At 63.3% G+C, this 56926-nt stretch carries 49 protein-coding genes (2 of these 49 only partly in view); 24 read left to right on the top strand and 25 right to left on the bottom strand.

Annotation, left to right across the window (positions count from 1 at the left end; translation table 11 throughout):
• Both ACVC5H_RS24545 and ACVC5H_RS24540 read right to left on the bottom strand, forming a co-directional pair.
• Positions 1–1019, bottom strand: partial view of an SEL1-like repeat protein gene (locus ACVC5H_RS24545; RefSeq protein ID WP_489620314.1) — the 5' portion only. The gene continues 538 nt to the left of window position 1, outside the view; 1019 of the gene's 1557 nt are visible here — the first part of the coding sequence; it begins with the start codon at positions 1017–1019; its stop codon lies beyond the left edge, outside the window.
• A 105-nt stretch (positions 1020–1124) separates the two neighbouring features.
• Positions 1125–4469, bottom strand: coding sequence for a type VI secretion system Vgr family protein (locus ACVC5H_RS24540; RefSeq protein WP_489620313.1), 3345 nt, complete (start codon positions 4467–4469; stop codon positions 1125–1127).
• A 171-nt stretch (positions 4470–4640) separates the two neighbouring features.
• On the opposite strand from ACVC5H_RS24540, the gene ACVC5H_RS24535 reads away from it, so the two are divergent.
• From ACVC5H_RS24535 to ACVC5H_RS24505, 7 genes are all read left to right on the top strand, one after another.
• Entirely contained in the window at positions 4641–5015 is a 375-nt protein-coding gene (locus ACVC5H_RS24535; RefSeq protein WP_489620312.1) for an RNA-binding S4 domain-containing protein, read from the top strand.
• 93 nt (positions 5016–5108) lie between these two features.
• Positions 5109–5573: a hypothetical protein gene (locus ACVC5H_RS24530; protein WP_489620311.1), complete on the top strand. Its 465-nt coding sequence runs from the start codon at positions 5109–5111 to the stop codon at positions 5571–5573.
• Between the two features lie 218 nt (positions 5574–5791).
• Positions 5792–6493 (top strand): TetR/AcrR family transcriptional regulator, encoded by a 702-nt coding sequence (locus ACVC5H_RS24525; protein ID WP_489620310.1) that lies wholly within the window; start codon positions 5792–5794, stop codon positions 6491–6493.
• A gap of 18 nt (positions 6494–6511) precedes the next feature.
• Positions 6512–8302 carry an acyl-CoA dehydrogenase C-terminal domain-containing protein gene (locus tag ACVC5H_RS24520; protein WP_489620309.1) on the top strand — a complete coding sequence of 597 codons (1791 nt, stop codon included), beginning with the start codon at positions 6512–6514 and terminating at the stop codon, positions 8300–8302.
• A gap of 231 nt (positions 8303–8533) precedes the next feature.
• Complete coding sequence (locus ACVC5H_RS24515) at positions 8534–10921, top strand: 3-hydroxyacyl-CoA dehydrogenase/enoyl-CoA hydratase family protein (protein WP_489620308.1); 2388 nt, start codon at positions 8534–8536, stop codon at positions 10919–10921.
• A gap of 49 nt (positions 10922–10970) precedes the next feature.
• A complete protein-coding gene (locus ACVC5H_RS24510; RefSeq protein WP_489620307.1) occupies positions 10971–12167 on the top strand; it encodes an acetyl-CoA C-acyltransferase in 1197 nt (398 codons plus the stop codon).
• Positions 12168–12270: 103 nt separating this feature from the next.
• A complete protein-coding gene (locus tag ACVC5H_RS24505) occupies positions 12271–13035 on the top strand; it encodes an enoyl-CoA hydratase (RefSeq protein WP_489620306.1) in 765 nt (254 codons plus the stop codon).
• A 29-nt stretch (positions 13036–13064) separates the two neighbouring features.
• Here the strand turns inward: ACVC5H_RS24505 and ACVC5H_RS24500 are convergent, their stop codons facing one another.
• From ACVC5H_RS24500 to ACVC5H_RS24485, 4 genes are read right to left on the bottom strand one after another with little or no spacing between them, the layout of a single operon-like run.
• A complete protein-coding gene (locus ACVC5H_RS24500; RefSeq protein ID WP_489620305.1) occupies positions 13065–13568 on the bottom strand; it encodes an Lrp/AsnC family transcriptional regulator in 504 nt (167 codons plus the stop codon).
• Positions 13569–13596: 28 nt separating this feature from the next.
• Positions 13597–14949 (bottom strand): aspartate aminotransferase family protein, encoded by a 1353-nt coding sequence (locus tag ACVC5H_RS24495; protein WP_489620304.1) that lies wholly within the window; start codon positions 14947–14949, stop codon positions 13597–13599.
• Positions 14946–16013 carry a phosphotransferase gene (locus ACVC5H_RS24490; RefSeq protein ID WP_489620303.1) on the bottom strand — a complete coding sequence of 356 codons (1068 nt, stop codon included), beginning with the start codon at positions 16011–16013 and terminating at the stop codon, positions 14946–14948. Before ACVC5H_RS24490 ends, ACVC5H_RS24495 begins: the two co-directional genes overlap by 4 nt.
• Before the next feature lie 32 nt (positions 16014–16045).
• Complete coding sequence (locus ACVC5H_RS24485) at positions 16046–16711, bottom strand: haloacid dehalogenase type II (protein ID WP_489620302.1); 666 nt, start codon at positions 16709–16711, stop codon at positions 16046–16048.
• A 337-nt stretch (positions 16712–17048) separates the two neighbouring features.
• Here ACVC5H_RS24485 and ACVC5H_RS24480 point away from each other — a divergent pair, with 337 nt between their 5' ends.
• Positions 17049–18323, top strand: coding sequence for an NAD(P)/FAD-dependent oxidoreductase (locus ACVC5H_RS24480; protein ID WP_489620301.1), 1275 nt, complete (start codon positions 17049–17051; stop codon positions 18321–18323).
• On the opposite strand, the gene ACVC5H_RS24475 is transcribed toward ACVC5H_RS24480, so the two are convergent.
• The gene (locus tag ACVC5H_RS24475) at positions 18304–19470 is read right to left on the bottom strand and encodes a GGDEF domain-containing protein (protein ID WP_489620300.1); all 1167 of its coding nucleotides are present in this window, start codon (positions 19468–19470) and stop codon (positions 18304–18306) included. The two genes, ACVC5H_RS24480 and ACVC5H_RS24475, sit on opposite strands and share 20 nt — an antisense overlap.
• An 87-nt stretch (positions 19471–19557) precedes the next feature.
• Positions 19558–19752, bottom strand: coding sequence for a hypothetical protein (locus tag ACVC5H_RS24470; RefSeq protein WP_489620299.1), 195 nt, complete (start codon positions 19750–19752; stop codon positions 19558–19560).
• Between the two features lie 276 nt (positions 19753–20028).
• Between ACVC5H_RS24470 and ACVC5H_RS24465 the strand changes: the two genes are divergently transcribed.
• The 4 genes from ACVC5H_RS24465 to ACVC5H_RS24450 all read left to right on the top strand — a co-directional run bounded on the left by ACVC5H_RS24465 (position 20029) and on the right by ACVC5H_RS24450 (position 25452).
• On the top strand, positions 20029–21987 hold the full coding sequence (locus ACVC5H_RS24465; RefSeq protein WP_489620298.1) for a putative bifunctional diguanylate cyclase/phosphodiesterase: 1959 nt from the start codon (positions 20029–20031) through the stop codon (positions 21985–21987).
• Between the two features lie 173 nt (positions 21988–22160).
• The gene (locus ACVC5H_RS24460) at positions 22161–23120 is read left to right on the top strand and encodes a bifunctional enoyl-CoA hydratase/phosphate acetyltransferase (protein WP_489620297.1); all 960 of its coding nucleotides are present in this window, start codon (positions 22161–22163) and stop codon (positions 23118–23120) included.
• Entirely contained in the window at positions 23117–24298 is a 1182-nt protein-coding gene (locus tag ACVC5H_RS24455) for an acetate/propionate family kinase (RefSeq protein WP_489620296.1), read from the top strand. The genes ACVC5H_RS24460 and ACVC5H_RS24455 overlap by 4 nt, the downstream gene beginning before the upstream one ends.
• Positions 24295–25452: an alpha/beta fold hydrolase gene (locus ACVC5H_RS24450; RefSeq protein ID WP_489620295.1), complete on the top strand. Its 1158-nt coding sequence runs from the start codon at positions 24295–24297 to the stop codon at positions 25450–25452. The genes ACVC5H_RS24455 and ACVC5H_RS24450 overlap by 4 nt, the downstream gene beginning before the upstream one ends.
• Positions 25453–25461: 9 nt before the next feature.
• Here the strand turns inward: ACVC5H_RS24450 and ACVC5H_RS24445 are convergent, their stop codons facing one another.
• Positions 25462–26163: a TetR/AcrR family transcriptional regulator gene (locus ACVC5H_RS24445; RefSeq protein ID WP_489620294.1), complete on the bottom strand. Its 702-nt coding sequence runs from the start codon at positions 26161–26163 to the stop codon at positions 25462–25464.
• 141 nt (positions 26164–26304) lie between these two features.
• Here ACVC5H_RS24445 and ACVC5H_RS24440 point away from each other — a divergent pair, with 141 nt between their 5' ends.
• The 4 genes from ACVC5H_RS24440 (at position 26305) to ACVC5H_RS24425 (ending at position 33059) form a co-directional block, all read left to right on the top strand.
• The gene (locus ACVC5H_RS24440; protein ID WP_489620293.1) at positions 26305–27456 is read left to right on the top strand and encodes an efflux RND transporter periplasmic adaptor subunit; all 1152 of its coding nucleotides are present in this window, start codon (positions 26305–26307) and stop codon (positions 27454–27456) included.
• A complete protein-coding gene (locus tag ACVC5H_RS24435) occupies positions 27453–30596 on the top strand; it encodes an efflux RND transporter permease subunit (RefSeq protein WP_489620292.1) in 3144 nt (1047 codons plus the stop codon). Before ACVC5H_RS24440 ends, ACVC5H_RS24435 begins: the two co-directional genes overlap by 4 nt.
• Positions 30596–32074 carry an efflux transporter outer membrane subunit gene (locus ACVC5H_RS24430; protein WP_489620291.1) on the top strand — a complete coding sequence of 493 codons (1479 nt, stop codon included), beginning with the start codon at positions 30596–30598 and terminating at the stop codon, positions 32072–32074. Before ACVC5H_RS24435 ends, ACVC5H_RS24430 begins: the two co-directional genes overlap by 1 nt.
• Before the next feature lie 145 nt (positions 32075–32219).
• Complete coding sequence (locus tag ACVC5H_RS24425; RefSeq protein WP_489620290.1) at positions 32220–33059, top strand: hypothetical protein; 840 nt, start codon at positions 32220–32222, stop codon at positions 33057–33059.
• A 17-nt stretch (positions 33060–33076) separates the two neighbouring features.
• On the opposite strand, the gene ACVC5H_RS24420 is transcribed toward ACVC5H_RS24425, so the two are convergent.
• The 5 genes from ACVC5H_RS24420 to ACVC5H_RS24400 all read right to left on the bottom strand — a co-directional run bounded on the left by ACVC5H_RS24420 (position 33077) and on the right by ACVC5H_RS24400 (position 39560).
• Positions 33077–33928 carry a carbohydrate ABC transporter permease gene (locus tag ACVC5H_RS24420; RefSeq protein ID WP_489620289.1) on the bottom strand — a complete coding sequence of 284 codons (852 nt, stop codon included), beginning with the start codon at positions 33926–33928 and terminating at the stop codon, positions 33077–33079.
• Between the two features lie 34 nt (positions 33929–33962).
• A complete protein-coding gene (locus tag ACVC5H_RS24415; RefSeq protein ID WP_489620288.1) occupies positions 33963–34886 on the bottom strand; it encodes a carbohydrate ABC transporter permease in 924 nt (307 codons plus the stop codon).
• A gap of 96 nt (positions 34887–34982) precedes the next feature.
• Positions 34983–36230: an ABC transporter substrate-binding protein gene (locus ACVC5H_RS24410; RefSeq protein WP_489620287.1), complete on the bottom strand. Its 1248-nt coding sequence runs from the start codon at positions 36228–36230 to the stop codon at positions 34983–34985.
• Positions 36231–36380: 150 nt separating this feature from the next.
• Entirely contained in the window at positions 36381–38354 is a 1974-nt protein-coding gene (locus ACVC5H_RS24405; RefSeq protein ID WP_489620286.1) for a beta-galactosidase, read from the bottom strand.
• Between the two features lie 60 nt (positions 38355–38414).
• Positions 38415–39560: an ABC transporter ATP-binding protein gene (locus ACVC5H_RS24400; protein ID WP_489620285.1), complete on the bottom strand. Its 1146-nt coding sequence runs from the start codon at positions 39558–39560 to the stop codon at positions 38415–38417.
• A 392-nt stretch (positions 39561–39952) separates the two neighbouring features.
• Here ACVC5H_RS24400 and ACVC5H_RS24395 point away from each other — a divergent pair, with 392 nt between their 5' ends.
• Positions 39953–40975, top strand: coding sequence for a LacI family DNA-binding transcriptional regulator (locus ACVC5H_RS24395; RefSeq protein ID WP_489620284.1), 1023 nt, complete (start codon positions 39953–39955; stop codon positions 40973–40975).
• Positions 40976–40983: 8 nt separating this feature from the next.
• On the opposite strand, the gene ACVC5H_RS24390 is transcribed toward ACVC5H_RS24395, so the two are convergent.
• On the bottom strand, positions 40984–41616 hold the full coding sequence (locus tag ACVC5H_RS24390; protein ID WP_489620283.1) for a TetR/AcrR family transcriptional regulator: 633 nt from the start codon (positions 41614–41616) through the stop codon (positions 40984–40986).
• Between the two features lie 189 nt (positions 41617–41805).
• Between ACVC5H_RS24390 and ACVC5H_RS24385 the strand changes: the two genes are divergently transcribed.
• From ACVC5H_RS24385 to ACVC5H_RS24370, 4 genes are all read left to right on the top strand, one after another.
• Positions 41806–43029 carry an arabinose transporter gene (locus tag ACVC5H_RS24385; RefSeq protein ID WP_489620282.1) on the top strand — a complete coding sequence of 408 codons (1224 nt, stop codon included), beginning with the start codon at positions 41806–41808 and terminating at the stop codon, positions 43027–43029.
• 127 nt (positions 43030–43156) lie between these two features.
• The gene (locus ACVC5H_RS24380; RefSeq protein ID WP_489620281.1) at positions 43157–43744 is read left to right on the top strand and encodes a contractile injection system protein, VgrG/Pvc8 family; all 588 of its coding nucleotides are present in this window, start codon (positions 43157–43159) and stop codon (positions 43742–43744) included.
• 37 nt (positions 43745–43781) lie between these two features.
• Positions 43782–45131: a hypothetical protein gene (locus tag ACVC5H_RS24375; protein WP_489620280.1), complete on the top strand. Its 1350-nt coding sequence runs from the start codon at positions 43782–43784 to the stop codon at positions 45129–45131.
• Positions 45132–45168: 37 nt separating this feature from the next.
• Entirely contained in the window at positions 45169–45432 is a 264-nt protein-coding gene (locus ACVC5H_RS24370; protein WP_489620279.1) for a PAAR domain-containing protein, read from the top strand.
• A 102-nt stretch (positions 45433–45534) separates the two neighbouring features.
• Here ACVC5H_RS24370 and ACVC5H_RS24365 read toward each other — a convergent pair whose 3' ends face one another.
• Positions 45535–46623 (bottom strand): GGDEF domain-containing protein, encoded by a 1089-nt coding sequence (locus tag ACVC5H_RS24365; protein ID WP_489622751.1) that lies wholly within the window; start codon positions 46621–46623, stop codon positions 45535–45537.
• A 557-nt stretch (positions 46624–47180) separates the two neighbouring features.
• On the opposite strand from ACVC5H_RS24365, the gene ACVC5H_RS24360 reads away from it, so the two are divergent.
• The gene (locus ACVC5H_RS24360; protein ID WP_489620278.1) at positions 47181–47591 is read left to right on the top strand and encodes a VOC family protein; all 411 of its coding nucleotides are present in this window, start codon (positions 47181–47183) and stop codon (positions 47589–47591) included.
• Positions 47592–47730: 139 nt separating this feature from the next.
• Here ACVC5H_RS24360 and ACVC5H_RS24355 read toward each other — a convergent pair whose 3' ends face one another.
• The 9 genes from ACVC5H_RS24355 to ACVC5H_RS24315 form a co-directional block, all read right to left on the bottom strand.
• On the bottom strand, positions 47731–48090 hold the full coding sequence (locus tag ACVC5H_RS24355; protein ID WP_489620277.1) for a 5-carboxymethyl-2-hydroxymuconate Delta-isomerase: 360 nt from the start codon (positions 48088–48090) through the stop codon (positions 47731–47733).
• A gap of 101 nt (positions 48091–48191) precedes the next feature.
• Positions 48192–49169: a threo-3-hydroxy-L-aspartate ammonia-lyase gene (locus tag ACVC5H_RS24350; protein WP_489620276.1), complete on the bottom strand. Its 978-nt coding sequence runs from the start codon at positions 49167–49169 to the stop codon at positions 48192–48194.
• Between the two features lie 64 nt (positions 49170–49233).
• On the bottom strand, positions 49234–49896 hold the full coding sequence (locus ACVC5H_RS24345) for a helix-turn-helix transcriptional regulator (protein ID WP_489620275.1): 663 nt from the start codon (positions 49894–49896) through the stop codon (positions 49234–49236).
• 95 nt (positions 49897–49991) lie between these two features.
• Entirely contained in the window at positions 49992–50765 is a 774-nt protein-coding gene (locus tag ACVC5H_RS24340; protein WP_489620274.1) for an amino acid ABC transporter ATP-binding protein, read from the bottom strand.
• A gap of 9 nt (positions 50766–50774) precedes the next feature.
• On the bottom strand, positions 50775–51434 hold the full coding sequence (locus ACVC5H_RS24335; protein ID WP_489620273.1) for an amino acid ABC transporter permease: 660 nt from the start codon (positions 51432–51434) through the stop codon (positions 50775–50777).
• 10 nt (positions 51435–51444) lie between these two features.
• On the bottom strand, positions 51445–52281 hold the full coding sequence (locus ACVC5H_RS24330; protein WP_489620272.1) for a transporter substrate-binding domain-containing protein: 837 nt from the start codon (positions 52279–52281) through the stop codon (positions 51445–51447).
• A 370-nt stretch (positions 52282–52651) separates the two neighbouring features.
• Entirely contained in the window at positions 52652–53068 is a 417-nt protein-coding gene (locus ACVC5H_RS24325) for a GFA family protein (protein ID WP_489620271.1), read from the bottom strand.
• Between the two features lie 23 nt (positions 53069–53091).
• Positions 53092–54159, bottom strand: a complete 1068-nt coding sequence (locus tag ACVC5H_RS24320) for a saccharopine dehydrogenase family protein (protein ID WP_489620270.1) — start codon at positions 54157–54159, stop codon at positions 53092–53094.
• A 157-nt stretch (positions 54160–54316) separates the two neighbouring features.
• Entirely contained in the window at positions 54317–54781 is a 465-nt protein-coding gene (locus ACVC5H_RS24315) for an Lrp/AsnC family transcriptional regulator (protein ID WP_489620269.1), read from the bottom strand.
• Positions 54782–54982: 201 nt separating this feature from the next.
• Between ACVC5H_RS24315 and ACVC5H_RS24310 the strand changes: the two genes are divergently transcribed.
• Together ACVC5H_RS24310 and ACVC5H_RS24305 are read left to right on the top strand one after the other, a co-directional pair.
• Positions 54983–56245, top strand: a complete 1263-nt coding sequence (locus ACVC5H_RS24310) for a D-amino acid dehydrogenase (RefSeq protein WP_489620268.1) — start codon at positions 54983–54985, stop codon at positions 56243–56245.
• A gap of 37 nt (positions 56246–56282) precedes the next feature.
• On the top strand, positions 56283–56926 hold the 5' portion of the coding sequence (locus ACVC5H_RS24305; RefSeq protein WP_489620267.1) for a thiamine pyrophosphate-binding protein. Its footprint extends 1063 nt past the window's final position; only the first 644 of its 1707 coding nucleotides appear in the window; its start codon is at positions 56283–56285; the stop codon falls past the right edge of the window.

The raw sequence follows: 56926 nt of genomic DNA, 5'->3' as shown, positions 1-56926 counted from the left end.
ACGGCATCGGTGTGCGGATGCTGGACCAGATGACCCCCTTGTGGCTCGTCAGGGAGGACGAGGCCGTCGGGGATGTGAGCACGGCCCTTGCGCAGCGAGGCGGGGGAGGGCTTGATGTCATCCAGCGAGGCTGTTTTGACGGGCTTGGCCCCATCGATCAGGGTTTGCTTGTCGCCATCCCAGTAGGGAAGGGTGGCGGGGGGAAGGGGGAGAACCTTGTCCAGGTTGGGCAGGCGGAGGTCGGGGTTGAGGTGGAGCATGTGGCCGACGGCCATGTAACGCTCGGCCCGATCTTGGTCGACGTGCTGTCCGGTTAGTTCTGTATGGGTTAAAAAGCTGGCGGCCAGATAGTTCGCGCTGGCCTCACTTCCGAATTTGACTCCATTGTGCAATATATGTAGCGCGTCTTTGTAATCACCATTGACGTTCAAGCTGACACCCAAATTCATGCTGGCTTCTGCGTTCTCCTGCGCGTAACTACAACGAAGCATTCGAAGAGCGGTGCGTTTATTACCCCAAAACGAGCCACTTGCATCATCGTATGTCGCATTGAGTTTGTCACCCAGATACGCTTGAGCTTCTGCATCTCCCATTTTTGCGGCGAGAGCCCAGAACGCATAGGCGCGTGTGGCGTTCTGTTGAACGCCTGTGCCGTTCATGTGGTATCGCCCCATTAGTTCGTAAGCCCTAGGGATTCCCATTTTCATCGCTTCTTCGATGAGGACGACCGCTTGTTCGGTATCTCGACGAACTCCCGTGCCCTCCAAGTAGAGACTGGCTAAGTTCAACATCGCCTTCCAGTGATTTTTTTGTGCTGCCTTTTTCCATAAAGCAGCTGCTTTCTCGTAGTCTCTATCGTCCGGCCACAAGTCGTTACTGGTAACGGCCATGCCCTCCCGGAACCAATTCTCAGTCTGCTCATCTGGTACGGGCTCAACATCTTTTTCATATTTGCAGGCAAACTCTTCTGAGTGAGGGTCGAAGGCTGTCAATGACATATTGCGATTAAGTTCATTCATGGAACACGCTGTTGAGAAGATAGCGATCAGAGAGAGTAAAGAGCTTCTTAGGTAGGGTGAGATTGCGGCACTGAGGCCATGAGGACGAGTAATCATGGGTTGTTCTCAGGCGAGGCGGATATTAGAAGTTCTCTTGTCCTCGAAAGGCATCAAGAAACCCGCTGGAGATTTCTGCTCGTTTCTCTTTGCTTTGTTATCAGTTAGCAGGCGCTTCCATAAAATGAATGTGTTTCCGATAGAGTTAATACTTCCATCGCCGCCATCACATTGTTCTGAATTTCCTGAGTGCATAGAAAACACCTCCTTACGCAATTTCTCGCTCAACAGCGGATCATCACACCCGATATTGATCTCAGCATCCACCGCCATGCTGCGCAGATTGAGATTGGCGCTACCCAGCGTAAAGAAGGCATCGTCGATGATCATCAATTTGCTGTGGATGTAGATCTCCCGATATTTCTCCTCCTTGCTATCCCCGGCATGATCGTAAGTCCACAGGCTGGCCACGAGCGTTTTGATGCCGAGCGAATCGAGTTCCTCGGCAATGTCTGCGTTGCTTCTGGGATTGGTGTTGGGAGCAAGCGGCTTGGGCTTACTTGTCAGTGTTGGTGGAGCGCCGTTGTTCCTTTCCTTGAGCTCGTACGTTTCCAATTCCTTGCGCTGTTCCTGAAGAGCCAGTTCTCTTTCGATCTCCTTGTCCTGATTGGGCATCGAAGTGCCATGTCCAAGTGCCTTGACGGTCTCATGCGTGGCCGGCACCATCTGTTTTCTTTCTGGAGTCGGGATGACGATGAAGACATGCAGGTCGGGAAGTTTCTTCATTGGCTGACTGCGCAGACGGACCATCAGACTGGTGCTCTGCTGCAGTTCTTCATAAGTGGGCGGCGGCGGGATATCGGGCGGGGGGCAGTTCGCAGGTCCCAGCACGTGATGGTTGGCGGCCTGCTGGCGCCATTCCCCGGAGGTACCATGCTCGATCATGCTGGCATTCCAGCGGCTGAAGCTGCCCCCGCCGCTGACCTCCGTGCTTTCGCGCGACCGGATGCTGATTCTGGGCGCCTGCAGGATGATCTCTTCGCTGGCCTCCAGCAGAATGCGTCGCGCCGCTGAGAGGTCGATGTGTTCTTCGTGGGCTTGCAACCTGATACTGCCTTTGCCGCTGATCAGCTTCATGTGCCTGGCTGCAAAGGCGGCAAACATCTCGCCAGCCCGCATCAGGAGCCTGCGCCCCGTGCTGACCTGGAGATTGGCCTGGCTTACCATGTCGATGTGATGCGTCGCGCCCAGCACCATAGTGTCCTGGCTCGTGATACTTACACCCGCAGGTGCGTCAACGGCGACCATGGGTGTTTCGGTGCGCATTGTGCCGGTGGCGGCATCGCCAGAATCCCAGGCCTGCAGTTGCATCCGGATCCGTTCCAGTAGCGCCAGATCAGTCGCTTCCGCATGATGCCGGGCGGCGTCCTGACTCAGGCGCTGTGCCAGCTCTTGCAGGCTGTGCAGCGTTTCCAGCAGGGCCGCACGCTCCAGCATGCGGCCACGTCCGCGGTCCTGACGCTGAGCCGTGATCAGGACCCCCTTGCCACCGCGCAGCACGCCATGGCCATCGGTCCGTGCTTCCAGTCCCTCGCCCCGATCAGTGCCTTGCCCATCATGGCGGGGTTCGGTCAGGTACCCCAGGTTGATCTGGCTGTGCTGGTGCTCGCTGGCCAATTGCGTGCTGATCTGGCCAGGGGTGTCATCCAGACGCAACTGGTTGTAGCGCACGCCGTCAATCTCTTTCGTTTTGATGCCGGAGAGAAAGCGATTGCCGGGCAAGCCACCGCCGTGGCTGAAACGGGCGGGAAGGTTCATGCCGTTGTGCAGGACGCCGGACACGAACATCTTGTCGGGATCGCCACCGAGAAAATCGATCAGCACTTCCATGCCGACCCGCGGTACGACATCGTGGCCATAGCCCGCCCCGGCCCAGGCGCTAGATACGCGCACGAATGCGCTGTCCTGGTCGTGGCCGCTGGTGCCGGCCCCTTGGGCGTGCTCATGATCTTCCGCATGCAGGCCCTGCAGTTGTACCTTGATGCGGCCCAGTTCATCGCAGTACACCTCCTCATGCGCCGGTCCCACGACCAGTGCCGTGATCGGATGGACCATCGGCAGATGCAGCCGGGGATCGTAGTGCGGTGTCAGCGGCGCGTTGCGGCGTCGGCAGGTGAGCTGGTTGCGGTAGCGCATGTCCGCGGTGTCCTGCACGACGTTCTCCCGCGTCGATACAGGCAGCAGTCGCCCGATGGCTTCCTGGAGCGCCTTGGGGAAATTGTTCTCGGCCTGCTGGTGCAGCGAGGTCACGACGAACTCGCGCCGGGTAGCATCTTGTCCGCGCAGGTCAGGATGGCCTTCCAGCACGAACCAGTGCCCCACGGCCAGGTCGCGCACCGTGCCGCTGCCCTCGAAGGACTCGCTGCGGCCCTCGTGCGCCAGCATGCGGGCATCGGTCAGGCGCAAGTGATCGTCCAGACCATCGGCAGCGTGGGGTGCCTCGATCAGGCCATCTTCCAGGATGCGTGCCAGTTCATGTCCCGCCTCGCCCTGGTCCAGCATGCCCTGGCTGGTGGCGACCCCCATGCGCACCGCCTTGTAATCCCAGCTGCCGCGCCATACGCTACCCGGCACCAGGCGGCGCTGGCGGTTCCAGGTGCTGATGGCATCGCGTTCTTCGGTGGCGCCGTTGCGGTGATAGCGCACCGTGTCGGCAGCAGCCCGGGGCAGCCGTGCCGCAGAATCGCAAAATACCAGCCTGTGCACCGGGGTATCGGTCGCCGTGCCAGATGTGTCATGAGCAGGCTGGGGGCTGGCGATATACCAGAGGATGCCTTCGCGCCGACACAGGCGTCTGATGAAGTGCGCATCCGATTCGTTGAACTGGTGACAGAGTTCGCGCACCGGATAGCGGATGTCCTCCAGTGCGTCAAGATCGAAGTCGAAGGCCATCGCCAGGGCAGGGCTGCGCTGGCGCCATTCGCTCAACAGCACTTCAAGGATGCGGGGCACGTTCAACTGGCGGAAGATGCGGGTATTGACGCGTCCTTCCATGATCGCCAGCGCATCCTGCAGCGTGAGCTGATAGATCCGTAGTGCACCGTCGGCCTGGCAGGCGCGGGCATCGGTAATGATCCCGTTGGTGTGATGCAGGTGGCCACGGTCGGTCACCATTTCGATGCCCAAGGGCTGTCCCAGCAGGGCCTGCAGGGGCAGCTCCGGGTCGCTCGACACGCAGGTCAGCTGCGCTTGCAGTCCCTCCAGCCAGGCTTCTCTCAGGTCCACGCCCTGGACCAGCAGCAGTTGTTTGAATCGCGTTTCCTGTGGGCGCCACCGTAGCCGGAGGGGTCGGAATTTCTGCGAGAGAACGGCGCTGGCGAAAGCAGCGGTGATGCGCTGGAAGTGATCTGTCATGGCGGCGGGAAGGACAGCGGCGAAACGCGCTTGCAAAAACTGCCCAGCATAGTGACGCCGGCCGACCCTGTTCGGGATCGGCCAAAGAAAGGGAGTGAATCCCGATTTTCTTGAGCAAATGATTCAAAAAATATCGATAATTGGCGGATACCGACCCATCCTCACCTCGACATGGACACCACCCGCATCGACAAATGGTGCTGGGCCGCGCGCTTCTTCAAGACGCGTTCGCAGGCCACCGAAGCCGTGGAGCGCGGCCGCATCAAGCTCAACGGCGAACGCACCAAGCCCGCCCACAACGTCAAGACCGGCGACCGCCTGGACGTCGACAATGGCGCCACCGAATGGGAAGTGCTGGTCACCGGCATCGCCGACAAACGCGGTTCGGCCGCCATCGCCGCCACGCTCTACCAGGAAACCGCCGGGAGCATCGCCCGCCGCGCCGCCCAGGCCGAGCGCCATCGCCTCTTCCGCGAACCCTCGGCCGAGATCAAGGGACGCCCGACCAAGCGCGACCGCCGCCTGCTCGACCGTTCCTCCTCCTGAGTTCGCGGCACGCCACCGCAGCGCAGGCTCGTTGTAAGATGAGGACCGGTTTTGCAGGCCTGTCTTTACTCCCACGGTGATGCGAAGGTGCAGATGACTCAGGTGGTTTCTTCCGAATCGATGCAGCCGGTACCGGTACCGGTGGCGCGGCCGCTGCGCAAGGAGTGCCCGCCCGGCGCTTGCGACTGCCAGCGTGAAGCGCTGCTGGCGTGCCTGCACGCGCCCGAGGCGCGCGTGCTCTGGCTCACCCGCGAAGAAGAAAAACGCCTGATCGAACGCATCACCCGCATCACCACCTATGACGAGTTGCTGCACGTGGGCAGCCTGATGCGCAAGAACCTCGGCATCCACCTGCACATCAGCCCTGGTCCCAACGAAGTGCGCACCGTACGCGGTCTGCAGATCCACCTGGCCGAGCAACCCGGGCTGTGTCGCAAGACCCGCGACACCATCCCGGCCGCCATCCGCAAGTGCCTGGAAAACAATCCCACCATCGTCTACGCCCTGCTCGATGCCCATGACCTGTTGGGCCTCGCGACCCCTCCAGCCGGCGGCTGAAACCCTTGCCTGCCGGCAAAATCCGACCCCTCACACGATTCCGATTTTTTGTTTGACTTTTGCGGCGCGATGAATAATAGTACGATCGTTCGAATTAATTCGATGTGAAGATAAATTCATGTCGGATCAGCAAGGGCGCAAGACAGCGGACCCAGAGCCGCGCCCATCGAACCGGTTCCTTCCCGTCGCCGCCCGCGGTGGATATCAAAGAGATAACGATGACAGAGACAAGCAAGGTGACCACCGCGCCCGCCCGGCCCAAGTTCCTGCGCAAGGGCGAGCAGACCCGCGCCGCCATCCTGGACGTGGCGCTGGAGCTGGCCAGCCGTGACGGCCTGGAAGGGCTCACCATTGGCCTGCTGGCAGAAAAGATGAAGATGAGCAAGTCCGGCGTCTTCGCCCATTTCGGCTCGCGCGAGGATTTGCAGATCGAGGTCGTGCGCCTGTACCACAACCGCTTCGAGCAGGACGTGTTCTATCCGTCCATCAAGGAGCCGCGCGGCCTGCCGCGCCTGGAAGGCATGTTCGCGCGCTGGATCAAGCAGGTCACGGTGGAAATTGCCCTGGGCTGCATCTACATCAGCGGCGCAGTGGAATATGACGACCGCCCAGGTGCCATCCGCGATCACCTGGTGGCCATGGTCCAGGCCTGGCGCGATGCGCTGGAGCGCTGCATCCGGCAGGCCATGGAAGCCGGCCATCTGCGTACCGACATCGAGGTCAGCCAGATGGTCTACGAAATGTACGGCCTGATCCTGGCCCTGCATCACGATGCGCGCTTCCTGCATATCCCCGGCAGCGTCGAGCGCGCCGAGGCGAGCTTCCGCCGGTTGATCGACAGCTACCGCCCGCAAGGCAGCGACAGCGCCAGCGCGGCTAACCCCAAGAATTCCAAATCGGCAGCCAGGAAGGCCGCCTAAACCTGTCCGGAGACATTCATGCCCCAATACAACGCCCCCTTGCGCGACATGCAATTCGTGCTGCACGAGCTGCTCAATGTCGAGGAAGTGTTCAAGGAACTGCCGCCGCATGCCGACACCAACCGCGAATTGGCGGACCAGGTGCTGGAAGAAGGCGGCAAGTTCGCCTCGCAGGTCCTGTTCCCGCTGAACCATTCGGGTGACCGCGAGGGCTGCCACTACGACCGCGAGAGCAAGGCCGTCACCACGCCCAAGGGTTTCAAGCAAGCCTACAAGCAATACGTGGAAGCCGGCTGGGCGGCCTTGTCCTGTGATCCGGAATTCGGCGGCCAGGGCCTGCCGCTGACGATCAACAACTCCTTCTACGAGATGCTGAACTCGTCCAACCAGGCCTGGACCATGTATCCCGGCCTGTCGCATGGCGCCTATGAGTGCCTGCACGCGCACGGTTCGGAAGAACAGAAGCAGCTCTACCTGCCCAAGCTGGTCTCGGGCGAATGGACCGGCACCATGTGCCTGACCGAAGCGCATTGCGGCACCGACCTGGGCCTGTTGCGCAGCAAGGCCGAGCCGCAGGCTGATGGTTCCTACAAGATCACCGGCAACAAGATTTTCATCTCCGCCGGAGAAAACGACGTTTCTGACAATATCGTTCATCTGGTGCTGGCCCGTTTGCCCGATGCGCCGGAAGGTTCGAAAGGCATTTCACTTTTCCTGGTTCCCAAGTTTTTGCCCAATGCCGACGGCTCGCTGGGCGCGCGCAACCCGATCTTCTGCGGCGCCATCGAAGAAAAGATGGGCATCCACGGCAATGCCACCTGCCAGATGAACCTGGACGGCGCCACCGGCTGGCTGATCGGCCAGCCGCACAAGGGCTTGCAGGCCATGTTCGTGTTCATGAACGCAGCGCGCCTGGGCGTGGGCATGCAAGGCCTGGGCCTGACCGAAGTGGCCTACCAGAACGCCCTGGTCTACGCCAAGGACCGCCTGCAGATGCGCAGCCTGTCCGGCATCAAGGCCGCCGACAAGCCGGCTGATCCGATCATCGTGCACCCCGACGTGCGCCGCATGCTGCTGACCGCCAAGGCGTTTGCCGAAGGTGGCCGTGCCTTCACGTCCTATGTCGCGCTGGAGCTGGACAAGGAACTGAGCCACCCGGACGAACAGGTGCGCAAGGACGCCGCCGACATCGTGGCCCTGCTGACGCCGGTGGTGAAGGCCTTCCTGACCGACAACGCCTGGATGGCCACGTCCGAGTGCCTGCAGGTCTACGGCGGCCACGGCTACATCGCCGAATGGGGCATGGAGCAATACGTACGCGATGCCCGCATCAACATGATCTACGAAGGCACCAACACCATCCAGTCGCTGGACTTGCTGGGCCGCAAGATCCTGATGGACAACGGCGCCAAGCTCAAGAAATTCGGTGCGCAGATCCAGGCCTTCGTGGAAGAGCATGGTACCGATGAGTCCATGTCCGAATTCATCACCCCGCTGGCCGACATCGGCGACAAGGTGACCAAGCTGACCATGGAAATCGGCATGAAGTCCTTCGCCAACCAGGATGAAGCCGGTGCCGCCGCCGTGCCTTACCTGCGTGTGGTGGGCCATCTGGTGTTCTCCTACCTGTTCGCCCGCATGGCCAAGATCGCGCTGGAGAAGCAGGACAGTGGCGACAGCTTCTACACCGCCAAGCTGGCCACGGCACGCTTCTACTTCGCGCGCCTGCTGCCGGAAACCGCGATGCTGATCCGCCAGGCCCGTTCGGGCGCCGGCAACCTGATGGCGCTGGACGCAGCGTTGTTCTGAGCGCAATAGCACGCCGCGCGCGGGCTGCCGGCCTGCACGCGGCGTTGATCTACCGCAATTGGGCCCGGCATGGCGTCACGCCTGCGTCACTGCGGCGAGGCATCCTGTGGGCAGCCGCCATGCAGCCAATCGGCAAACAGGCGTACAGTAGCCGTTCGCTCCCAGCGATAGGCAGCTTGCCAGGCCCCGAATTCATGTTTCATGTCTGCAGCACCAGCAAAGGAGATTTGCGTGTCCAATTTCATCGTCAAAAAAGTGGCCGTGCTCGGCGCGGGCGTCATGGGGGCGCAGATCGCCGCCCATTGCATCAATGCCCGCGTGCCGGTCGTGCTGTTCGACCTGCCGGCCAAGGAAGGCCCGAAGAACGGCATCGTGCAACGCGCCATCGAGAACCTGAAGAAGCTGAGCCCGGCACCGCTGGGCAACAAGGATGACGCGGCCCTGATCCAGGTCGCCAACTACGAAGATGACCTGGCCGTGCTGGAAGGCTGCGACCTCATCATCGAAGCCATCGCCGAGCGCATGGACTGGAAGCACGACCTCTACAAGAAGGTCGCCCCGCACATCGGCCCCAAGGCCATCTTCGCCTCCAATACCTCGGGCCTGTCGATCAATGCGCTCTCCGAAGGTTTCGATGCAGGCCTGAAGGCGCGCTTCTGCGGCGTGCACTTCTTCAATCCGCCGCGCTACATGCACCTGGTCGAACTGATCCCGACCCGCTCGACCGAACCGCACATCCTCGATCAGCTCGAAGCCTTCCTCACCACCACGCTCGGCAAGGGCGTGGTACGTGCCTTCGATACCCCCAACTTCGTGGCCAACCGCGTGGGCGTGTTCGGCATCCTGGCCACCATCATCGAAGCCGACAAGTATGGCCTCTCGGTCGATGTGGTCGATGACCTGACCGGCGCCAAGCTGGGCCGCGCCAAGTCCGGTACCTTCCGTACCGCCGACGTGGTGGGCCTGGACACCATGGGCCACGTCATCCGTACCATGCAGGACAACCTGAAGGATGATCCCTTCTTCTCCACCTATGCCACCCCGCCGCTCTTGGCCAAGCTGGTCGAGCAAGGCGCGCTGGGCCAGAAGAGCGGCGCCGGCTACTACAAGAAGGTGGGCAAGGACATCCTGCGCATCGACGCGGCCAAGGGCGACTACGTGCCGGGCGGCGGCAAGGCCGATGACATCATCGCTCGCATCCTCAAGGAAAAGGATCCGGTCAAGCGCATGAAGGCGCTGCATGATTCGACCAATCCGCAAGGCCAGTTCTTGTGGGCCATCTTCCGCGATGCCTTCCACTACATCGCCGTGCATCTGGAATCGGTGGCCGACAACGCACGCGACCTCGACTTCGCCATGCGCTGGGGCTTCGGCTGGAGCGTCGGTCCCTTCGAGACCTGGCAGGCGGCCGGCTGGAAGCAGATCGCGCAATGGGTCAAGGAAGACATCGATGCGGGTCGTGCGCTGTCCAATGCACCGCTGCCTGATTGGGTCTTCGATGGCCGTGACGGCGTGCATTCGGAGAAGGGTTCCTGGTCGCCCTCGAAGAAGGCCGACGTGGCCCGTTCCGACCTGCCGGTCTACCAGCGCCAGGCCTTCCGCGCCCCGCTGGTGGGCGAGGGCGCGGCCGATGGCAAGAGCGCCGGCACTACCTTCTTCGAAGACGAATCGGTACGCATCTGGCACCAGAACGACGACGTGCTGATTCTGTCCTTCAAGACCAAGATGCACGTGATTGGCCAGGGCGTCATCGACGGCATGAACAAGGCCGTCACCGAAGCCGAGCAGAATTTCAAGGGCCTGGTGATCTGGCATCCGGATGCGGCCGAGGGCGGCGCCTTCTCGGCCGGTGCCGACCTGCAGTCGATGCTGCCGCTGTTCATGTCCGGTGGCGTCAAGGCCATCGAACCGGTGGTGCACCAGCTGCAGCAAGCACACCAGCGCCTGAAGTACGCCAGCGTGCCGGTGATCGCGGCCGTCGCCGGCCTGGCCCTGGGTGGCGGTTGCGAACTGCTGCTGCATGCGGCCAAGCGCGTGGTCTCCATCGAGTCTTACATCGGCCTGGTGGAAGTGGGCGTGGGCCTGATCCCTGCCGGCGGCGGCCTCAAGGAAGCCGCCGTGCGCGCCGCCAGGGAAGCCAAGGGCAACGACATCCTGCAATTCCTGAAGGAATACATGCTGGCCGCAGCCACTGCCAATGTGTCGAAGTCCGCACTGGAAGCGCGCAAGCTGGGTTACCTGCGCGAGGACGACGTGATCGTCTTCAACCCCTATGAATTGCTGCACGTGGCCAAGGTCGAGGCGCGTGCGCTGTTCGACGCCGGCTACCGTCCGCAGCTGCCGCCGCAGGTGCCGGTGATCGGCCGCAACGGCCTGGCCACCATCATGGCGCAGTTGGTCAACATGCGCGATGGCGGTTTCATCTCGGCCCACGACTTCAAGCTGGGCAAGATGATCGCCGAGACCGTCGCCGGTGGCGAGGTGGAAGAGGGCAGCATCGTCAATGAACAATGGCTGCTCGACATCGAGCGCAAGTTCTTCATGGAGCTGCTCAACCACCCCAAGACCCAGGAACGCATCATGGGCATGATGCAAACCGGCAAGCCTGTGCGCAATTAATGAAACCTCTCTCCCCGGACGGGGAGGGAGAGTCCAAGGAGATTTGGTAATGAGCAAACAACTGCAAGACGCCTACATCGTCGCCGCCACCCGCACCCCCATCGGCAAGGCGCCGCGTGGCATGTTCAAGAACACCCGCCCGGATGACCTGCTGGTGCGTGCCATCCAGTCCGCCGTGGCACAGGTGCCGGGCCTGGATCCCAAGCTGATCGAGGATGCCATCGTCGGCTGCTCCTTCCCCGAAGGCGCGCAGGGCCTCAACATGGCGCGCAATGCCGTGCTGCTGGCGGGCCTGCCCAATACCATCGGCGGCGTCACCATCAATCGCTACTGCGCCTCCGGCATCACCGCCATCGCCATGGCCGCCGACCGCATCCGAGTGGGCGAAGCCGATGTCATGATCGCGGCTGGTGCCGAATCGATGTCGATGGTGCCGATGATGGGCTTCCATCCCTCCATCAACATCAATGCCTTCAAGGATGAGAACGTTGGCATGGCCTACGGCATGGGCCTGACCGCCGAGAAGGTGGCACAGCAGTGGAAGGTCTCGCGCGAAGCCCAGGACGAATTCTCGCTGGCCTCGCACCAGAAGGCCATCGCGGCCCAGCAGGCCGGTGAATTTGCTGACGAGATGACCTCGGTCGAGATCGTCGAGCGCTTCCCCAACCTGGCCACCGGCGAGATCGACATCAAGACCCGCACTGTCGCTTTGGACGAAGGCCCGCGCGCCGATTCCAACCTGGCCGCGCTGGCCAAGCTCAAGCCGGTCTTCGCCGCCAAGGGCAGCGTCACTGCGGGCAACAGCTCGCAGACGTCCGATGGCGCAGGTGCGCTGATCATTGTCTCGGAAAAAATCCTCAAGCAATTCAACCTGACCCCGCTGGCGCGCTTCGTCTCCTTCGCCGTGCGCGGCGTGCCACCGGAGATCATGGGCATCGGTCCGAAGGAAGCGATTCCTGCGGCACTGAAGGCCGGTGGCCTGACCCAGGACCAGATCGACTGGATCGAACTGAACGAAGCCTTCGCCGCACAAGCGCTGGCGGTCATCGGCGATCTCGGCCTGGACCCGAGCAAGGTCAACCCCATGGGCGGCGCGATTGCCCTGGGCCACCCGCTGGGCGCCACCGGTGCCATCCGTGTGGCCACCACCATCCATGCCCTGCGCCGCAAGAACCTGAAGTACGGCATGGTGACCATGTGCGTGGGCACCGGCATGGGCGCAGCGGGCATCTTCGAGCGCGTCTGATCCGCGCGCGAGCGTTTGGACAAAAAAGCCGCACTGCTTATGCCGTGCGGCTTTTTTAATAAATCATATAAATTATTTATAAATTTCAAGGAGACCGGTGCAGATGGATATCCAACTGAGCAAGGCCGATGGCATCCTGACCATCCACTTCGACCGCGAAGACAAGAAGAACGCCATCACCGCTGCGATGTACCAGCAGTTGGCCGATGCCCTGAAGGAAGCCGAGACCGACAGCGCGGTGCGGGTCATCCTCTTCACCGGCAAGCCGAAGGCCTTCTCGGCGGGCAACGATCTGGAAGACTTCCTGAAGAATCCGCCCAAGACCCAGGACGCGCCGGTATTCCAGTTCCTGTGGCAGATCAGCCATGCCGCCAAGCCCATCGTGGCGGCGGTCTCGGGCGTGGCCGTGGGCATCGGCACCACGTTGCTGTTGCATTGCGACCTGGTGTATGCGGCCGACAATGCCAGATTCTCGATGCCCTTCACGCAACTGGGTTTGTGCCCGGAGGCGGCGTCTTCCCTGCTGTTGCCGCACATCGCCGGTTACCAGCGCGCCGCCGAGAAGCTCTTGCTGGGCGAAGCCTTCGGCGCAGACGAAGCCTGCCAGATGGGCGTGGTCAACCGTGTGTTGCCGCTGGAGGAATTGCTGCCCTATGCGCAGCAGCAGGCGGCCAGGCTGGCGGCGCTGCCGGCAGCGTCGATCCGGGTGACCAAGCAGTTGATGAAGAAAAACCGAGTGACGGCGACCGAGCAGCAGATGGTGGCCGAGATCGAGCACTTCTCGCGCATGCTGACCGCGCCCGAGGCAAAGGAGGCATTCACGGCGTTCTTTGAGAAGCGCAAGCCGGATTTCAGGCAGTTTGGCTGAGCGAGTGTGACGGCGGATTCCATCCACCGTCATCTCCAGCTGCAGTTGCCCGAAGCAATCACCCCCACCGGCTCCGCCCGCTGTTCATACGGATGTCGCAGCACGATGCGGCTGGCGAATTTCTCGATGCCGATCTCATCAGCCAGCATGCGCTCCATCAGTTCCTGAAACATCCCGACCGTAGGCGTGATGATCTTGAGCAGGTAATCATAACCGCCGCTGACGTTGTAGCATTCGACGATTTCCGCATACCTGGCCGCGCCCTGTTCGAACTTGCGAAAGTCCGCAGGGCGGTGGCTGCCGAGCGTGATTTCGGAAAACACCACGACGTGGCTGCCCAGCTTGTCCAGCGCAACCCGGGCCGCATAGCCGGCGATGATGCCGACTTCTTCCATGCGCTTGGTACGGGTCAGGCACGGACTGGGGCTGAGATTGACGGCTTCGGCCAGCTCCACGTTCGAACAGCGACCCTCGCGCTGCAAGTGCTCGAGGATCTTGATGTCGGTGCGGTCGAGAGGGTCGGTAGGTCGCATGGATCGATCATAGCACCGCATCGCGTCCTCAACGGCCGCTGACGGCCACCCTGGCTTCGGTCAGCGACTGGTCCAGCGCATCGATGACCATGCCGGCCTGCTCTGCTGTGAGGACCAGCGGCGGACGAATCTTCAGCACGTTGTGACCCATCGCGCAGGCACTCAGCAGTACGCCCTTCTGACGCATCCGGTTGACCACCTCGCTGGTGAGCGCGCGATCAGGGGTGCGCTTTTCCCGGTCCGAGACCAGTTCCACGCCCACGAACATGCCGGCGCCACGTACGTCGCCAATGGCCTCGTGACGTTTGGCCAGGGCGCTGATGCCGTCCAGAAGTACCGAGCCCACATGGCGGGCATGCGGGATCAGCTCCTCGCGCTCGATGGTCTTGAGCACTGCCAGGGCCGCCGCGCACGACACCGTATTGCCGCCAAAGGTATTGAAGTAGCGCGAGCGCTGGCCGAACTCCTGCAACACGTCGGCCGTGGCCAGCAGGCCCGCGACCGGCTGGCCATTGCCCATCGGCTTGCCCATGGTCACGACGTCGGGCGTGACACCATGACGCTGGAAGCCCCACATGTGCTCGCCCGTGCGGCCAAATCCGGGCTGTACCTCGTCGGCAATGAAGAGCCCGCCAGCCTGCTTGACCGCTTCCACCGCACCCTGCAGGAAGCCGGCAGGGCCGGGCAGGATGCCATCGCTGGTGAAGAGTGAATCCACGATCAGTGCAGCCGGCTGGATGCCGTGCCGTTGCAGGTCGGCGATGGCGGCTTGCACGTCGCGGGTGAAGCGTTCGCCGAGGTCTTCTCCCTGCGCGTGATAGGCCCGTGGTGCCGGCACCAGGCGCACGTGCGGACCGAGGTTCACGGTAGTGCCCAGCGATGGCGAGAATTGCGAGACCGCATCCGTGATGCCGTGGTAAGCGGTCTCGGTGACGATGATGCCGGTGCCGCCAGTGCGCACCTTGGCGATGCGATAGGCGAGGTCGTTGGCCTCGCTGCCGGTGCAGGTGAGCATCAGGTGGGCCAGTGCGGCGCCGGACACGGTGGCCAGCAGGCGCTCGGCCAGTTCCAGGATGGTGTCGTGCAGGTAGCGGGTATTGGTGGCCAGCGTCTGCACCTGCTGGCAGATCGCCTCGGTCACGGCGGGATGGCAGTGGCCCAGCGAGGTCACGTTGTTGTAGACGTCCAGATAGCGCCGTCCCTCCGGATCGATCAGCCACACGCCTTCGCCGCGCACGATATGCAGCGGATGTTCGTACATCAGGCGATAGGCCGGTCCCAGCAGGGCATTGCGGCGTTCGATCAGGGCCCCGGTCACCGGACCGACGTCGGCCCGGCCGGGGATATAGGCGTTGACCATGTTCAGGTCGGTGGTGGTCATGCGATGCTCCTGTGTCGGATGTCGGAAAGCAGGCGGTCGCGCGCGTCCTGGCGCGGCATGTCGGCCAGCTGGCCGAGCGCCTCCCAGGCGGCCGGGTTGTGCCGCATGATGTAGGCGCGGTTATGGGGATAGCGCACGACGCGCCATTCCGTGATGAGCGCGGTCACCAGCTGGCGCGTGACCATCAGGTCGGTGACGATGTCCTGTTCGAGCGGGGTCAGCGGCAAGACATCGTGATAAGCCGCCACGAACTGCCTCGGTCCTTCGAAGGGATCGGTGTTGCCGGTCATGTGAAAGGCCGCTGCCGTGGCGACTTCGCCCACCAGCGGTGCGTGTACCATGTCGCCAAAATCGATGATGCCGGCGATCTGTTCCAGCGCGTCGGGTCGCACCAGTACGTTGTAGAGGTGATAGTCATTGTGGATCACCTGTGCGCGCACCTGCGCCAGGCGCGGCAACACCTGCTGCTCGAAGCGCGCCATGAAGTGCTGCGCCAGCTGGCGCTGCGCCGGATCGGACAGGCTCTCCATCTTGTCGCGCAACCGGTGTGCGGTGGCGACGTTCCACAGCAGATCATGACGCGCACCGGGATGATCGAAGCCGCACAAGGCTAGGTCCAGCCTGGCCAGGCTGCTGCCCATGGCGCGCCGCTGGCCGGGTGTGCGGTCGGTATGCTTGATCTGGATGCCCTCAAGATAAGTCAGCATGCGTACCATGCTCACGCTGCCATCCGGCAGGCGCACCCGATCGGTGTCGTGTCCGTCCAGCGTACGCAACACACGCGGGATCGGCAGATCCGGCGCTGCCTGCGCGATGTGATCCAGGGCCGCGACCTGGAAATCCACCATCGACGCCTGCTCGGAAGGGTTGCTGATCTTGAGCACGTAGCGGGTACCGTCAGCGGTATCGATGCAGGCGTTCTGGTCTCGCTCCCCGGCCAGTGCAGAGGCCGCACCTTTGATCCCGTAGCGCTCTGCTGCCAGTGTTTCCAGCGCGGCCGGGGAAAGATCAGGCGCCGCCGTATCCAGGGCGGCGGTGTCGCTCGACGCGGTGGCAGGCATCATGCATTCCGGCTTCGTGGTTGCGAAGGCATTCATCAAAGGCCCACCAGGCCGGCCAGCTGTCGGAAATCCGTCAGCCGGCTCACGCCATAGCCCTCGCAGTACGGTTCGTGGTTGCGATCGATGAAGGCTTTGCCCATGAAACCGAGATCGGCCGCCGTCATATGGTCATAGCGGAAGCTCGACGAGCAATGCACCATCTCTTCAGGACCGCAGCCGAGCTGGTCGAACATGTATTCGAAGGCCTGTGCCCGCGGTTTGTAGGCCTGCGCTTCCTCGGCGGTATAGACCGCGTGGAAAGGTGCTTTCAGATGTGCCACGCTGTGCGGGATCAGATCGATCATGGAGTTCGAGAGGATCACCAGCGGGATCTGCGGGGCAATCTTTTCCAGGGTTTCCACCACATGCGGATGCGGTTGCCAGGTCGCAACGGCGGCATACAGTGCCTGCGCGTCACTGGCGCGATATTCCACGCCGTGCGCGTGACAGGCACGCTGGAGGGAGTTTTCGACGACATCGAAGAAAGGCTTCCAGGCACCCAGGACTTCATCGAGACGATAGAAGCGGAAGCTTTCCAGGAAGGCCGGCATGCGCTTTTCATCAACGCGATCGGCGAAGAGCTTGCGGGCGGTCGGGCCCATCTCAAAGTTGATGAGGGTGCCGTAACAATCGAAACTGATGAACTTGGGCTTGAAAATCATTTGGTCGAACTCCTTCGTTGGTGATGAAAGAAGTATGGCTGCCTGCCCCCAACAATTGATGCTTATCGACGCGTTATCGGAGCAGCTTCTACTTTTCAGCGAAGGGTTTCCGGCATTTTGCACGGCGGCCCGGTGCCGATGCCGGATCGATGGGGGCGTCAGCAGAACGTCAGCAATGGCACGTCCGGAAGCGCATGAGGAGCATTAATGCAGGCTTAATGGTGAGTTCAATGAGCATTAATCTTCATTCATGGAGCGGACGCCATAATCGATGCGAATCCGTAGCGCCCCATTCCTGCTGGATGACGCGGCCGCTGACTGTCTCATGGAGCCCGTGATGCAAATGAAGTCGTATTGGCTGGATACGTCCCCTGTCTTCGTCACTCAGGCCGACAGCCTGCCCGAGGGTGGCTGCGACGTCGTGGTGGTCGGTGGCGGCATCACCGGCTCGGCCGCAGCGCTGGCCCTGGCGCACAAGGGGGCCAGGGTGGTGGTATGCGAGGCCGACATCGTGGGCGGTGCCGCATCGGGGCGCAATGGCGGCATGTGCAACAACGGCTTCGCCCAGGATTACGCCGCGCTGTCACAGCAGCTCGGGACCGAGCGGGCCAACCTTCTTTACCGCGCCTTCGATGCCGGGGTCGATACAGTGGAACGGCTGGTGCGGGAAGAGGCCATCGATTGCCACTTCGCGCGCGTGGGCAAGCTCAAGCTGGCGGCCAAGCCGGAGCATGCCGACAAGCTGGCACGCAGCCAGGAACTGCTGGCCAGGAACGTCGACCCCGATACGCGCCTGCTGAGCAGGACGCAGCTGCGCGATGAGCTGGGTAGCGACCGCTACTACGGTGGCCTGCTGATGCAAAAGAGCGCCGGCATGCATGTCGGCCGCTATGTGCGCGGCTTGGCCCAGGCCGCCCAGCGGCGCGGTGCCGTCTATCTCGAACGCACGCCCGTATTGGGGTTGCAGGCCCAGGGCCGCGGATATGAGGTGCGCACTCCGGCCGGTGTGCTGCACGCGCGGCAGGTATTGCTGGCCAGCGGGATTTCACAGGTCGGTCCGTTCGGCTGGATCCGCCGCCGCATCATCCCGGTCGGCGCCTTCCTGATCGTTACCGAACCCTTGCCCGCTGCCTTGCTGGCACAGTTGCTGCCGACGCAGCGCATGTACACCGACACCAAGAACTTCGTCAATTACTTCCGGACCACGCCGGACAATCGCCTGCTGTTCGGCGGGCGCGCCCGCTTTGCCGTCTCCAGTCCGCAATCGGATGCCAGGAGCGGGGAGATCCTGCGCGCCCAGATGCTGGCCGTCTTTCCGGAGCTGGCGCGGGTGCGCATCGATTATTGCTGGGGCGGCATGGTCGACATGACGCGCGACCGCCTGCCACGGGCAGGCCAGCGCGACGGGCTGTATTACGCCATGGGCTACAGCGGCCACGGTACGCACATGGCCACCCTGATGGGGACCATGATGGCTGACATCATGGAAGGCCGCGCCGACCTCAATCCCTGGAAGGACTTCGACTGGCCGGCCATCCCGGGCCATTTCGGCAGGCCCTGGTTCCTGCCCGTGGTCGGCACCTGGTATCGGCTCAAGGACTGGTTGCAATGACGCTGGCCGGGCGCATGGCTACCCGGTCACGCCCCGCCCGTTTGGCCTCGTAGAGTGCCGCATCGGCAAGGCCCATCAGGTTTTCCAGATCAGGCGCAGCCGCACCGTAGAGGCTGACGCCCACGCTGAGGCTCACGGCCTCCGGGGTAGGAAAAGCCTTGCGCGCCACGTGAGCAAAGGCTTGCCGCAACCGGTCTCCTGTCTGCTCCACCTCTTGTGCGTGTACATCCTGCAACAGGATCACGAATTCATCCCCACCCAGGCGGGCCGCCAGGGTATCGGCAGGCAAGACCTCGCGCAGCAAGTCGCTGAAGGCTTCCAGCAACTTGTCGCCGGCCGCATGGCCGTGCAGGTCGTTGACCTGCTTGAAGTTGTCGATATCGATCAGCAGCAGTGCCCCGGGATGCGCTTCGCTGGCCTGCGCCAGCAGCGCCGGCGCCCGGTCCTGCAGAGCGCGCCGGTTCAGCAGCCCCGTCAATGGATCGCGCGCGGCCAGTTGTCCGATGCGTTCTTCGCGGCGATGACGCTCGGTGCCGGTCATCGACAGCGCGATCAGCATCACCGCCATCGATCCCTCCACCAGCGAGATCTGGATGAGGGTGCCGCCAAACGCCGCCAGGTCGACGAAGGCGCCCAGCGCCAGTGCCGATATCGCCTTGGCCATATAGAAGGCCCCATGCACCAGCAACACATAGCGCAACTGCACGGCGCCTACACTCAGCGAGGCGCCGTGCGGACGCAGCAGGCTGCTGGCACGCAAGGTGAGGGCGGCGATCATCAGCGACTGCAGGCCCAGCATCACGCGCGACCACCAGGCGTGGGTGGGCAGCAGCAACATCAGCAGCCACAGCAGCGCAATGATCCACCAGGCACGCGATACGCGGGTGCGCGTGAACCACGCCACGCCTGCCAGAAAGCACCCATGCGCGGCGATCAGCAAGCCATTGGCAAACCAGATGCCGACCAGCAGATAGCCGCGCGAGCGCAGCAGCGCCAGGAAGGAGCCGATGGTGATGATGGCGAAACCGCTGCTCCACAGCAACAGCGAGCGTTCCCGCACGCTGATCCACTCGATGGCCAGGTAGAGTGCGGCCGACGCCGCCAGCGCGATGGTGAGGATGAGCAGAGTGGAAGGATCGAGAGCCATGACAGGAGCAGCGCCAATTTGCCGCGCAGTAAAAACCGCTCCCATTCTAGCCCGCATCGCCCCGGGCGGGCGCTGACGCCAGTGATATCAGCCCTGGCCGGACTGGTCCTTGGCCGCCTGTGTGGCAGGCGCTGCGGGGGTGGCGGCGATGTCCGCCTGGTCTGCCTGCCGGGGCGAGAGCTGCGGCAGTTTTTTGTTAATCAGCGGCAAGTTCTGACGTTCGCTGCCATCCGGCATGACGGCCTGTTCAGCCGATAACCAGTTGCCATTGTCTTGTGGCATGAGATTCTCCAGGTGTCGAAAAAAGGGGCAACCAGCCTGCAGCTTGTCTCTTCCGCGCCAACAACTCGTTGATACATCTCAACGAGCCATTGTTTTCAAGGGAATTCGTCTCATTCATTGGATAATACCGGCGACCGTCCTTGGCTCCTTGGCCAGGGTGGCCGCTGTTGTTCTGCCACGCCGCTCGCCGGGCAGCGCACACGGGGATGACGGGATAGGGATGTGAAAGAATTCAACACAGAAACAAACGCCAGAGACCAGGCATCCATACTTGCATTGCGACAACTGATCCGTGCCGACCAACTGACGGCGGCACGGCACACCGTCATGCTGTCGATCCCGGTGGCCTTCATCCTGAGCGCCATCTCGACCTTCGTGGCCTGGCATTCAGGCAAGCTGTGGATCGCGCTGGCCTGGCTGGCCTGCGCCACGCTGGTCAATCTGGTGCGCATTCCGCTGTGCCGCCTCTCGCCACAACGCGTGGCACAGTTGGTGCCATGGATGCACCCGCGTGGCGAGTCTCTTGGCGAAGGTGCGGTAGTGGAGCTGAATCTGCGCCTGCATTGGGTGCTGGCCCTGGTCTCGGGCATCGCATGGGCCGGCATGCCCTGGCTGAGCGAGGGCTACACCACGCCGGAGACGCTGTTCTACCTCACCTGCGTGTGCGGCATCACGGCCGGTGCGGTCACGCACGGTTTTGCTTTCTCCCGCATTCCCATCAGTTTCATCACGCCGCCCTTGTTGTCGGTGATCTTCTGCCTGTTCGCCTTCGATCGCAATCCGACCCGTCTGGCGCTGGGGACCACTGCCGTGATCTACCTGGCTGGCCTGGTTCGTGGCGCCCTCGTCGGCGAGAACATGTTCGCGCGCGCCTGTGCCCTCAAGAATGAAGCGACCACGGCCAACCGGGCCCTGGCGGTGGCGCACGAGGATCTGCGCCAGTTTGCCAACCGCATGCAGTACCAGGCCGAGCATGATCTGCTGACCGACCTGCTGGACCGCGCCGGCTTCATGCAGGTGGCCACGCAGGTGGTGGCGCGCCAGCCGCAGCGGTTATGCCTGATGTTCCTGGACCTGGATGGCTTCAAGGTCATCAACGACGCCTATGGCCATGAAGCCGGCGACCAGGTGCTCATCGAAGTGGCACGGCGCCTGCAGGCCTGCCTGCCCGAACAGGCCACGCTGGCGCGCCTGGGTGGCGACGAGTTCGTGATCCTGTATCCCGCCGGTGCGCATGCGGAGCAACCCGAGCAGGTGGCACAGCGGCTCATCGAGGCCATCCGGCAGCCGTTCGCGCGGCTGGCCCATCGTCATATTGGCCTGAGCCTGGGCATCTACCTGTCGCGCGGCGACGATATCAACGAGATGCTGGTCTGCTCGGACGCCGCCATGTACGAGGCCAAGCGCCGTGGCCGCAATCAGTTCTACGTCTTCAACGACACGCTGGACGCACATCTGCAGATGAAGCGCGACGTCGAGCGTGACCTGGCGCAAGCGCTGGCCGATGGACAATTGCAGCTCTGGTTCCAGCCCATCGTCTGCGACGGCGGCCACGCCCTCGATGGCTTCGAAGCGCTGGTGCGCTGGACGCATCCCCGGCATGGTCCCATCGCACCGCCGGACCTCATCGAGATTGCAGCGCTGGCGGGTTTGTCCGAAGAACTGCTGCGCTTCATCATGGGCGAAGTGGCACAGATGATCCGGTTCATGCAAGAGAACGGCCGCGACGACCTGCGCGTGTCGATGAACATCTCGCCGCGCGAAATGGAACGCATCGTCATCGAGGACCTGGTGGTGGCGACCCTGCAGCGCCAGAACCTGCCCGCACACATGCTGGAGATCGAGATCACCGAAGAGACCGCCATTGACCTGCAGGCCACCGCCGAGACCCTGGCGGCGCTGGCTGCACACGGTGTGAGCATTGCCATCGATGACTTTGGCGTGGGCTATTCCTCGCTGGGCTTCCTGCGCCAGCTGCAGGTCTCGCGCGTGAAGATCGATCGCAGCTTCGTCACCGGCCTGGCCGACAAGACCGAGAACCAGGCCCTGGTGCTGGCCGTGCTGCAGCTGGCTGCGTCCTTCGGTTTCGAGGTGGTGGCCGAAGGCGTGGAGAGCGCGCAAGACCTGGCCATCCTGCAATCCATGCAGTGCCCTGCGATGCAGGGCCATTACTTCGCCGAGCCCATGCCGGTCCACCTGGCGCGCCAGCATGTACTGACATTCGCGCAGGTTTGAATGCATGCACAACAGGTGGCGGGGCTAAAGTTGAAGCAGATCAAGCTTTGTTCTCTCTGCCCGTTTTGCGGGCATTGCCGCAATTGAGTTCACCTCCGCCTGGAGATATGCTGCGACACAGCAAGCACGCATGAGTGCGTCCGGCCTCATGCGCCCCCCTCCAGGAGAACGCCATGTTTCCACCCACGCAGGCCACGCCTGCCGAGCGCTACGGTCAACTCATCCGCGATGCCCTGGGCGCGCAGCCGATGCGGGTCGCCGTAGTCCATCCCTGTTCTGCCGAGGCCTTGCAGGGCGCGCTGGAAGCGCGCGAAGAAGGCCTGCTGGAACCGCTGCTGGTCGGGCCTGAAGCCAGGATCCGTCAGGTTGCTGACAAAGCGGGCCTGTCGCTGACGGGCTTGCAGATCGAAGCGGCCGAACACAGTCACGCCGCTGCGGCGCGCGCCGTCGAACTGGCCGTGCAGGGCCGTGTCGCCGCGCTCATGAAGGGCAGCCTGCACAGCGACGAACTGCTCGGTGCGGTGGTGGCATCCGGCTCGGGACTGCGCACCGAGCGCCGCATCAGCCATGTCTATGCCATGGCCATTCCCACCTACGCCAAGCCGCTCATCATCACCGATGCGGCCATCAACATCGCGCCCACCCTGGCGCACAAGCGCGACATCTGCCAGAACGCCATCGACCTGCTGCACGTGATGGGTGTGCCGCGTCCGCATGTGGCGGTGCTGGCGGCGGTCGAGACGGTCAATCCGGCCATGCCGTCCACATTGGATGCAGCGGCCCTGACGGTCATGGCCACGCGCCACCAGATCACCGGCGCGCTGGTCGATGGTCCGCTGGCCTTCGACAATGCCATCAGCCTGCAATCGGCCAGCATCAAGCACATCCAGTCGCCGGTGGCGGGCAGTGCCGACATCCTGCTGGTACCCGACCTCGAAGCCGGCAACATGCTGGCCAAGCAATTGATCTACCTGTCGCAGGCCGAGGCCGCCGGGCTGGTCCTGGGGGCGCGCGTGCCGGTGATTCTCACCAGCCGTGCCGACAGCTTGCGGGTACGCCTGGCTTCCTCAGCACTGGCGCGCCTGTTCGCCTCGCGCAGCAAGGTGCAGGCCGTCGGCAAGGAGGCACCGTGAACCGCTGGCTGCTGACCTTCAATGCGGGTTCGTCCACGATCAAGCTGGGCGTGTTTCGCCTCGATGGCAACAGCGCCAGCAAGATCGGCCAGGGCCAGCTCGACCTGCACCTGAGTCCGCTGCGCCTGCGGCTGGAGATCGAGGGTGTGTCCTCGGTCATGGCCATCGACGCCGACCCTGCGGCCTCCATGGACAAGGTACTGGAACAGGTACTGCATCAGCTCGAAGTCGGCCATGAGCAGGGCGCGCTCTGTGCGGTCGGCCATCGCGTGGTGCATGGTGGCCTGCATCTGGCGCAGTCCGTCCTGCTGGATGAACGCATCGAATCGGAACTGGAAGCGCTGGCCCCCCTGGCGCCGCTGCACCAGCCGCAGAACCTGCGCCTGATCCGCGCCATCGCGCGCTTGCGTCCGGGCCTGCCGCAGACAGCCTCCTTCGATACCGCCTTCCACGCCAGCCAGGATGCGCTGGCGCGCCGCTTCGCGCTGCCGCGCAAGCTGCACGACGAAGGTGTGCTGCGTTATGGCTTCCACGGAATTTCCTACAGCTACATCGCCGCCGAACTGCGCCGGCGCCAGTTGCCCGAGGCACATGGCAATGTGGTGGTGTCGCACCTGGGCAACGGCGCCAGCCTGTGCGGCATCCAGAACGGTCGCAGTGTCGATGCCAGTACCGGTTTCTCGACGCTGGAAGGCGTGCCCATGGGCACGCGCTGCGGTGCGCTCGACGCCGGCGTATTGCTGTACCTGTTGCAGCAGGGGATGACCCCGGCGGCGCTGGAAGATTTGCTGTATCACCGGTCGGGCCTGCTGGGGGTTTCCGGCGTGAGCGCCGATGTGCGGACCTTGCAGCAGAGCGGGGAAGTGGCCGCGCGCGAGGCACTGGAGCTGTTCGCGCTGCGTTGTGCCGGCGAGGCCGCGCGCCTGGCCACCACCTTGGGTGGCATGGATGCGCTGGTGTTCACGGCCGGCATCGGTGAGCACGACGCCCGCATGCGCGCGGCCATCTGCGCACGGCTGGGCTGGCTGGGCGTACAGCTCGACGAGAGTGCCAACGAACAGCATCTGGAATGCATCAGCCACCAGGCCAGCCGCATCCGCGTGCTGGTCATTCCGACCAACGAAGAACAGGTCATTGCCGATGACGCGGCACGACTCATCCACGGGAGCCATCCATGACGACTTCATCTGCCAGCCACGCCCACCATGCCGCCCCTGATCCTGCGGCCGTCGGTCCCGGCAGCGTACCGCTGTTCTGGCCCATGATGCTGGCCACCGAAGTGTTCCGCCAGGGACAGGAAGTGGTGGACAAGCATCTGCGCTTTCTCGAAGAAGAAGCCAAGCTGCACGCCACCCATCATCCGCAGATGGCCACCGCCAACCAGGTGCGGCTCACGCTGCGCACCTTGACCTTGCGTGAATACGGCAAGCCTGCCGAAGCCCACGCAGTACCCACGCTGGTGGTGGCCCCGTATGCGGGCCACACTTCGGTGATCGCCGACTACTACAAAGGACAGAGCCTGATCGAGACCTTGCTCGGACATGGCGTGCCGCACGTGTTCCTGACCGACTGGCACAGTGCCAGCGAGGACATGAAGGACCTGGAGATCGACAACTACCTGGCCGACCTGTGCGTGGTCATCGATGAACTGGGTGGCCGCGCCAATCTGGTCGGCCTGTGCCAGGGTGGCTGGATTTCCGCCATGATCGCGGCGCGCTTCCCGCACAAGGTGCAGCGCCTGGTGCTGGCCGGTTCGCCCATCGATGCCGGTGCCGGCGAGGGACCGTTGAAGCAGATGGTGGAGCGCACCCCGATCCGTTTCTACGAAGACCTGGTGCGCACCGGCGGCGGGCTCATGCGCGGCAGCTTCATGCTGCAGGGCTGGAAGAACATGCACCCCGACGAGCACTACTTCAACGAACACGTGGACCTGTTCCAGCACATCGATGATCCCGTCTACCTGGCCAAGCGCGAGACCTTCGCGGCCTGGTACGAAACGCCCATCGACCTGCCGGGGCGCTGGTATCTCCAGGCCATCCGGCAGATCTTCAAGGACAACCTGCTGGCGCGCGGCCAGTATGTGGCGCTGGGCAAGACACTCGACCTGCGCGACATCCGCTGCCCGCTCTACCTGCTGGGCGGCGAGCGCGACGACATCACCACCCCCGAGCAGGTGCTCAACGCGGCGCACCTGGTGGGCACACCGGCAGCGCATATCACCCAGCGCGTGGTGCCGGGCGGACATATTGGTCTGTTCATGGGGGGCCGCACCCTGGCCGAGGCCTGGCCGCAGATTGCGCAGTGGCTGGCCGCGCCGCTCAAGGCAGCCTGAGCGGCAGGCTCAGGTAGCGCGGCGGGTGGTCTTGCGGGCGGTGGCCGGTTTGGCCGCCGCCTTTTTCTTGGCCGCCGCCGGTGCTGCCGGGGACGGTGCCGCCGCCGCAATGGAGGCTTTAAGGAACCACGCCAGCACCGATTCGGCGGTCTTGCCATCGACCATGTGCGGCACGCAGCGATAGGAAAAACTCACGCCTTCGCACAAGGCCATCAGGCCGATGGCGATCTCGCGCGGCGGTGCGGCCGGGGCGCTGCCGATCAGGCGGCAGTAGGCTTCGACGAAGCGGGTGATCTGGTCGTAGCGCTGTTCGAGGAAGGTGTCGAGATGGGCCCGGAACTTCTCGTCACGCAGCGCGACGATGCGCGCTTCCATCCACAACAGGCTGCATTTGTCATCGCGGTACAGCGCCGAATACTGCACCGCCAGCGCCTCGCGCAGCGCATCGGGTGCGGTCAGCTGGCCGTCGAGGATGCGCTCGAAACCGCGGTCGATGCTTTCCCCCTCGCGGCGCAACAGCTCGAAGAAGAGCTGCTCCTTGTCGTCGAAGTTGGAATAGAAGGCCCCGCGTGAATAGCCGGCCGAGGCGCTGATGTCCTCGACGCTGGCCTGCGCATATCCTTTTTGCATGAAAACCACGTGCGCCGCCTCGAGCAGCCTTGCGCGGGTCTGCTCACGGCTTTGCTCGCGGCTGAGTCGTTGGCGTGTCATGGGGCAGGATTCTAACATTGTCGTATTCAAATACATTATTGCATCTGAATTCATATGTGTATTAGAATCCCTGAACTTTTGTAAAGATACGGACGCGCCGCGATCCGACACTCCTGACACTCCCTTCTCGAAAGGAATGCTGTGAAGCCTGTCTCACGTTCGTGCCTCCGCCTTCTTTCACAACATCGCCCGTTCCCGCTGGCCCGTGCAGCGCTGCTGGCCATCCCCCTCACCCTCATGCTGTCGGCCTGCAGCAAGCCTGCGCCGGTCGCCGATGCGCCGCGCGAAGTGGTGGTGCTGCAGGCACAGGAGCGCGGTAGCAGCCAGCCGCTGCACCTGCCGGCCGAAGTGCAGTCGCGCTACGTGACTTCGCTGTCCTTCCGCGTCGCCGGCCAGTTGGTGGAGCGCCGCGTACATCTGGGCGATACCGTGCGCAAGGGCCAGGTCCTGGCCCGTCTGGATCCTGCCGATGCCGACCAGAACGCCGCCTCGGCCCGCGCCGAACTGGCTGCCGCCCGCCTGCACCTGGAAGCCGCCGAGAAGCAGTTGCAGCGCGACACCGCACAGGCGGCCGAGCAGTTGATCAGCGCCCAGCAGCTGGAACAGAGCCAGGATGCGCACGCCGCCGCGCTCTCGCAGTTCAGGGGCGCGCAGGCCCGCGCCTCGGTGGCCGGCAACCAGCGCGACTACACCACGCTGGTGGCCCAGCATGATGGCGTGATCAGCGCCGAACAGGCCAATACCGGCGACGTCCTCAATCCCGGCCAGCCGGTCTATTCGCTGGCCTGGTCGGGCGCGGTCGACGTGGTGACCGACGTGGCCGACCGCCAGCTGGCTGGCTTGCAGCCCGGTGCGGCCGCCGAGGTCACGCTGGCGGCACTGCCCGGCAAGACCTACCAGGGCCGCGTGCGTGAAATCAGCCCGGCTGCGGATCCACAAAGCCGTACCTTCCGTATCAAGGTCACCCTGGAGCAGCCTGATGCCAATGTGCGCCTGGGCATGACCGGCGAAGTGCGGATCACCCCGGCCGCTACTGCGCAGGGCCAGGTCCTGCTGCTGCCGGCCACGGCCCTGTTCCACCAGGGCGGCAAGCCGGCGGTGTGGATCGTGGGTGCCGATGGCAAGCTGGAACTGCGTCCCGTGACGGTGGCGGCCTATGGCGAGCGCAGTATTTCGCTCTCGCAAGGTGTGGCCGCCAATGACAAGGTGGTGGTGCAGGGCGTGCATACCCTGACCGTGGGCGAGAAGGTCAAGCCGGTCGCGCCCTTGCACGCCGAGGACTTCGCCCTATGAGCGCGCCCGGCCGTTTCAATCTCTCCGCCTGGACCTTGCAGCACCAGGCGCTGGTGACCTTCATCCTGGCGCTGGTGACCCTGTTGGGCATCGGTTCCTATTCCCGCCTGTCGCAATCCGAAGACCCGCCCTTCACCTTCAAGGTGATGGTGATCCAGACCGACTGGCCGGGTGCCACTGCGCGCCAGGTACAGGAGCAGATCACCGACCGTATCGCGCGCAAGCTGCAGGAGACGCCGGACGTCGATTTCCTGCGCAGCTATTCGCGTCCCGGCCAGTCGCAGCTGTTCTTCACCATCAAGGACACGGCCCCGGCCTCGCAGGTGCCCCAGACCTGGTATCAGGTGCGCAAGAAGGTCGGCGACATGGTCGCCAACCTGCCGCAGGGGGTCAAGGGCCCTTACTTCAATGACGAGTTCGGCGACGTCTACACCAACATCTACGCCCTGGCCGGAGATGGCTTCACCCCCGCGCAACTGCGCGACTATGCCGACCAGCTGCGCGGCGAACTCTTGCACGTACCCGGCGTGGGCAAGATCGATTACTTCGGTGACCGCCAGGAACACATCTACATCGACATCGGCAATACCCGCATGACGCGCCTGGGCATCAGCCCGCAGCAACTGGCCGATGCCATCGGCGGACAGAATGCAGTGGTGCCGGGCGGCCTCATCACCACCGGCAGCGACCGTATCTACGTGCGACCCACCGGCCAGTTCGACAACCTGCACGCGCTGGAAGACAAACTCATCCACATCAACAGCCGCAACTTCCGCCTGGGCGACATCGCCACCATCACGCGCGGCTACGACGAGCCGCAGGAACAGGAAATGCGTGCCAACGGCCAGCCGGTGCTGGGCATCGGCGTGACCATGCAGCCCGGTGGCGACGTGATCCGCCTGGGCAAGGCGCTGGACGAGCGTACTGAACAATTGCGCAAGCGCCTGCCCGCCGGCCTCACGCTGACGGCGGTTTCCAGCATGCCGCACGCGGTGGAGAAGTCGGTGGACGACTTTTTGGAAGCGGTGGCCGAGGCGGTGGCCATCGTGCTGGTGGTCAGCCTGGTCTCGCTGGGCATTCGCACCGGCATGGTGGTGGTGATCTCGATTCCCATCGTGCTGGCGGTGACCTCGCTGTTCATGTATCAGTTCGACATCGGCCTGCACAAGGTCTCGCTGGGCACCCTGGTGCTGGCGCTGGGCCTGCTGGTGGATGACGCCATCATCGCCGTGGAAATGATGGCAGTGAAACTGGAGCAGGGCTGGAACCGCCGCCGCGCCGCCGCCTTCGCCTACACCAGCACGGCCTTCCCGATGCTGACCGGCACCCTGGTGACGGTGGCCGGCTTCCTGCCGATTGCCCTGGCCAAGTCCGGTACCGGTGAATACACCCGCTCCATCTTCGAGGTCTCGGCCATTGCGCTGCTGCTGTCCTGGCTGGCGGCGGTGGTGCTCATTCCGCTCCTGGGCTATCACATGCTCAAGGAAAAACCGGGCGCGCTCACCGACGAACAGATCGCCGCCAATCCGCACACCGGCCACGATGAGGAAGACCACGACCATCCCATCTACCAGACCCGCATCTACACCTGGCTGCGCCGTTCGGTGGCCTGGTGCGTGGCCTTCCGCGGCCGCGTGGTGATTGCCACCACGGTGCTCTTCATCGGCTCGCTGGCCGCCTTTGCGCTGGTGCCGCAGCAATTCTTCCCCAGTTCCGACCGGCCCGAACTGCTGATCGACCTGCGTCTGCCGGAGCGCTCCTCCTTCGAGGCCACCCAGCGCGAAGCGGTGCGCATGGAAGCGCTGCTCAAGGACCGGCCACAGATCGATCACGTGGTCAGCTTCGTCGGTGTCGGCGCACCGCGCTTCTATCTGCCGCTGGACCAGCAGCTGGCCAGTCCCAACTTTGCCCAGTTCGTGGTCACGGCCAAATCGGTGGAGGACCGCGAAGCCCTGGCGCGCGCCCTGGAAGAGCCGCTGCGCAAGCAGTTCAGCGGGGCGCGCACGCGCCTGACACGTCTGGAGAACGGCCCGCCGGTCGGCTTCCCGGTGCAGTTCCGCATCAGCGGCGAACAGATTCCCAAGGTGCGCGCCATCGCCGAACAGGTGGCGGCTGAACTGCGCAAGGAAAGCCGCGCCACCAATATCCAGTTCGACTGGGATGAACCGGCCCAGCGTTCGGTCTCCTTCGAGATCGACCAGAAGCGCGCCGGCGAGCTCGGCTTGAGCAGCCAGCAGATCGCCAATTTCCTGGCCATGCAATTGTCGGGCTTCACGGTGACGCAATATCGCGAGCGCGACAAACTCATCAGCGTCGACCTGCGCGCTCCGCGCAGCGAGCGCGTGGATCCCTCGCGGCTGGCCACGCTGTCCATGCCCACATCCAATGGACCGCTGCCGCTGGCCGCGCTGGGCCAGTTCCACAACACGCTGGAATACGGCGTCATCTGGGAGCGCGACCGCCAGCCCACCATCACCGTGCTGGCCGACGTGCGCGCCGGGGTGCAGGGCATCGACGTCACCAATGCGGTCAATCGCAAGCTCGATGCATTGCGCGCCGAGCTGCCGGTGGGCTACCGCATCGACGTGGGCGGGCCGGTGGAAGAAAACGCCAAGGCGCAATCTTCGATCTCGGCCCAGATGCCGCTGATGGTCATCGCCGTGCTGCTGTTGCTGATGGTGCAGCTGCAAAGCTTTGGCCGCACCCTGATGGTGGTCATGACCGCGCCGCTGGGTCTGATCGGCGTGGTCGGTGCGCTGCTGCTGTTCGGCCAGCCCTTCGGTTTTGTCGCCATGCTGGGCACCATCGCGATGCTGGGCATCATCATGCGCAACTCGGTGATCCTGGTGGACCAGATCGAACAGGACATCGCCGCCGGCCGGGGCCGCTTCGATGCCATCGTCGGCGCCACCGTGCGGCGCTTCCGCCCGATCACGCTCACTGCGGCAGCCGCCGTGCTGGCGCTGATCCCGCTGTTGCGCAGCAACTTCTTCGGCCCCATGGCCACCGCCCTGATGGGCGGCATCACCATCGCCACCATCCTGACCCTGTTCTACCTGCCGGCGCTCTATGCGCTGTGCTACCGGGTCAAGCCGGATGAAACCCATCACCGCGACCACGCCACGCAAGGGAGTCACTGATGAGCGCCGTTCGTTTGATGTCCGCCCCACATACGCTGACGCTGGCGACCGCGCTGCTGCTGTCGGGCTGCGCACTGGGTCCGTCCGGCGACGCACCTGCCATGCCGCAGCCGGCCCACTATGCGGCTGAGGCCACGCCTGCCACGCTGGGCCCGCAGGAAGCGCGCCAGACCTTCGTACTGGGCCAGCGCGCAGTACCGCAATGGTGGCGCGCCTATGATTCGCCACAACTGTCGGCCTGGGTGGAGGAAGCTTTGCGCAGCAATCATTCGCTGGCCCAGGCGGACCGCAATCTCGCCAGTGCGCGTTTGCAATTGCGCGCGCAGATCGATGAATCGCTCTGGCCCACCATCGATGCGGTCGGCCAGGCCCAGCGCCAGCGTGCCCTGGGGCTGCCCAACCTGGGCCCGACCACCAATCTGTACAACGTCTTCGCCGGCCAGATCAGCGCCAGTTACACCTTCGACCTGTTCGGCGTGGAGCGCTTCGCCAATTCGGCGCTGGCTGCCGAGGTCGATGCGCAGTCCTACCAGTTCGATGCGGCGCGCCGGGCCGTGGCGGCCAATGTGGTCATCAGCGCCATCAACGCCGCTTCGCTGCGCGCGCAGGTGGAGCACACCGAACGCCTGGTGGCGCTGGCCGATGCCGATGTGGACGAACTGCAGCGCCGTCTGGCGCTGGGTGCGGTCTCCGCTGATGACTTGCTGTCCGCACGCGCCAGTGCGCAATCGCTGCGCGCCAGCCTGCCCGGCCTGAAGGCGCAGTGGCAGGGCGCGCGCCACGCCCTGGCCGTGCTCATGGGCCGCACGCCGGACGCTGCGCCGCCTGATCTTGATATCGCCAGCCTGAAGCTGCCTGCGCAAGTCCCCATGACGGTGCCCTCGGAACTGCTGCGCCAGCGGCCCGACATCCTGGCGGCCGATGCGGCGCTGAAGGTGGCGGCAGCCCAGCAGGCCCTGGCTACTGCCGAGATGTTTCCCAGCCTTTCCATTAGCGCTTCCTTCGGCCAGTCCGGTTTCTCTTGGGGCAAGGCCACCAGCGGTGCCGGTGCGGTATGGGGATTGGGCGCGTCGCTGACGCAGCCGCTGTTCCATGGCGGCGCGCTGCGGGCCAAGCGCGATGCGGCCAAGGAAACCTATCTGGCGGCCGAAGCCAATTATCGCCAGACCGTGTTGAATGCATTCCAGAACGTGGCCGATAGCCTGGTCGCCCTGACCCAGGATGCCGATGCCCTGCAGGCCTCGGCGGCGGCACGCACGGCCTCCGAGCAGGGCTGGCGCAATGCGCTGCGCCGTGCTCAGCTTGGCGCCTACGCGGCCAGTGCAACCCGTGCCGGCGAGCGCCAGTATCTCAACGCCAGGCTCGCCGAAATTCGCGCGACCGCCAGCCGCCTGAGCGATACGGCCACGCTGTTCCAGGCCATGGGCGTAGGGTTTGAAACGCAGGCATCCGGAGAAGCCGCGCCGGCAGGCCGTTGAAATAAATTCTTTTCCCTGTCAGTGATTCGTCAGTCCGGCAGTGCTGCGCTCGGCTATATTCTCACGTGGCCGCAGGTGCAAGGCTTGCGCCACGGGCTAAGACAACGACAACGGACGCGAGCGCGTCAAGAACATCGGGGAATCCATGTTGAGAATGCTGGTATGCACGGCGGCCTTGCTGCTGGGCGGTTGTGCCTCCATCACGGGCACACAGACGCAACCTGTTTCAGTGCTGGCCACGCAGGGTAGCCAGATCATTTCGGGGGCCAGTTGCACGCTCTCCAATGATGCGGGCAAGTGGTATGTGAAGACACCGGGCAGCGTGGCCATCAAGAAGAGTACCGGCGATCTGCTGGTGGAGTGCGCCAAGGATGGCGTGACCGGGCAGCAGAATGTGGTATCGCGCGCCAATACCAATGTCTGGGGCAACCTGCTGGCAGGCGGTCTGATCGGCTATGCGATCGATCGTAACAGCGGTGCCGGATTCGACTATCCCGATTCAATCAGCGTGGTTCTTGGGGGCAAGCTGGGTGTATTGCCATCCGCCGTTCTCGCCGGTGGCCTGGCCGCTGCCGACGCAACCCCAGCGAATGTCCGCTGGCGGGCCGTGATGTCCTGCGATGCCAACCGGTTCAACAAGGACTCCCAGCCCTTCCAGGCCAACTTCAATGCCGAGGTGGATGGCAACCGGGTGGTCATCAAGCGGCGCAACAAGATCGCCGAAGAAGTGATGTCCGGTACGATTACCGGCGAATCGTTGAGCCTGGCAGGCATGGGCTACCGCCTGGAAAATCCCTCGAATTCCTGGACCTTCAAGATTGATGGCGTCTTCATGGGCAATGGCAAGATCTATAACGGCAAAGGCGCACAGCTGGCCAGGAATGGCATGACGGCACGCCTTTGTACGGTGCTCATGATCCAGACCGACGTACCGCCCCCGGCGGCACCGCAAAATGCCGAAGTGGGGGCGTCGGTTCCGCAATAAGCGCCGGTCCGGGCCGCTCAGCCCTTGCTGGCGCCAAAGGTAAGCCCGGCCACGAACTGCTTTTGCATCACGAAGAACAGGATCACCGAGGGTAGCGCCGCCAGGATGGAACCGGCCGAGACCAGGTTCCAGGCGGTGGTCCACTGGCCGCGCAGGGCGGCCACACCGACGGTGATGGGAGCCACGTCATCGCCCTGGGTCAGCACCAGCGCCCAGAAATAATCGTTCCAGACGAAGGTGAAGACCAGCACCGCCAGGGCCGCCAGCGCCGGGCGGATCAGCGGCAGCACGATGCGGTAGAACACGGTCCATTCGCTCGCGCCTTCGATGCGCGCCGCCTCGATCATCTCGAAGGGCAGCTGCTTGATGAAGTTGCGCAGGAACAGGGTACAGAATCCGGTCTGCATGGCGATATGAAACAGCATCATCCCGGTGATGGTATTGAACAGCCCCAGCGAGAGCGTAAGGTCACGCACAGGAATCATCAGGATCTGCTGCGGCACGAAGTTGCAGGCCACGAAGGTGGCGAAGAGCACCGTATTGCCCCGGAACTGGTAGGTCGACAGTGCAAAGCCGGCCATGGCCGCCAGCGAGATGGCACCGATCACCGAGGGAACGGTGATGAGGCAGCTGTTCCAGAAATAATGCAGCATGGGCGAGGCGGTCAGCGCCTCGCGGTAATTGTCCAGCATGGCGAAGTCCTGCGGCCAGCCCCAGTAGTTGCCAGCCATCAGTTCATCGTTGGAGCGCATCGAGGTGACCAGCGCGGCCAGCATCGGCAGCAGCCAGATCAGCAGCGCCACCGGCAGCGAGGCCCGGTAGAGCGCGCGGTTGATGGGCTTCCATTTTTCTATCGGCATGGGAAACATGGCGATCCCTCTTTTCTGTATGAGCGTTTAGCGTTTAGCGTTCAGCGCGCAGCATGCGGCGCAGCTGATCGACGATGTAGACCAGCATGATGGCAAAGAGCGTCACCGCCACTGCGGCCGAATAGCCCTGGCGGTAATACTTGATGGCCTGGTCATAGGCGTAATAGGCCAGCACGGTGGAACTCTCGTAGGGACCGCCGCTGGTCATCACGGAAATCAGGTCGAAGCTGCGCAGCGCGCCGATGATGCTGACCACGAAGGCCATGAAGGTCGTCGAGCGCAATTGCGGCAGGATCACGTAGCGCAGCATGGTCCAGCCTTTCGCACCTTCCATGCGCGCCGCTTCCACCTGGTCGTGGTTCAGCGCCGTCAAACCGGTGAGGAAGAGGATCATGCAGTAGGCAGTCTGTGGCCACAGCGCGGCGAAGACGATGCCGAAGGTGGCATAGCGCGCATCGCCCAGCACCGGCACGCCGTGGCCCAGGATCAGCGACAGCAGGCCGAAGCTGGGGTCATAGAACCAGCTGTAGATCAGCCCCACCACCACGCCCGAGAGCACGAAGGGCGCGAAGAACAGCGACTTCACCACGCGCATGCCGCGCACCTTCTGGTTCAGGTAGAGCGCGATGGCCAGGCCCATGGGCGGAGCCAGCAGGAACATGATCAGCCACAGCACGTTGTTCTTCAGGGCCGTATAGAAGGTCGGCGCATGGAACAGCTCGATGTAGTTGGCCAGGCCCACGTATTTGGGATCGGTCATGCCATCCCAGCTGAAGAAGCTGAGATAGATCGTATAGAAAATCGGGTACAGCACGTAGACCAGCGTCATCACGCAGGCCGGCGCCAGGAACCAGAAGGCGGCACGGTTGCGGCGGGCGGCACTGCGCTGCGGGCCGGTGACCGGTGTGGCAGCCGATGGGGTTGCAGGCGGCTGCGCGGCGGAAGTGGGCGCTAGCATGGCGGGGGCTCCTTCTTTTTCGGCGGGCCATTGCCGCCGCCTGGCAGCGGCAATGGCCCGGATGGACTGCCTGGACGGGCCAGGCATCAACGACGGTCAGGACTTCTTGTAGATGCGCTTGCGGCTTTGTTCCAGTTCGTTGAGCACGTCATCGATCCTGGTCGGATCGCTGACGAACTTCTGCATGCCCTTCATGCCTTCATCGGCCATCTCCTTGGTCATGTCGCGATCATAGAACTGCGAGATGCCACCCTTGGCATTGGAAAGGATCTCGAAACCAATGCGCGAGATCGGATCGGCCGGAGCCGGCGACTTGCTGTTGGCCGGCAGCGAACCCAGGCCTTCGGCCAGCTTGGCGCTGATGGCCGGGGTTCCCACGAAGGCGATGAAGCGGTGGGCATCTGCCTTGTTGCGGGCCTTGGCCGGGATGTGGATGGATTCGGTCGGGCCTTCTTCGGCCGTCGGCACGTTGGCATCGATGATGGGGAACTGGAAGTAACCCATCTCCGGCGCCAGCTTGGCCGGGAAGCCCTTGGCGATGAAGGTGCCCATCAGCATCATGGCCGCCTTGCCCTGGAACAGGAAGGGTTGCGCACCATCCAGGTCATAGGACAGCGCATTGTCGATGAAATACTTGTTGTCGATCAGGCTCTTCCAGGCGGTGTAGACCTTCTTCACGCGCGGGTCGGTGTAGGCGACGTCGCCGGCCATGAGTTGCTGGTGGAAGGCGTTGCCGTTGATGCGCAGGTCGAGATAATCGAACCAGCCGGCCAAGGTCCATGCATCACGGCCACCCACGGCGATGGGGGCGATGCCGGCGGCCTTGAGCTTCTTGCAGGCGTCCAGGAATTCATCCCAGGTCTTGGGTTCGCCGGCGATGCCGACCTTCTTGAACAGGTCCTTGCGGTAGAACATGCCCCAGGAGTAATACACGGTCGGTGCCGAATACTGCTTGCCCTGCCAGGACGAGGCTTCCTTGGTGGAAGCGTAGGTGCTGTCCCAGCCGTTCTTCTTCCAGTCCTCGCTCAGGTCTTCCAGCAGGCCGCGGCTGGCGTAGAAGGCCATGCGTTCGCCGTTGTGCCAGTTGATGATGTCCGGAGCCTGGGTCGAGAGCCAGCCCGGCAGTTGCACCTTGTAGGCTTCTTCCTCGATGAAGGAGACCTTGACGTCCACGTCGGGGTTGGCCTTCTTGAATTCATCGACTGTGGATTGCCACACGTTGCGCTGCACGGCGCCCTTGTAGGCGATGTTGACGGCCAGGGTGCCGGCCACGGCGGCGGCACTCCAGGCGGCGGATGCGGCCAGGCAGCCGGCGATCACGGTCATGCGAATCATCTTTTTCATTGTTGTCTCCGAATGTTTGGTTCAAACAGCTGATGTCATGGATATTGTTTGTATGGTTCTTGCACGCTTTCTTGCGCAGGTTCTTTGCCTGCTTGCGCAGCGGCGGCCGCAGCCGCCGTACTGTCTTCCCGAGTGAGGCTGGCGTTCTTCCTATGCCTGCTGGCTGCGATAGATGGCTACGCCCTGCGGCTCCAGCGCCGCCTGTCCGACCAGGAACTGCGCGCCTTCGGCGTGCGGCAGCTGGATCGGCGCATCGCTGTAGTTGAAGGCGAACTGCAAGCCGCCGCGCTGCTGCAGGCGCAGGCCTTCCGGCAGGCGTTGCGGCGCCAGTCCGGCGGCACGTGCCACTTCTTCGAAGTAGCGCGTGGTCAGCCCGGCGTCAAAGATGCCGGCCAGGTAATGCGCACGGTCCTTCTGCACGATGGCCGGGTGGCCGTCGCCAAACTTTGCGATGGTTTGCAGGCCTTCGCCATCGGCTTCGATCAGGTCGCGCCAGTAGCGGCCCTGGCCCTGCACCGTGCCGAACTGCACCGTCTCGCTGACATTGGGGCGCATCGATTCGACGCGCCATACGCGCATCGGCAGCAACTGTTGCAGCGGGCCCGGCGGCAGCGTCGAGGGGATCTGCAGCGATGGGGTCTTGGAGCCGCTGCGCGGACCGAACACCACCTGCGCACCGCTTTGCGCGATGCGGCCCGGCAGGTCCTCCGGCACGATGGGCAGCGGCGGCACCACGATCATGGCATAGCCTTGCAGGTTGGCATTGAGCGGCACGATGTCCACGTCCAGGCCGAGGGCACGCAGGGTCGAGTAGTAGTCGAAGGCAAAATGCGCATATTCGAAATCGATGCCCTGGAAGTGGATCTCGAAGAGCCACTTGGCATCGTAATCGAACAGCAGTGCCACCTTGCCGCGCGGCTGGGCCAGCGCACCGTTGGCGTTTTCGACGGCGATGATTTCCTGGGCCACGCGTTCGGCTTCGGTGCCACCCACGTCCAGTCGATTGTCCGGGCGGTTCAGGCCGGCATGCAACTGCTCCTGCGCAAACGGGCATTGGCGCCAGCGGAAGTAGGACACGCAGCCCGCACCATGGGCGAAGGCTTCCCAGCTCCACAGCCGCACCATGCCCGGCAGCGGTGCCGGGTTCCAGTGCGCCCAGTTCACCGGACCGGGTTGCTGCTCCATCACCCAGAACGGCTTGGCCGACATGCCGCGATAGAGGTCATGGTTGAAGCTGGCGAAATCGGGATGGCCGGTACGCAGCCAGCGGGCCTTGGTCTCTGCGTCGTACCACATCACCTCCAGAGCGCCGAGGGGGTAGCTGTCCCAGGTGGCCACGTCGAGGTCGGCTGCCACCGGATAGTGATCGAACTCCAGGAACATCTGCATGAAGTTGTGCACCATCAGCCGGCCCGGCGAGAGCGGGCGCAGGATCTCGACCTGCATGCGGTTGTAGCGCACCACCTCGTCCGAGGCAAAGCGACGGTAGTCGAGCCGGTGCGAGGGATGCGCCTCGGTCACGGTGCCGATAGGTGCATCGATCTCGTCGAAGCTGCGGTATTCCATGCTCCAGAACACCGTGCCCCAGGCGGCATTGAGCGCCTCGATACTGCCATAGCGCTGACGCAGCCACTGGCGGAAGCGGCGCTGGGCCGACGGCGAATAGCTGACCACGGTCTGGTGGCAGCCGTATTCATTGTCCAGCTGCCAGGCGGTGACCGCCGGATGCTGGCCATAGCGTTCGCCCAGCAGGCGCACGATGCGCTGCGATTGCTCGTAATAGGAATCGGAAGAAAAATCATAGTGGCGGCGCGAACCGAAGCCGCGTTCGCGGCCATTGGCATCCACCGCCAGCACGTCGTCGTGACGGTCGATGAGCCACTTGGGCGGGGTCGCGGTCGGGGTGCACATCACCACTTCCAGGCCATGTCTGGCCAGCACCTCGATGGCGCGGTCCAGCCAGTCCCAGCGCAGGTCGCCGGGCGAAGGTTCGATGCGGCTCCAGGCGAATTCGCCGATACGCACCTGCTTGATGCCCAACGCCTGCATGCGCTGGGCATCGCTTTCCCACAGGGACTCGGGCCAATGTTCCGGGTAGTAACAGACTCCCAATCGTAACGACATGATCGTGGTTCCTTAGCGGTAGTGAAGCGTGGAGAGAGGAGGGATGGCGACCGCGCCTGTTCAGGCTGCGGCGGCCAGGCCCGGATGAACCTGCGTGCGCGCCAGCGCCATGCCGTCCTGGTCGAACAGATAGGCGCAGCCGGGCGCAACCGATACGCGCAGGCGTTCGCCGCGCGCAATGCGGGCGTCGCCCGGTGCCTTGGCCACCAGCGGCTGGCCGGCTGGTTCGTCCAGATGCACGTAGGTCTGTTCGCCCAGGCGTTCCACCAGCATCACTTCGCGGGTGATGCCGTACTGGCCTTGCGTGCCGATCTCCATGTGTTCGGGGCGCACGCCCAGCGTCACCGCCTGGCCCGGCTGTACTGCACCTTGCGCGGCCACCAGCAGGGTTTCTTCACTGTGCTGCAGACGTACCAGGATGCCCTGCTCCTGGGCGCTCACCACCTGCGCCGGCAGGAAGTTCATGCGCGGCGAACCGATGAAGCCCGCCACGAAGCGATTGCGCGGATGGTGATACAGCTCCATGGGTGCGCCCACCTGGGCGATGCTGCCAAAGCGCTGGGTATCGGCACCGGCATGCAGCAGCACGATGCGGTCGGCCAGGGTCATCGCTTCCACCTGGTCGTGGGTGACGTAGACCACGCTGGCCCGCTCGAACTGGCGATGCAGGCGGGCGATCTCGATGCGGGTCTGGCTGCGCAGGGTGGCGTCCAGGTTCGACAGCGGTTCATCGAACAGGAATACGCCCGGACGCCGCACGATGGCGCGGCCGATGGCCACGCGCTGGCGCTGGCCACCGGAGAGTTCCTTGGGCTTGCGCTGCAGCAGTTCTTCCAGCTGCAGGATGCGGGCGGCCTCGCGCACCTTCTGTTCGATCTCGGCCTTGGGCAGCTTGGCCAGTGTCAGGCCGAAGCTCATGTTTTCATACACCGTCATGTGCGGGAACAGCGCATAGCTCTGGAACACCATCGCTACCGAACGCTGTGCCGAAGGCACATCGTTGACGCGCTTGCCGCCGATGAAGAGGTCGCCGCTGGTGAGATCTTCCAGCCCCGCGATGCTGCGCAGGAGGGTGGATTTGCCGCAGCCGGACGGACCGAGGAAGACACAGAATTCATGTTCGCCAATGTCGAGGTCGACATTGCGGATCACCGGCGGTGCGTCGCCGTAGGCTTTTTGTGCTGCACGCAAGCTGATGCTGGCCATCACGTTTTCCTAACAGAAATGGATTGCAGGGCAGGGCGCCAGGAGGCAGAGGTGGCGTCAGGTTAAGCGCTTAATCAAGTGAGCCAAAAAAAAGATCGCTTGAGTTTCCTGCATGCAATCGGGGGTTGTCTCCACGTCGTTGTTCTGAGCGTGTTGCCGTCTTCGGTTGGCAAATATTTTGGTCGATCATACCCATCTTGCATGCCCCGTGCAACAACAATCCTGTAACCGCACCCTGCCAGCTTTTTGTCAGGAAACACGCTGTACGCCGCGTAAATCATTTGCCATTTCCGCGGGGCATCGCTACCGATGAGCCTGCCCCGGCAAGGCGCGCGCGTTGACAAGCCAGGCATAAGCGGATTGAATGCGAGGGCCTCCAATTCCACGTACCCATGACCACCTTATCCGAAGTTGCCCGTCTGGCCGGTGTTACCTCGGCCACTGTGTCCAACGTCTTGCGCCAGCGCGGCAAGGTTGGCGAGCAGACCCGCCAGCGCGTGCTCGATGCCGTCGCCCAGCTCGGCTATCGTCCGCACCTCACTGCCCGTGCACTGGCCGAAGGCCGCGCACCGACACTGGCGCTGGTGGTCTCCAGCATCGCCAACCCCTTCTATCCGGAATTCGCGCTGGCCGCCGAGCGCGCGGCGCGCGAGCGCGGCCGTTTCCTGATCGTCTGCAATACCAACGACGACCCCGATACCGGCCGTGCCTATCTGGACCAGATCGCCGGTACGCTCTCGGACGGCGTACTCATCATGAATGCCAACCTGCCCATGGACGAGTTGAAGAAGACCGAGCAGCGCGGTGCTCCCGTGGTGCTGTGCATGTGGGAAAAACCGGATGCACCGCCCGAGCTGCCCTGCATCGCAGTGGATTTCTTTGCAGCCGGGGCCATCGCTGCGCAGCACTTGCTGGGGCTGGGTCATCGCCACATCGGAGCGCTGGTCGGCAGCAAGAAGAGCGGCATCCACGCTGAGCGCTATCGCGGCTTCGTCGAGGCCTGTGCCGCCGCAGGCGTCAAGCACACCCTGCAGAGTGCCCGCTATATCGGCGATACGGTCGAGGCAGGCTACCAGGCCACGATGGCGCTGCTGCGCGAGAAGCCGCAACTGACCGCCATCTTTGCCAGCAATGACCTGCCCGCGCTGGGTGCGATGAATGCCATCGCCGACCTCGGCCTGAACGTGCCACGCGACATTTCCGTAATCGGCATCACCGATATCCAGTGGGCGCGCGTCTCACGGCCCGCCTTGACCACGGTGGCGGTGCCGACGGCGGACGCGGCGCGCATGTCCATCGACCTGTTGCTGGCCCTCATCGAGCGCCGCAGCGCCTCGCCCGTGATGCGCGTGACGGCCACGCCGCAACTGGTGGAACGCGCCTCCACGGCGGCGCCGCGCAAGCGCAAGGGCTGAAGCCCGCATCAACGCGGCAGCAAGCTCTCCAGATACGCACAGAACATGTCGGCCATGGCGTCGCCATAGGCACGCACTTCCTTGGCCGGCGGGGTGCCGCGCGAGAGATGTTCTCCCGCCGTCGCAAGGGTGGTCATGAGCAGTTCGCCTGCGCGCTTGCGCTTTGGCGCAGCGACCCCCGGCAAGGCTTCGCGCATGAACTGCGCGATGATGCCGTCCCAGGCATGGCGCATCTCCTCAGCCTCTCGGGCATCGCGATAGAGCGGCGCGGCATCGGCCAGCGCCATCCTGATCTGGGCTTCCTCGAATTCGCTGCGCAGGAAGGCATGCACCAGTTCGCGCAGGCGCCGCAGCGGCGGCTTGCACGCGTCCTGCAACAGCTGGCGCACCATCTCCGTGGTCTGCTGCCATTCATCGGCCTGCAGGCGAAACAGGATGGCGGCCTTGTTGGGGAAATACTGATACACCGATCCCACGCTCACCCCCGCCCGCTCGGCTACGCGCGCCGTGGTGAAACGCGGCGCGCCTTCGCGCAGCAAAACCTGAACAGCCGCCTCCAGGATGGCTGCCACCAGCTCGGTGGAACGGGCTTGCTGGGGCGTCTTGCGTAGCGAAATCTGGGGGCGGCGGGGCTTGCTCATGGCATCGAAGGAGAAGAAAAAAGGCGGAATTGAAATGCGACTAGGAAACCTGACGAATCAATCGCATACTGCAACGCGACAGGATGTGACGGATTCGTCGCATTCTACTGCGCGGCGCGGGTCTCATCAATGCGGCGCTGCGCGGGATCTCTGCATACTCCATTCCACACTTTTCTTCGAGGTATTCCCATGAACGGAAAACCGGCTGACCAGCCCATCTCCCTCACGCCCCCTCCCAGCGCCGGCAGCGGCGTGCGGATCTTCCTGGCACTCGCACCGCTGACGCTGGCGGTCTTCATCGCCTTTCTCACCATCGGCTTGCAATTGCCGGTGCTGCCCTTGCACCTCAAGGATGCCCTGGGCATGAACGCCACCGTGGTCGGTATCGTGGTCGGTGCGCAGTTTGCGGCGGCCTTGCTCTCGCGCGCCTGGGCCGGCAACGTGGCCGACCTGCGCGGGTCCAAGCGTGCCGTGGTGGGCGGCTTCCTGGCAGCGGCCTGCTCCGGGCTGATCTATCTGGTGTCACTGCTCTGGCTGGATCAACCTGTGGTGTCGGTGGCGGTGCTGCTGGCCGGACGCATCCTGCTGGCACTCGGCGAAAGCCTGGTCGTCACCGGTACCATGGGCTGGGGCATCGCGCTGGTCGGGCCGCAGCATGGCGGCAAGGTCATGGCCTGGCTGGGCATCGCCATCTATGCCGCCATGGCGGGCGGCGCGCCGCTGGGCGTGGCGATCAGCCATGCCGGTGGTTTTGCGGCGATTGCCGGCGTGAGCGTGGCGCTGCCCCTGCTGGCACTGCTGGTTGTCAGTCCGCAGCGCAGCGTGGCTGCCAGCGCGGCGCGGCGCACGCCCTTCTACAAGGTGCTGGGCGCGGTGTGGCAGCCGGGCTTGGGACTGGCCTTGTCCAGCGTGGGGTTTGGCGTCATCACGGCCTTCATCGCCTTGCTGTTTGCGGCCCGTTCGTGGGGGGATTCCTCGCTGGCCTTCACCAGTTTCGGCATCGCCTTCATCGTGGCACGCCTGTTCTTTGCCCATCTGCCGGATCAGATCGGTGGTGCCAGGGTGGCGCTGGTCTGCGTGGTCATTGAAGTGCTGGGCCAGCTGCTGATCTGGCAGGCGGGGACGGCGTGGATGGCTTATGCGGGTGCCGCGCTGACCGGGTTTGGCTATTCGCTGGTGTTCCCCGGTTTCGGCGTCGAGGCCATGCGCCGCGCACCGCCGCAGACGCGCGGCTTGGCCATGGGGGCCTATGTGGCTTTCCTCGATCTGTCGCTGGGCATCACCAGCCCCTTGGCGGGTGCGCTGGCCAGTCATGCGGGGGTACAGAGCGTGTATCTGGCAGGGGCGATTGTCGTGGGCCTGTCGATGCTGGTGGCCGTAGCTTTGCTTCGTTCAGTGAAGACCGGCAATTGAGCAAAACATCTCCCTTGTCCGTGGTCGAGGGGCGGTAGCAATGAAGCCAAAATTTAGAAAATCTACTAAATGATTTCGGCAGGCTGTTCGGTAGCATGCAGGGCTTTCCCGGCTCTGCGTTTGGACCATGACAGTCACCTCCTCGATGACCTCTGCGCCCCTCGGTGCGCTGTTCAATCTCCTGACGCACGAGCGTCGTCTGCTGAGGCTGCACCTGCCTCCCTCTGCACCTGCGCTCGTGCAGCATCTGGTCGCCTTGCAGGTCAGCGGAACGGAAGCTGTCTGCGGCAACGTGCTTTACCGCCTGCAGTGCGCCAGCAGCACATTGGATATCGCTATCCACGACCTGCAAGGACTTCCCGTCGGCTTTTCCGTGAAGGATGCCGAAGGGAGCACAGCATTGGTGTGCGGCCTGGCCAGCGCCGTGCGGCAAGTCCACTCGGAAGCCGGCGCGGTGCTGTTCGAGATCGAGCTCTGCGATGCACTGCATCTGCTCGAGCAGCGCAAGACCTGGCGCGTCTTCTGTGACCGTTCGGTACTGGACATCAGCGAGCAGATACTCACTGAGCATCGCCAGGACAATAGCGTCCTGGCCGCCGCCTTGCGTTGGCACACCAGTGGCTTGCACAACACCTATCCACCGCGGGCCTTCGTCATGCAGGCCGGGGAAAGCGATGCTGTTTTTTGTCAGCTTGGGAAGGATGTATTTCCTTGATCAAGAACAACCCCGTCATTGGGTAACAGGAGATCTGATGAACCGGTTGATATTCCTGCCGCTATCTATTGCGGCATTGGTGGTGCTGATCGTAACTGCGGTCATGCATCGTTCTTCCAGAGCCACAGAAGTGAACGGGTCGCCTGTATTGGTGAACGCCGAGCACTTCAAGGCGCAGGTCGTAGGTGTTCAATGGCTCAACCCGTTGATAAGAAGAGACTATCCTACCGAATGGCAACTGCTCTGGACGCTTGGCATAGTTAAGCCGAATAAAGACGACGATGAGGTGAAGAGAGATCCCGAGACATTCACGACCATACAGAAGATTGCTCCCTTAAGCTTCAATTTCGATAGGGAAAGTGTCTTTGAGGATGGAAGCAGCGTCTTCCCAGGCTACCTATCCGATTACGTAGAAGAAATCGTCAAGCCTATCGGCCGTCAGTACGCGCTCAACGGCAACTACTTCTACACGATCCAACCGGAGAAACGAAAGGAGTGGCGAGAGCTACACGGCATCCGCGTCGAATTTGCGATTCCGGATGTCCCCATGTTGACATCCGAGAATGCAGCGGAGCGCATACGCAAGGCTTTTAACGCAGAGTTTGTGTTCTACAACCCCGAGCTATCCACTGCGAATATCCCCGCCGATGTGAACCTCGTCAGAGGCGGCGCCAGCGCCGGTTTCACCTCCCTGGCAGCCGGGATGGATTATCTGGAAGCCCACCCCGACAAAACCGTCTGGGTCATGAACATGGATGCGCCCGAGTTTCCCGAATATGGTCGGATCAGCGAGAACTGTACCTTGCTGATCCTGGCCGGTCCCAAGTTCGAGACAGGCCGCGAACCTCTTGCATGGATCTCCCGCCCTGCAGTTCGTAACGTCGGGGACTTCGCTACCACTGAAGGTGAAAGCCGTACCGCAAGCGCGTGGAAAAGCGCAATCCAGGCAGCCGACGAACAGGCGTCCATCTCACCTTGCGACATTCGTTACGTCATCCACGATGCCGGCAAAGGCAGCGAAGAAGCTGGCCGCCGCATCGGCACGCTGGCGCAGGCCATGACGCAGAGCTTGCCTGAACTGGACGTGCTCAAGCAGACCTTCAATACACCGCAACTGCTGGGTGACATGCGTGCTGGAACGGCGATCACGAATGTCGCGCTGGCCATCGCATGGGCTCATCACAAGGGCAAGCCTGTGATGGTGGCAGGCACGACTGAGGCGGATAAAGCTACAGCTGTGGTGGTGACGCCACCTGATCGTGCCCGTGTTTTCGATCCGGAGAAAAACTGGTTCCGCGCACGGGGAGAGGGCTATGCCTACCTGCCTTGGTGGGGGTTGAGAAAAGACCTTGACTGGAAGACCTATATGCAAGGCTACTCGGACTGAGCAGCGAGTCATCCATGTCGACAACACGGAGATCAAGATGAAGGGCGTCATCCGTCTAGGCGACCCCACCAGCCACGGTGGCAAGGTCATCAGTGCCAACACGCGCGTACAGGTGAGAGAAAAGGCTGTCGCGCGCGTTGGCGACCGTTGTTCCTGTCCCATCAAGGGACACGCGGATTGCGTCATCGTCGAGGGACATCCGGCCATCCAGGTCGATGGCATCTCAGTCGCTTTCGAAGGTCATCGGGTCACCTGCGGTGCCGTGCTGATCTCCACGCTGTCCAATAGCGGTGCTGCTTGATGAGGACACCTCAAATGACAAACGCCGCTGCATGAACAGTGGCGTTTGTCTCATGCACGAACGGAGAAGACCGGGGGCTCTACTCCCCCGCGCCGTCATTGATCACGCATTGCGCGGATTACGCCCATGCTTGCGCTGATACATGGCCTGGTCAGCCGCGTGCAGCAAGGCGCTGAAGTCGCACATTTCCGAAGGCGTCACTGTGGCAGCGCCCAGGCTGATCTCGATATCGGTGTGCGGCCACTTCACCCGTGCCACCGACTGCTTGATCCGTTCGGATACCTGGTGAGCACCGGTCTCATCGGTGTCCGGCAGGATTAGCGAGAACTCGTCACCACCATAGCGTGCCAGGAAATCGCTGGCACGCAGCGGTGAACGCAGCACACGGGCCAGTTGTACCAGCAGCGCATCACCGGCCGGGTGGCCGTACGTGTCGTTGTATTGCTTGAAGTAGTCCACGTCCACCATCAGCATGGTCAGCGGACGGGCATTGCGCAGATGGCGTGTCCATTCTTCGCGCAGGCGCGAGTCAAAACTGCGGCGGTTGCCGATGCCAGTCAGCGCATCGGTCATGGTCTGCCGTTCCAGCTTCTGCATGGCACGATGGCTGTCCAGTTGCGCTTCGAGCTGGCGCCCCAGCTTCTGGAAGGCGTCGCGCTGCGCCGGGCTCAGCGTGCGTGGGACGCGGTCCATCACGCACAGCGTGCCCAGGATGTCGCCATTGCCCGACACCAGCGGCACGCCTGCATAAAAACGCACAGCCGGATTGCCGCGCGCCAGTGCGCTGGCAGCAAAGCGCACATCGCTGCTCAGGTCGCATACTTCGGTAACCTCGCCCGGCGTGCGCACGGCCATTTCGCACAGAGAGAAGTCCACCGCATTGCGCAGCACACCGGTCTGGCCCGGGAAGCGCCACCATTGATTGCGCGCGTCGCCACGGCCATTGTTGACCGAGAGGTAAGGATGCTGAAGTCCGATGTCGGCGTGCAACTGGCTGAACATGCCCATGGGCGTGCCGCACACGCTCGAGGCCAGCGAGATGAAGTCCGACAAGGCCGGCTCCAACCAGGCATCGGCATCGCTGTCGGTATGCGCGAGTTCGATACGGTCGCCGGGACGGTCGTTGAGGACGGATTGGACGGACTGGCTACGCTTGAAAATGGAGCGTTCGGGAGTGTACTGAGCGTGCAGGTCTCGAATGTTCATGGCGCGTTACTCGTGAGGGTTGTGTTGCGTTATGGTCGGGTCGGTCGCCGTCAGTGCATCGTGGAATGCGGTAGGGAGGACGGCGCGGCATGGTGGTGCGCAAGCGGAAATATTTTTCTTTTTCTTCACTGCACATCATGTTGCCCTGCGACATCAAAGGTAGCAGATCAAATTCTGAAGTAAACCGGTTTGGAACATCCTCTTACAAATTATTCGCGCTTTTGGCGCAAAGGATGCCATTCCGATCACATACAAACAGCTTGGCTGATCATGCTGACAATTGACGTTTTATTAGCCTCTTCCCGGCAATGCATGACGATAGATTTTTTGGCGGGAAATGGACATCGGACGGCGCCACTTTCGCGTGTCAGTGGATTCCTATATTGCTCTGCAATATGTTGCGCGAACAACGACAGAAGAGCGTCGCTGCAACACGACAAAACGATGTCGCCAAGGAGTGACGAAATGCTTGCAAAGCGCTGGAGTCCTCCATAAACTCTGCCGTTCCTTGTTTGATCCGATCAACGTTTTTGAAAGCAGAGATGTCGACCCAGCCCAAAGCAGGCGCAGTCCTGTTCGCCAAAGATGTAGCCCGCCTCGCCGCGTTTTATGCGCGGGTGCTGGCGGTGGTTCCCAAGCAGGCCCAGGCCGAGAAGGTAGTGATCGAAGCCGAGGATTTCCTGCTGGTGATTCATGCGATCCCACCGGCCAGCGCCGCCAAGGTAGAGATCAGTTCACCGCCGGTATTGCGCGAGAATGTCCCCGTCAAGCTCTTCCTGCCGGTCCGTTCGCTTGCACAGGTGCGCCTCAGTGCGGAACAGCTCGGCGGTGGCATGAAACCGGCCGGGTCCGAGTGGAGTGGCCCGGATTTCCGCGCCTGCGATGGCTTCGATCCGGAAGGCAACGTGGTGCAGTTCCGCGAAGTCCTGCGCGAACCGGCACTGGCCCCCTGATGTACTGAGTACACCGCCGCGCGGCATCACAAGAACAGCATCGCGCGGCACGTCCGCTCATCAACAAGAAAGCCGCCCGGTCTGCACCGGACGGCTTTTGCGCTTCTGGGGCCTGTTCACAGCGGGCTCAGCGGTAGTCTTATTGCAGGCTGACCTTGAAATAGGTCTCACGCTGCATGTCGACGATCTCCACGGTGATCTGCACCTGGACGTCCTTGGGCCAGCTCTGGTCCTTCTGGATGGCCGCGCCCAGCAGGTCGGACACCGACTTCTTTTCTTCCAGCGTGCGTCCGGTCAGGATGGCCAGGCGCAGCGCCACGAAGGCACGCCTGGCTTCGGAGGCGGTGCCGACCAGATAATCGTCCAGACGTACCGCACGCGCCTTGATGGCGTTCTCTTCAAAGTGGCCGCTGGCCACCAGCGCCTGGTTGAGCTTTAGCAGGGTAGGCTGCACGTCGATGGCGAGATTGCCGGTGTATTCCATAACGAGATGGGGCATGGTGGTTCAAGTCCTTGTAAGTGGGTGGCGGGATGGACAGCAGCTGCTCGGAACGTGTCACTGTAGGCCAGATCGGCCGTCCGTCATATTGGGGGAAATGATTAGGCCAGATAGCCCGAGAGCTTGCCCAGGTCGATGTTGCCGCCGCTGATGATGACGCCCACGCGCTTGCCCTGCAGCTGTTCCCTGAGCTTCCTGGCGGCGGCAAAGCCGAGGCAGCCGGTGGGTTCGACCACCATCTTCATGCGCTCGGCAAAGAAGCGCAGGCCGGCGATCAGTTCGGCATCGGTCACGGTATGGATGTCGTCCACCAGCTGGCGGATGACCTCGAAGGTGTACTTGCCCAGGTGCTGCGTCTGCGCGCCATCGGCAATGGTCTTGGGAGTATCGATATGCACGATCTGGCCGGCGCGCAGCGATTGCTGGCCATCGTTGCCCGCTTCCGGCTCCACGCCGTAGATCTTGCAGTCCGGCGACAGCGCACGCGCCGCCAGGGCGGCACCGGAGAGCAGGCCGCCACCGCCCAGGCAGACGAAGAGCGCGTCCAGCGGACCGGTTTCCTGCAGCAGTTCCAGGGTGGCGGTGCCTTGTCCGGCCATCACGTGCGGATGATCGTAGGGCGGGATCAGCGTCATCTTGCGCTCGGCGGCCAGGCGCGCGCCGATGGCTTCGCGGTCTTCGGTGTAGCGGTCATACGTCACCACCTCGGCACCATAACCACGCGTGGCCGCGACCTTGGCGGCAGGTGCATCTTCGGGCATCACGATCACGGCCGGGATGCCCAGCAGTTGCGCAGCCAGCGCCGTACCCTGGGCGTGGTTGCCGGAGGAGAAGGTGATCACGCCATGCTTGCGCTGGTCGGCATCAAACTGGGACAGCGCGTTCATGGCACCGCGGAACTTGAAGGCGCCCATGCGCTGGAAGTTTTCGCACTTGAAGAACAGTTGCGCGCCCACTTCCGCATCAGCCGTGCGCGAGCGCAGCACCGGCGTCTTGTGGGCCCAGGGCTTGATGCGTTCGGCAGCCAGCAGGACGTCGGCGAAGCCAGGCAATTCGGTAGGACTGGAGAGCGGGATCATGTGGTTTCCTTCAAGTGGAATGGAAAGGTGAAATGATGAGCACGGACGCACACGGCCAGCGCGGTCAATCCTTCTCGTCGTTGTAGACAGTGGCGCGCGACACCCCCAGATGCGCCGCCACGATCTCGGCAGCGCGCCGCACGTCCATGCAACCGGACTGGCGCAGTTCGCGCATGAGCAGGCGGCGGTCACAGGCCTTGAGGCTGCGCGGCGTCGTGGACAGCCGTGCGGCAAAGGCATCGATGCGGCTGCGCAGGGCATCGGCCCCGGCCGGCTCCAGCGTCTCGGCCACGCGCACTGCGCCGTCGATACCGCCGAACTGGCGCAGCATGCCCTGCAGCGCGCCGAAGAGCGTCAGGTCGATGTTCATGCACAGCGCCGCGACGTATTTGCCGTCGGCATCCTTGATGCCGATCGAACTGCTCTTGGCCTGGCGTCCGTCGGGCAGGGTGTTGGCGTAGTTGCTCAGGACCTGCGGATAGCTCTCGTCGGCAATGCGCGCCAGCCCCAGCTCGGTGGTGGCATCGCCCACTTCGCGTCCGGACAGGTTGTTGTGCAGGGCGACGATGGAATGGTCGGCATCGCGCAGGTCATGCAGCACCACTTCGCAGAAAGGCGCGAAGGTCTGGCCCAGGCCCAGGGCGACCTGCTGCAGTTGCGAGAGCAGCAGGGCGTGGTCGGGGCGGTCGGGTTTCTTTTTGCGGGAACGGGAGCTCATGTGATACATATTATCTAAAATTAGACGTTATGTATACGTTGCTCCAGATGAAGAAAGACCGGCCGCAGCCGGTCTTTGGCTCGCGTCGGAGATGCTTCCCCGGATCAGGCCGCGATCTTGTGCACCCGCGCCAGGAAGGCCTGGGTGGCGGGCTGGGTCGGTGCATCGATCACCTGGGCAGGGGGTCCGGCTTCCACCACCACGCCATCGCGCATGAAGATCACCTTGTCGGCCACCTCGCGCGCAAAAGCGATTTCATGCGTGACCAGGATCATCGTCATGCCGCGCTCGGCCAGTTGCTTGATGACGTTGAGGACTTCCCCGACCAGCTCGGGATCGAGTGCCGAGGTGGCTTCGTCGAATAGCATCACTTCCGGGTCCATGGCCAGCGCGCGGGCGATGGCCACGCGCTGCTTCTGGCCGCCGGAGAGCTTCTCGGGATACATCCCGGCCTTCTCCGCCAGGCCGACCTGCGCCAGCAGCTTCATCGCCTGGGTGCGCGCATGGGCCTTGGGGTGGCGCAGTACGGTCACCGGACCTTCCATGACGTTTTGCACCACCGTCATGTGGGGGAACAGGTTGAAGTGCTGGAACACCATGCCCGTCTGTGCCCGGAAGCGCGCCATGGTCCGGTCGCTCAGCGTGGCGGGTACGGTCTGGTCGAAGTCGAAACACTCGCCGCCGATCTTGATGACGCCGTGATCGGGCGTGGCCAGCAGGTTCAGGCAGCGCAGCAGGGTGGACTTGCCCGAGCCCGAGGGACCGATCAGGGCGACCACTTCGCCCCTGGCGATCTCGAGATGGATGTCCCTGAGCACGGTCTGTTCGCCAAAGGACTTCTTCAAGCCGCGTACTGAAATCATGTTGGGTTTGTTCATGGCGCGTCCTCAAGCCTTGATCTGATGGAATTCGAGCCGCTTGGCCACCACCGTCGCAGGGAACAGGATGACGAAATACAGCACCGCCACCAGCGTGTAGATTTCCAGTGGACGGTAGGTGTCATGGGCGATCAGCTGGCCCTGGTAAACCAGGTCGGGCACGGCCAGCACCGACAGCAGCGAAGTGTTCTTCAACTGCATGATGGACTGGCTGACCAGCGGCGGTGTCATGCGCCGGAACGCCTGCGGCAGCACCAGGCGCCGCATGACCTGCCAGCGCGTCATGCCGATGGCCTGGCCCGCCTCGGTCTGTCCGGCATCGATGGAGACGATTCCGCCGCGCACGATCTCGGAGTAGAAAGCGCCGCCATAGAGCGTCAACGCCAGCGCCGCCGCCATCCACGGCGACAGCTCGATGCCCAGCAGCACCGGCAGGGCATAGTAGAACCAGATCAGTTGCACCAGCACCGGCGTACAGCGAAACACTTCCACATAGCCGCGCAGCACACCGCACACGGTGCGGTTGGACGACACCCGGCCCAGGCCGACCACCACGCCGACGGCCATCCCGGTGATGACCACGACGATGGTGAAGAGCACCGTGGTGAGCACGCCCGAGACGATGATGCTGCGGTACTGCCACAGCATCCCGAAATCCCAACTGTACATGGACGGCTCCTCAGAACTTGAGTTGCGGGGGGAAGGCCGTCGGCGGCACCTTGGCGAGGTTTTCCATGTTGGCCACGATGATCTCGCGAATACGGCCGGCCTTGCGCGATTGCTCCAGCCAGGCGTTGACGGCCGTCACGAAACTCTGGTCGGCCTGCTTGCGGATGCCGATGTTGGTCGGTGCCGTTTCATCCGGGGTGGGGAAGACGATGTGGCCGATGTTGGGCAGCTTCACCAGCAGCGAGGTCGACAGCAACACCACCAGCACCTGGCAGTCGGCACGTCCGGATTGCAGCGCCATGGTGGCGGCAGCCGAGGTCTCGAAGCGCAGGATGGTGGCCTTGGGCAGGATGCGCGTGACCAGCTGATCGTGCGAGGAGCCGACGTCCACGGCCACCTTGATCTCGGGTTTGTTGAGATCTTCCCAGGCCTTGAATTCCAGTCCCTTGCGAGCCACGACGGTATTGATGTTGTTGTAGAGCGGATTGCTGAAATCGACCACTTCGCGCCGCTGTGGTGTCGGCGCCATCGCCAGCTGTGCATCGATCTTGTTGGTCTGCACGTCCAGCACCGCATTGCCCCAGGTGGTCTCGACCCATTCGACTTCGGCATTGAGATACTTGGCCAGGTCGCGGCCGAAGTCGGCGCAGAATCCTTTCCACTCCTGCGTGACCAGATCCTTGTTGAAATACGGGATGGCGCCGTTGATGGCACCCAGGCGCAGCTTGCCGGTGCGCTTGACGCGCGCCATGGTCGATTCGATGTCCTGCGCGAAGACCTCCGGCAAGCTCAGGACGGCAGTGCCGGCCAGCGCCGAGTGGAGGAAGTGTCTGCGGGAAATGCTCATGTGGGTCTCCTGGTAGGGTGGGTCGTGGCTCGTGCTTGCTGATGTCGATAAAAAAGTCGGCGCAACGCTCATTGCAAGCTGCTCCGACCTAGCGATTTTCATGCCATCCATCCGTAGGGAACATCGATGCGGCACGGTCCCTGCCAGCGTCTTTTGCAAGGCCGGCTGCACCATGATCGTTCGGGTCTGCACCACGGTGATGGAGTACGAAGGCTGGATGCTCTTTGCTGGTCGTCGTGATGGCTCTTCTTGTCGCTATCGCAGCGGCTGCCGGAGATGAGGCAGCAACCTGCCGCGAAATTATTTAAACAATTATCTGCTCTGATGCGGTTCTACGCACGCTGCAGTGCAAACCGCAACGCCATCGGCGTCACGGAGAATCGAGCGTCCACGCACGGCCGTCATGATCGCGCACGCGCACTGCTGCCAGCCAGGTGTGCACATCCTCTATGCAGCGCACGTTGACGTTGATCTGCGCAGGGGCCGAGCGGGGGTGGCAATGGGTATGCGTACCGCACAAACGGCAGAAGAAATGGGTGGCGCGCAGGGTGCCGAAGCGGTACTGGCTCAGGAGCGGTGCACCGGCCAGCAGTTCGAAGCGGGCGGCATCGATGCGATGATGCAGCGCGCCCTTGCGCACGCAGTAGGAGCAATTGCATTGGACCACCTCCTCGATATGGGAGAGGAAACGGAAGCGCACCGCGCCGCAATGGCAACTGGCCTCATGCAGGCGAAGGCCGGGGGCGGCGCGCTCGTCCTCCAGGCCGGGATGTCGGGGAGCAGACATGGAGGACGCTCGCGGCGCGGGGATCAGGCGTAGACCTGGCCGAAGCGGTTGGCCAGGAAATCCGGCAGGCTGATCGCCTCCTGGCTGATGAAGCCGCGCTGCGGCAGTTTGCCCTGGCGGAACAGATCCACGGCGGTACAGACGCCGGAGGCGGTGGTGCTCTGGATGGCGCTTTCGTAGCGTCCTTCCTCATGAATGGCGAAGATCTTGCGGGTGAAGACTTCCTGCACGAACTTGTCGCCACGCATGCCGCTGACGGTGACGAAGACCAGCACCACATCCTGCATCGTGGTCGGCACCGCCTTGCGCAGGATGTTCTTGAGCAGTTCCTGATCGTGCTTGAGACCGAGGTCGCTGAGCAGGAATTTCATGCGCTGCTGGTGGCCGGGATAGCGCACCGACTTGTAGTCGAGATTGCGGATGCGGCCGGCCAGGGTTTCACAGAGCGTACCGAGGCCACCGGAGGTATTGAAGGCTTCGTACTCCACGCCATCCAGGGAAAAATGCTCGATGTCGGCCAGCGGATCGACGGCGACCTTGACGCCATCGCGCAAGGCTTCACAGGGATGGCAGTATTCATTGACCAGCCCGTCCACGCTCCAGGTGAGGTTGTATTTGAGTTCGTTGGTCGGATACTGGGGCAGCGCACCCACACGCATCTTGACGTCGTACACCTCATCGAAGGAACCCGCCAGATGGTGCGCGGCGATGCCGATGAAACCCGGTGCCAGACCGCATTGCGGCATGAAGGCCACGGGTGCGTCGGCGGCCAGGGCGGCGATGGCCTTGGTGGCCTGCACATCCTCGGTCAGGTCGAAGTAGTGCGTGCCGGTATTGCGCGCGGCCCCGGCCACTTTCACGGCCATGTGATAGGGCAGGGCGTTGATCACGATGTCGGCCGGGCGCAGCAGCGATTCCAGTGCCCGGGCATCGGAGGAATCCACCACCGCCTTTTCGATGTTGAGCGCACTGACGGCTTTCAAGGCCTGGGCATCGCGGTCGGCGATGGTGACACTGTAGTCGCCGCTGTCGGACAGCAGTCGTGCAATCGTTTGGCCGATGTGGCCGGAACCCAATAGAACTGTGCGCATGATGAAACTCCCTGATGAATGAGGCGAAGAGGCTGGTTCATTCTAGGAAGCTTTCTGGACAGAATAAACGGACAAATAGTCAGAAAGTAGGACGTTGCGCTACATTTTGTAGTGTTACTTCGTCGATATGCAGGATAGTTCGGTCATTGATGGCCGCTCAACGGGTCTTGGGCGCATCGCCGCGATCGATCTTGCGGGCCAGGACCACCGAGGTCGTGGTCTTGATGACGCCATCCATTTCGCCGATCTCGTCCAGGATGCGATCGAGCTGTTCCGGTGTGCTCACGCGCAGCCAGGCCACGTAATCGAACTCGCCGCTGACGGCGCACAGCTGATGGACCTCCGGCATGCGGTTGAAGCGCCGCACCACATCCTTGCCGGCCTTGGGCTGCAGGGTGATGCCGACGTAGGCTTGCAGGCTGGGATCGAGCACGTCGCGCCCCAGCTTCAGGGTGTAGCCGGCGATGACGCCGCTTTTTTCCAGACGCTCCACGCGGGCGATGATGGTGGTTCGCGCCAAGTCGAGGCGGCGTGCCATATCGGCCACCGAGGCGCGCGCATTCATCTGCAATTCCGAAATGATCTGGCGATCGATGTCGTCCAGCTGGTCGAGTCTGATCATGCTGTGGGTTCCACAAAAGGGAGGAAAAAACGTCAAACACTACAAAACGACGAAACGGCACGTCATTACGTCAGTTTAGACCAGTATTTCGACGTTCTTGCCCTTTTTTGTGTCAGCACTCCCCCCTAGACTGCGGTCTTCATGCCGGCGGCACAGCCGGTCCATCCCATGCTCCACTCTTTTTTTGCAGGTGCAGCCCACATGAAAGTCGTCGTCATCGGAGGTGGCATCATCGGCACGGCCACCGCGTACTGGCTGGCCACGCGCGGCGTCGAGGTCGTGCTCATCGAACGCGAGGCCGACGTGGCCTGCCAGACCAGCGCCGGCAATGCCGGCGTGATCGCGCCGGGCTACGTCACGCCGTGGGCCGCGCCGGGGATGCCGGGCAAGATCCTGAAGTATCTCTTCAAGGCCAGTTCACCGGTGGTGTTCCGGCCGCGCCTGAGCATGCGGCAATGGCGCTGGATCAGCCAGTGGCTGGGCAATTGCGAACTGGAGCGCTATCGCCGCAACAAGCTGCGCATGCAGCGCATCGCCTATTACAGCCGCGACTGCCTGCATGAATTCCTGGCGCAGCATCCTTTCGATTACGGCCGCAGCCAGGGTTACCTGCAGCTCTTTCGCAGCCGCTTCGACGAAGACATGGCGGCCCCGGCCCTGGCCTTGCTGGAAGAAGCCGGCATTGCCCACCAGCGGATGACGGCGGCGCAATGCCTGGCGACCGAGCCGGGCTTGCAGCATGCGCGGCTCGAACCCCGCTCGGGACTGTATCTGCCCGATGACGAGGCCGGCGATTGCGCTGCCTTTGCGCGCCAGTTGCGCCGCTTGTGTGAAGCGATGGGAGTGCAGTTCCGGTTCGGCACGCAGGTCAGCGGTATTTCGGTCGAAGGCGGAGAGGTGCGCGCCCTGCAGGTGCGCAGCGCCAACCGGGCCGAGCAGATGGACTGCGATGCCCTGGTGGTGGCCGCCGGCGTGGACAGCCATGCGTTGCTGGCCCCGCTGGGCATCCGCGTGCCGCTGTATCCGGTCAAGGGCTATTCGGCCACCATTCCCATCCGCCTTCCCGAGGCTGCCCCGCGCGCGGCCGTCATGGATGAATCCCTCAAGACCGCCATCACCCGCATGGATGGTGTGGTGCGGGTAGCCGGCACCGCCGAACTGGGCGACGACCGCCTGCAGTTGCGCGCGGCCTGCCTGCATACGCTGCGCCAGGTGATGCAGGACTGGTTCCCGCTGGCCGGCGACCTGGAGGAAGCGCGCTTCTGGGTCGGGCGCCGTCCCATGACACCTGATGGACCGCCGGTGCTGGGCCCCACACCGGTCGGCAAGCTGTTCCTGAACCTGGGCCACGGTTCGACCGGCTGGGCCATGTCGCTGGGCTCCGGCCGCGTGGTGGCGGACCTGGTGACGGGCGCGGCCCCGGCCATCGACATCGATGGCCTGACCCTGGCCCGTTATCAATGAACACGGCTCAACTTACCCCTACCGAAACGGAGAAAAAATGACTGGTGCAGACGTACTCGTGAAACTGCTGGAAGACTATGGCGTGGAAGTGATCTTCGGTGTTCCCGGCGATACCAATGTGGCTTTCTACAAGGCCTTGAACCGCTCCGGCAAGGTGCGTCACGTGATGGCGCGCGATGAGCGTTCGGCGCTCTACATGGCCGACGCCTATGCGCGCTACAGCGGCAAGCCCGGCGTCGCCGAATGTCCCAGCGGGGCAGGGGCGATGTATTCGCTGCCCGGCCTGGCCGAGGCCAACAGTTCTTCCATCCCGCTGATCCTGCTGACCAACGATATCCCGCTCAAGGGCGAAGGGCGCGGCATGATTACCGAGCTGGACAACGCCAAGCTGTTTGAACCGGTGTGCAAGCTCTCCTTCCAGGTCAAGACCACGGCCAAGATTCCCGAAGCCGTGCGACGCGCCTTCCGCACTGCGACTTCGGGGCGGCCAGGCGCAGTACACATGACCTTCCCCGAAGACATCCTGGCCCATGCCTCGGCCAGTGCCCCGGAAGACATCTATGCGGAGCCCGAATGCCGGCATTTCCCGGCCTTCCCCATGCGTCCCGATGCGGACCTGGTGCGGCAGCTGGCGAGCCTGCTCGATGATGCGCGCCGTCCGGTGCTGGTGGCCGGCGGCGG

The organism is Herbaspirillum sp. Her3 (assembly GCF_057961275.1).
Note: the sequence above shows the minus strand (reverse complement) of the source record. Positions and strands in the feature narration are given on the sequence as shown.

What these genes read in the sequence shown, in the direction of transcription:
- ACVC5H_RS24540 (WP_489620313.1), bottom strand. Translation starts at nt 4,469, where the DNA reads ATGACAGATCACTTCCAGCGCATCACCGCTGCTTTCGCCAGCGCCGTT.
- ACVC5H_RS24535 (WP_489620312.1), top strand. Translation starts at nt 4,641, where the DNA reads ATGGACACCACCCGCATCGACAAATGGTGCTGGGCCGCGCGCTTCTTC.
- ACVC5H_RS24530 (WP_489620311.1), top strand. Translation starts at nt 5,109, where the DNA reads ATGACTCAGGTGGTTTCTTCCGAATCGATGCAGCCGGTACCGGTACCG.
- ACVC5H_RS24525 (WP_489620310.1), top strand. Translation starts at nt 5,792, where the DNA reads ATGACAGAGACAAGCAAGGTGACCACCGCGCCCGCCCGGCCCAAGTTC.
- ACVC5H_RS24520 (WP_489620309.1), top strand. Translation starts at nt 6,512, where the DNA reads ATGCCCCAATACAACGCCCCCTTGCGCGACATGCAATTCGTGCTGCAC.
- ACVC5H_RS24510 (WP_489620307.1), top strand. Translation starts at nt 10,971, where the DNA reads ATGAGCAAACAACTGCAAGACGCCTACATCGTCGCCGCCACCCGCACC.
- ACVC5H_RS24505 (WP_489620306.1), top strand. Translation starts at nt 12,271, where the DNA reads ATGGATATCCAACTGAGCAAGGCCGATGGCATCCTGACCATCCACTTC.
- ACVC5H_RS24500 (WP_489620305.1), bottom strand. Translation starts at nt 13,568, where the DNA reads ATGCGACCTACCGACCCTCTCGACCGCACCGACATCAAGATCCTCGAG.
- ACVC5H_RS24495 (WP_489620304.1), bottom strand. Translation starts at nt 14,949, where the DNA reads ATGACCACCACCGACCTGAACATGGTCAACGCCTATATCCCCGGCCGG.
- ACVC5H_RS24490 (WP_489620303.1), bottom strand. Translation starts at nt 16,013, where the DNA reads ATGATGCCTGCCACCGCGTCGAGCGACACCGCCGCCCTGGATACGGCG.
- ACVC5H_RS24485 (WP_489620302.1), bottom strand. Translation starts at nt 16,711, where the DNA reads ATGATTTTCAAGCCCAAGTTCATCAGTTTCGATTGTTACGGCACCCTC.
- ACVC5H_RS24480 (WP_489620301.1), top strand. Translation starts at nt 17,049, where the DNA reads ATGCAAATGAAGTCGTATTGGCTGGATACGTCCCCTGTCTTCGTCACT.
- ACVC5H_RS24475 (WP_489620300.1), bottom strand. Translation starts at nt 19,470, where the DNA reads ATGGCTCTCGATCCTTCCACTCTGCTCATCCTCACCATCGCGCTGGCG.
- ACVC5H_RS24470 (WP_489620299.1), bottom strand. Translation starts at nt 19,752, where the DNA reads ATGCCACAAGACAATGGCAACTGGTTATCGGCTGAACAGGCCGTCATG.
- ACVC5H_RS24460 (WP_489620297.1), top strand. Translation starts at nt 22,161, where the DNA reads ATGTTTCCACCCACGCAGGCCACGCCTGCCGAGCGCTACGGTCAACTC.
- ACVC5H_RS24450 (WP_489620295.1), top strand. Translation starts at nt 24,295, where the DNA reads ATGACGACTTCATCTGCCAGCCACGCCCACCATGCCGCCCCTGATCCT.
- ACVC5H_RS24445 (WP_489620294.1), bottom strand. Translation starts at nt 26,163, where the DNA reads ATGACACGCCAACGACTCAGCCGCGAGCAAAGCCGTGAGCAGACCCGC.
- ACVC5H_RS24435 (WP_489620292.1), top strand. Translation starts at nt 27,453, where the DNA reads ATGAGCGCGCCCGGCCGTTTCAATCTCTCCGCCTGGACCTTGCAGCAC.
- ACVC5H_RS24430 (WP_489620291.1), top strand. Translation starts at nt 30,596, where the DNA reads ATGAGCGCCGTTCGTTTGATGTCCGCCCCACATACGCTGACGCTGGCG.
- ACVC5H_RS24425 (WP_489620290.1), top strand. Translation starts at nt 32,220, where the DNA reads ATGTTGAGAATGCTGGTATGCACGGCGGCCTTGCTGCTGGGCGGTTGT.
- ACVC5H_RS24420 (WP_489620289.1), bottom strand. Translation starts at nt 33,928, where the DNA reads ATGTTTCCCATGCCGATAGAAAAATGGAAGCCCATCAACCGCGCGCTC.
- ACVC5H_RS24415 (WP_489620288.1), bottom strand. Translation starts at nt 34,886, where the DNA reads ATGCTAGCGCCCACTTCCGCCGCGCAGCCGCCTGCAACCCCATCGGCT.
- ACVC5H_RS24410 (WP_489620287.1), bottom strand. Translation starts at nt 36,230, where the DNA reads ATGAAAAAGATGATTCGCATGACCGTGATCGCCGGCTGCCTGGCCGCA.
- ACVC5H_RS24405 (WP_489620286.1), bottom strand. Translation starts at nt 38,354, where the DNA reads ATGTCGTTACGATTGGGAGTCTGTTACTACCCGGAACATTGGCCCGAG.
- ACVC5H_RS24400 (WP_489620285.1), bottom strand. Translation starts at nt 39,560, where the DNA reads ATGGCCAGCATCAGCTTGCGTGCAGCACAAAAAGCCTACGGCGACGCA.
- ACVC5H_RS24395 (WP_489620284.1), top strand. Translation starts at nt 39,953, where the DNA reads ATGACCACCTTATCCGAAGTTGCCCGTCTGGCCGGTGTTACCTCGGCC.
- ACVC5H_RS24390 (WP_489620283.1), bottom strand. Translation starts at nt 41,616, where the DNA reads ATGAGCAAGCCCCGCCGCCCCCAGATTTCGCTACGCAAGACGCCCCAG.
- ACVC5H_RS24385 (WP_489620282.1), top strand. Translation starts at nt 41,806, where the DNA reads ATGAACGGAAAACCGGCTGACCAGCCCATCTCCCTCACGCCCCCTCCC.
- ACVC5H_RS24380 (WP_489620281.1), top strand. Translation starts at nt 43,157, where the DNA reads ATGACAGTCACCTCCTCGATGACCTCTGCGCCCCTCGGTGCGCTGTTC.
- ACVC5H_RS24375 (WP_489620280.1), top strand. Translation starts at nt 43,782, where the DNA reads ATGAACCGGTTGATATTCCTGCCGCTATCTATTGCGGCATTGGTGGTG.
- ACVC5H_RS24370 (WP_489620279.1), top strand. Translation starts at nt 45,169, where the DNA reads ATGAAGGGCGTCATCCGTCTAGGCGACCCCACCAGCCACGGTGGCAAG.
- ACVC5H_RS24360 (WP_489620278.1), top strand. Translation starts at nt 47,181, where the DNA reads ATGTCGACCCAGCCCAAAGCAGGCGCAGTCCTGTTCGCCAAAGATGTA.
- ACVC5H_RS24355 (WP_489620277.1), bottom strand. Translation starts at nt 48,090, where the DNA reads ATGCCCCATCTCGTTATGGAATACACCGGCAATCTCGCCATCGACGTG.
- ACVC5H_RS24350 (WP_489620276.1), bottom strand. Translation starts at nt 49,169, where the DNA reads ATGATCCCGCTCTCCAGTCCTACCGAATTGCCTGGCTTCGCCGACGTC.
- ACVC5H_RS24345 (WP_489620275.1), bottom strand. Translation starts at nt 49,896, where the DNA reads ATGTATCACATGAGCTCCCGTTCCCGCAAAAAGAAACCCGACCGCCCC.
- ACVC5H_RS24340 (WP_489620274.1), bottom strand. Translation starts at nt 50,765, where the DNA reads ATGAACAAACCCAACATGATTTCAGTACGCGGCTTGAAGAAGTCCTTT.
- ACVC5H_RS24335 (WP_489620273.1), bottom strand. Translation starts at nt 51,434, where the DNA reads ATGTACAGTTGGGATTTCGGGATGCTGTGGCAGTACCGCAGCATCATC.
- ACVC5H_RS24330 (WP_489620272.1), bottom strand. Translation starts at nt 52,281, where the DNA reads ATGAGCATTTCCCGCAGACACTTCCTCCACTCGGCGCTGGCCGGCACT.
- ACVC5H_RS24325 (WP_489620271.1), bottom strand. Translation starts at nt 53,068, where the DNA reads ATGTCTGCTCCCCGACATCCCGGCCTGGAGGACGAGCGCGCCGCCCCC.
- ACVC5H_RS24320 (WP_489620270.1), bottom strand. Translation starts at nt 54,159, where the DNA reads ATGCGCACAGTTCTATTGGGTTCCGGCCACATCGGCCAAACGATTGCA.
- ACVC5H_RS24315 (WP_489620269.1), bottom strand. Translation starts at nt 54,781, where the DNA reads ATGATCAGACTCGACCAGCTGGACGACATCGATCGCCAGATCATTTCG.
- ACVC5H_RS24310 (WP_489620268.1), top strand. Translation starts at nt 54,983, where the DNA reads ATGAAAGTCGTCGTCATCGGAGGTGGCATCATCGGCACGGCCACCGCG.